Source organism: Sorangium sp. So ce119 (assembly GCF_051524405.1).
In the GTDB taxonomy this organism is placed as follows: Bacteria; Myxococcota_A; Polyangia; order Polyangiales; family Polyangiaceae; genus Sorangium; species Sorangium cellulosum_G.
In genome coordinates this window covers 2,367,672-2,425,342 of the sequence record NZ_CP150310.1, presented here as the reverse complement: position 1 = coordinate 2,425,342, position 57,671 = coordinate 2,367,672, and the positions used below count along the sequence as shown (strand labels likewise).

Annotated in this window: 37 protein-coding genes and 1 pseudogene (2 of these 38 cut by a window edge); 24 read left to right on the top strand and 14 right to left on the bottom strand. The window is 69.1% G+C overall.

All coding sequences use genetic code 11. The annotated features are described in order from the left end of the window. Nucleotides 1–183: the 5' portion of a TetR-like C-terminal domain-containing protein gene (locus WME76_RS09425; protein WP_437959824.1), read on the bottom strand. Its footprint begins 678 nt before the window's first position; 183 of the gene's 861 nt are visible here — the first part of the coding sequence; it begins with the start codon at nt 181–183; the stop codon falls past the left edge of the window. Between the two features lie 71 nt (nt 184–254). Between WME76_RS09425 and WME76_RS09420 the strand changes: the two genes are divergently transcribed. The 5 genes from WME76_RS09420 to mfd all read left to right on the top strand — a co-directional run bounded on the left by WME76_RS09420 (nt 255) and on the right by mfd (nt 7,751). Next, entirely contained in the window at nt 255–737 is a 483-nt protein-coding gene (locus tag WME76_RS09420; protein ID WP_437959823.1) for a hypothetical protein, read from the top strand. Next, the gene (locus WME76_RS09415) at nt 734–1,333 is read left to right on the top strand and encodes an SMP-30/gluconolactonase/LRE family protein (RefSeq protein WP_061607336.1); all 600 of its coding nucleotides are present in this window, start codon (nt 734–736) and stop codon (nt 1,331–1,333) included. Before WME76_RS09420 ends, WME76_RS09415 begins: the two co-directional genes overlap by 4 nt. 89 nt (nt 1,334–1,422) lie before the next feature. Further along, complete coding sequence (locus WME76_RS09410) at nt 1,423–2,205, top strand: hypothetical protein (protein WP_437959822.1); 783 nt, start codon at nt 1,423–1,425, stop codon at nt 2,203–2,205. A 340-nt stretch (nt 2,206–2,545) separates the two neighbouring features. After that, nucleotides 2,546–3,469 (top strand): transposase, encoded by a 924-nt coding sequence (locus WME76_RS09405; protein WP_437959821.1) that lies wholly within the window; start codon nt 2,546–2,548, stop codon nt 3,467–3,469. Between the two features lie 475 nt (nt 3,470–3,944). Further along, a complete protein-coding gene (mfd, locus tag WME76_RS09400) occupies nt 3,945–7,751 on the top strand; it encodes a transcription-repair coupling factor (RefSeq protein ID WP_437959820.1) in 3,807 nt (1,268 codons plus the stop codon). A gap of 120 nt (nt 7,752–7,871) precedes the next feature. Here mfd and WME76_RS09395 read toward each other — a convergent pair whose 3' ends face one another. Continuing rightward, nucleotides 7,872–8,282, bottom strand: coding sequence for a VOC family protein (locus tag WME76_RS09395; protein WP_437959819.1), 411 nt, complete (start codon nt 8,280–8,282; stop codon nt 7,872–7,874). A gap of 101 nt (nt 8,283–8,383) precedes the next feature. Here WME76_RS09395 and WME76_RS09390 point away from each other — a divergent pair, with 101 nt between their 5' ends. Then, nucleotides 8,384–10,288: a metallophosphoesterase gene (locus WME76_RS09390; RefSeq protein ID WP_437959818.1), complete on the top strand. Its 1,905-nt coding sequence runs from the start codon at nt 8,384–8,386 to the stop codon at nt 10,286–10,288. A 197-nt stretch (nt 10,289–10,485) separates the two neighbouring features. Here WME76_RS09390 and WME76_RS09385 read toward each other — a convergent pair whose 3' ends face one another. Continuing rightward, nucleotides 10,486–10,752, bottom strand: coding sequence for a hypothetical protein (locus WME76_RS09385; protein WP_433935803.1), 267 nt, complete (start codon nt 10,750–10,752; stop codon nt 10,486–10,488). Between the two features lie 320 nt (nt 10,753–11,072). Here WME76_RS09385 and WME76_RS09380 point away from each other — a divergent pair, with 320 nt between their 5' ends. Beyond that, nucleotides 11,073–11,516, top strand: coding sequence for a PA2169 family four-helix-bundle protein (locus tag WME76_RS09380; protein ID WP_437959817.1), 444 nt, complete (start codon nt 11,073–11,075; stop codon nt 11,514–11,516). Between the two features lie 175 nt (nt 11,517–11,691). Continuing rightward, nucleotides 11,692–12,660, top strand: coding sequence for a hypothetical protein (locus WME76_RS09375; RefSeq protein WP_437959816.1), 969 nt, complete (start codon nt 11,692–11,694; stop codon nt 12,658–12,660). Between the two features lie 113 nt (nt 12,661–12,773). On the opposite strand, the gene WME76_RS09370 is transcribed toward WME76_RS09375, so the two are convergent. After that, nucleotides 12,774–13,484 carry a hypothetical protein gene (locus tag WME76_RS09370; protein WP_437959815.1) on the bottom strand — a complete coding sequence of 237 codons (711 nt, stop codon included), beginning with the start codon at nt 13,482–13,484 and terminating at the stop codon, nt 12,774–12,776. Between the two features lie 511 nt (nt 13,485–13,995). Here WME76_RS09370 and WME76_RS09365 point away from each other — a divergent pair. Further along, nucleotides 13,996–14,304, top strand: a complete 309-nt coding sequence (locus tag WME76_RS09365; protein ID WP_437959814.1) for a hypothetical protein — start codon at nt 13,996–13,998, stop codon at nt 14,302–14,304. A gap of 50 nt (nt 14,305–14,354) precedes the next feature. On the opposite strand, the gene WME76_RS09360 is transcribed toward WME76_RS09365, so the two are convergent. Further along, nucleotides 14,355–15,056, bottom strand: a complete 702-nt coding sequence (locus WME76_RS09360; RefSeq protein WP_437959813.1) for a hypothetical protein — start codon at nt 15,054–15,056, stop codon at nt 14,355–14,357. Between the two features lie 600 nt (nt 15,057–15,656). Next, nucleotides 15,657–15,896 (bottom strand): single-stranded DNA-binding protein, encoded by a 240-nt coding sequence (locus WME76_RS09355; RefSeq protein ID WP_437959812.1) that lies wholly within the window; start codon nt 15,894–15,896, stop codon nt 15,657–15,659. A gap of 486 nt (nt 15,897–16,382) precedes the next feature. On the opposite strand from WME76_RS09355, the gene WME76_RS09350 reads away from it, so the two are divergent. Continuing rightward, the gene (locus WME76_RS09350) at nt 16,383–18,863 is read left to right on the top strand and encodes a SpoIIE family protein phosphatase (RefSeq protein ID WP_437959811.1); all 2,481 of its coding nucleotides are present in this window, start codon (nt 16,383–16,385) and stop codon (nt 18,861–18,863) included. Between the two features lie 88 nt (nt 18,864–18,951). On the opposite strand, the gene WME76_RS09345 is transcribed toward WME76_RS09350, so the two are convergent. The 3 genes from WME76_RS09345 to WME76_RS09335 all read right to left on the bottom strand — a co-directional run bounded on the left by WME76_RS09345 (nt 18,952) and on the right by WME76_RS09335 (nt 22,431). Then, nucleotides 18,952–19,428, bottom strand: a complete 477-nt coding sequence (locus WME76_RS09345) for a single-stranded DNA-binding protein (RefSeq protein ID WP_437959810.1) — start codon at nt 19,426–19,428, stop codon at nt 18,952–18,954. Between the two features lie 204 nt (nt 19,429–19,632). Beyond that, a complete protein-coding gene (gene recA, locus WME76_RS09340) occupies nt 19,633–20,661 on the bottom strand; it encodes a recombinase RecA (RefSeq protein ID WP_437959809.1) in 1,029 nt (342 codons plus the stop codon). Nucleotides 20,662–20,829: 168 nt separating this feature from the next. Next, the gene (locus WME76_RS09335) at nt 20,830–22,431 is read right to left on the bottom strand and encodes a YifB family Mg chelatase-like AAA ATPase (RefSeq protein ID WP_437959808.1); all 1,602 of its coding nucleotides are present in this window, start codon (nt 22,429–22,431) and stop codon (nt 20,830–20,832) included. 647 nt (nt 22,432–23,078) lie between these two features. On the opposite strand from WME76_RS09335, the gene WME76_RS09330 reads away from it, so the two are divergent. Both WME76_RS09330 and WME76_RS09325 read left to right on the top strand, forming a co-directional pair. Beyond that, nucleotides 23,079–23,369 (top strand): hypothetical protein, encoded by a 291-nt coding sequence (locus tag WME76_RS09330; RefSeq protein ID WP_437959807.1) that lies wholly within the window; start codon nt 23,079–23,081, stop codon nt 23,367–23,369. Between the two features lie 632 nt (nt 23,370–24,001). Then, complete coding sequence (locus WME76_RS09325) at nt 24,002–25,411, top strand: hypothetical protein (protein ID WP_437959806.1); 1,410 nt, start codon at nt 24,002–24,004, stop codon at nt 25,409–25,411. 222 nt (nt 25,412–25,633) lie between these two features. On the opposite strand, the gene WME76_RS09320 is transcribed toward WME76_RS09325, so the two are convergent. Then, a complete protein-coding gene (locus tag WME76_RS09320; protein WP_437959805.1) occupies nt 25,634–26,011 on the bottom strand; it encodes a hypothetical protein in 378 nt (125 codons plus the stop codon). Nucleotides 26,012–26,731: 720 nt separating this feature from the next. Here WME76_RS09320 and WME76_RS09315 point away from each other — a divergent pair. Beyond that, nucleotides 26,732–29,539: a beta-propeller fold lactonase family protein gene (locus WME76_RS09315; protein WP_437959804.1), complete on the top strand. Its 2,808-nt coding sequence runs from the start codon at nt 26,732–26,734 to the stop codon at nt 29,537–29,539. Nucleotides 29,540–29,590: 51 nt separating this feature from the next. On the opposite strand, the gene WME76_RS09310 is transcribed toward WME76_RS09315, so the two are convergent. Then, nucleotides 29,591–34,537 (bottom strand): AAA family ATPase, encoded by a 4,947-nt coding sequence (locus WME76_RS09310; RefSeq protein WP_437959803.1) that lies wholly within the window; start codon nt 34,535–34,537, stop codon nt 29,591–29,593. Between the two features lie 351 nt (nt 34,538–34,888). On the opposite strand from WME76_RS09310, the gene WME76_RS09305 reads away from it, so the two are divergent. From WME76_RS09305 to tssI (WME76_RS09295), 3 genes are all read left to right on the top strand, one after another. Beyond that, complete coding sequence (locus tag WME76_RS09305; protein ID WP_437959802.1) at nt 34,889–36,532, top strand: ribonuclease J; 1,644 nt, start codon at nt 34,889–34,891, stop codon at nt 36,530–36,532. A 369-nt stretch (nt 36,533–36,901) separates the two neighbouring features. Then, nucleotides 36,902–38,266: an RNA polymerase sigma factor RpoD/SigA gene (locus tag WME76_RS09300; protein ID WP_437959801.1), complete on the top strand. Its 1,365-nt coding sequence runs from the start codon at nt 36,902–36,904 to the stop codon at nt 38,264–38,266. A gap of 269 nt (nt 38,267–38,535) precedes the next feature. Continuing rightward, complete coding sequence (tssI, locus tag WME76_RS09295; RefSeq protein ID WP_437959800.1) at nt 38,536–41,478, top strand: type VI secretion system tip protein TssI/VgrG; 2,943 nt, start codon at nt 38,536–38,538, stop codon at nt 41,476–41,478. Between the two features lie 108 nt (nt 41,479–41,586). Here the strand turns inward: tssI (WME76_RS09295) and WME76_RS09290 are convergent, their stop codons facing one another. Next, the gene (locus tag WME76_RS09290) at nt 41,587–43,293 is read right to left on the bottom strand and encodes a hypothetical protein (RefSeq protein ID WP_437959799.1); all 1,707 of its coding nucleotides are present in this window, start codon (nt 43,291–43,293) and stop codon (nt 41,587–41,589) included. Between the two features lie 349 nt (nt 43,294–43,642). On the opposite strand from WME76_RS09290, the gene WME76_RS09285 reads away from it, so the two are divergent. Both WME76_RS09285 and WME76_RS09280 read left to right on the top strand, forming a co-directional pair. Then, complete coding sequence (locus WME76_RS09285) at nt 43,643–43,918, top strand: sigma factor-like helix-turn-helix DNA-binding protein (protein ID WP_437962096.1); 276 nt, start codon at nt 43,643–43,645, stop codon at nt 43,916–43,918. 243 nt (nt 43,919–44,161) lie between these two features. Then, nucleotides 44,162–47,071, top strand: a complete 2,910-nt coding sequence (locus WME76_RS09280; RefSeq protein WP_437959798.1) for a type VI secretion system Vgr family protein — start codon at nt 44,162–44,164, stop codon at nt 47,069–47,071. Nucleotides 47,072–47,080: 9 nt separating this feature from the next. On the opposite strand, the gene WME76_RS09275 is transcribed toward WME76_RS09280, so the two are convergent. Then, nucleotides 47,081–48,850, bottom strand: a complete 1,770-nt coding sequence (locus WME76_RS09275) for a hypothetical protein (protein ID WP_437959797.1) — start codon at nt 48,848–48,850, stop codon at nt 47,081–47,083. A gap of 213 nt (nt 48,851–49,063) precedes the next feature. Between WME76_RS09275 and WME76_RS09270 the strand changes: the two are divergent. The 4 genes and pseudogenes from WME76_RS09270 to WME76_RS09255 all read left to right on the top strand — a co-directional run. Continuing rightward, a pseudogene (locus WME76_RS09270) lies at nt 49,064–49,399 on the top strand (hypothetical protein); the annotation flags it as partial. Between the two features lie 21 nt (nt 49,400–49,420). Next, nucleotides 49,421–49,519: a hypothetical protein gene (locus tag WME76_RS09265; RefSeq protein ID WP_437959796.1), complete on the top strand. Its 99-nt coding sequence runs from the start codon at nt 49,421–49,423 to the stop codon at nt 49,517–49,519. 198 nt (nt 49,520–49,717) lie between these two features. Beyond that, complete coding sequence (gene tssI, locus WME76_RS09260; RefSeq protein ID WP_437959795.1) at nt 49,718–52,657, top strand: type VI secretion system tip protein TssI/VgrG; 2,940 nt, start codon at nt 49,718–49,720, stop codon at nt 52,655–52,657. Nucleotides 52,658–52,766: 109 nt separating this feature from the next. After that, nucleotides 52,767–52,961, top strand: a complete 195-nt coding sequence (locus WME76_RS09255; RefSeq protein WP_437962095.1) for a pentapeptide repeat-containing protein — start codon at nt 52,767–52,769, stop codon at nt 52,959–52,961. A 201-nt stretch (nt 52,962–53,162) separates the two neighbouring features. Here the strand turns inward: WME76_RS09255 and WME76_RS09250 are convergent, their stop codons facing one another. Continuing rightward, a complete protein-coding gene (locus WME76_RS09250; RefSeq protein ID WP_437959794.1) occupies nt 53,163–54,869 on the bottom strand; it encodes a hypothetical protein in 1,707 nt (568 codons plus the stop codon). Between the two features lie 127 nt (nt 54,870–54,996). Between WME76_RS09250 and WME76_RS09245 the strand changes: the two genes are divergently transcribed. Then, nucleotides 54,997–56,934, top strand: a complete 1,938-nt coding sequence (locus WME76_RS09245; protein ID WP_437959793.1) for a pentapeptide repeat-containing protein — start codon at nt 54,997–54,999, stop codon at nt 56,932–56,934. Then, on the top strand, nt 56,931–57,671 hold the 5' portion of the coding sequence (locus tag WME76_RS09240; protein ID WP_437959792.1) for a DUF3540 domain-containing protein. Its footprint extends 135 nt past the window's final position; 741 of the gene's 876 nt are visible here — the first part of the coding sequence; its start codon is at nt 56,931–56,933; its stop codon lies beyond the right edge, outside the window. Before WME76_RS09245 ends, WME76_RS09240 begins: the two co-directional genes overlap by 4 nt.

Sequence of the window (57,671 nt, the reverse complement as noted above, 5' to 3'; positions counted from 1 at the left end):
TCCGGCGCCATCGACGCGGATGAGGAATCCGTCGAGCGAGCCGAAGTGGTGGTACAGCACCATCGTCGTCTGGCCCAGAAACGACGCGATCTTGCGCGCGGTCAGGTCGTCCCGCGTCAGCCGGCCCTCCCAGAGCGCCTGGAACACGCGCTCGACCGGCTCATCGGCGTCCCTCACACCCATGCCCACAATCCTGCCACGTCCAGCGCTCCCCTGTTGATCCCCGCAGGATAACACTGTTATCTTCGCCTGGTATGAGCTTGCTTCGCGATGATTCGATGGGGCCCGCGGCCCACCGCGCAGGAAGCCGCCGGCTGGTGTGCTTGGCGCTCGCGGCGGTCGCGCTCGCGGGAGCGTGCACGTCGCGGCGGCCTGCGGCGGACGACGCCCCCGTGGGCCCTTACGAGGTGGTGGACGGCTGGCCGCGCGTCCCGGAGAGCATGGTGTTCGGCCCGACGCTCGACGTCGCGGTGGACGCGCGCGGGCGGGTGCTGGTCAGTCATGCGGCCGGGCGCGCGTCAGGGAACGACGCGCTGATCCCGGAGCCGACCATCGTGGTCTTCGATCCCGAGTCGGGGGAGCTGCTCGACGCGTGGGGGGAAGGGCTGTTCATGTATCCGCACGGGATCGAGGTCGATCGGAACGACTTCGTGTGGGTGACGGACTCCGAGCAGAACCGTGTCTTCAAGCTGACGGCGCAGGGAGAGCTGGTCATGAGCCTCGGCGAGGCGCCATGATGCGCGCGGGCGCGTGGATCCTCGTGCCGCTCGTGGGGCTCGGGTGCGCGACGAGCCCGGAGCAGCTCGACCGGCCCACGAACGTGGCCTTCGGCCTGAACGGCGATGTCTACGTGGCGGACGGCTACAACCACGCGCGCATCGCCCGCTTCTCCGAGAGCGGCGAGTTCCTGTCGGAGTGGGGCGAAAAGGGGTTCGGTCGCGGACAGTTCGATACGCCCCACGGCATCGTCACGGACGACGAGGGGAGGGTCTACGTCGCGGACCGGGAGAACGCGCGCGTTCAGATCTTCAGCGCGGACGGCCGTTACCTTGCGCAATGGAAGAGCGCCGCGCTGGGGCGGCCTTGGGCGATCGCCTTCGGGCCTGACCGGCATATCTACGTGGTTGACGGGGGCGACCAGGATCCGGAGCGGCCTCGAGGGCATGTGCTGCGGCTCAACCTGGGTGGAGAGATCGTGGACCGGTGGGGCACGTCGGGAGACGGCCCCGGGGAGATCGACTGGGGGCACGGTATTGCGGTGGGGCAGGACGGCAGCGTCTATGTCACGAGCTTGAGGGGCCGCGGCGTGCAGAAGTTCCGGAGGACGAGGTGAGCCGGAGAGGGCGCGCGCTCGCGGTCACCGTGGTTGCCGTGGGTGGAGCCCTCGCGCCGGCCCCGAGCTGGGCCCAGGGGACGGGCGACATGCCGATGCGACCTGTCGACCGGGGCTATGTTGCGTTGTACAGTATTTTTGCAGCTTCGCCGCAGAGCAGCGAGCTGGCGACGGTCCATGTCGCGCCGCAGGTAGCGGCGGGCGTTCGCCTGAACCGTTGGCTGACCGCAACCACGGACGTGACCTCGGCCTGGACTACGTTCCAGGTGGAAGGCGAGGCGCGGCGCTCGTCGTTTCGCTTCGGGAATCCATTTGTAACGGCGCAGGCGACGCTGCTCGAGGAGGGAAAGCGCTCGATTCACGCCGGGCTCGGGGTTGCTCCGCCGGTGACGACGTTTCCCGGCACAATCCCGGGAAATACGGAGGCTGAGTACAACTACGCGGTCGCGGCGGCCGCGCGCGGCTTCGCGGACTACTGGATGTGGGCGCCGAACGTGATCCCGATCGCGCTGTTGCTTCGCAGCAGGACGGAGCTGTCGGGGTCCGTGTTCGTCGGCGCCGAGTTGGATCCCGCGATGCTCGTTTCCGTGAATTCCAATCCGTCGCGGCTGGCGGTCGTGGCCGCCGCACATGCGGCCGTCAGGGTGGGTCCGCTGACGCCCGGGCTGCGGGTGCAGATGTTCGCGCAATCAGAGACGGTCGCTGGGCGAGATTTCTCGCAATGGGCGGCGATTTTCTTTGTGAATGCGGAATTCGACGCGATGTTCGTTCGGTCCCAGGTTGCCGTCAACCTCGACGCGCCGTTCGGCCTCGCGGGACAACGCGGGGCGACCGTATGGGGGGCATTGCTCGGGGGCGGAGTCCGCCTGTAGCAGCAGGCCAACCCAGGTTGCGCCGCGACCAAGGCAGCGGCAGCTACGCAGCCACGTTTCGAGAACCGCCAACCGCTGGGTATGGCGGCACTTCGACCCACGTTGCGGGATCGACGACGTTGCGGGACCGACGACGTTGCGGGATCAACACTACGTATCTACAGCGAACGGGCAATCGCGGCGCCCGACGACGCACCCGACCTACGCGACCCGTCTTGGCTGGCGGAAGTGGCGGAAAGGGTGGCGGCCGCCACCCGTGCGGACGCTGTGCGGACGTCAACATCCCACAAATCAGCCTCTTTTCGAGTATGGCACGGCGCTTGATATCTCCCGGCGGACCATGAGCCAGCCCCGCGCAATCGTCCCCGGCGCTACCTATCTCCTCACGCGCCGCGTCCTACGAAGATACTTCCTCTTGCGTCCCGATTCAGCCATCACTCAGCTCGTCATTTACACCCTGACCATAACAGCTCGCCGCCATGGTATTCTCGTACACGCGCTTTGCGTGATGTCCACACACCTTCATCTCGTTGTTACCGACACCCGTGGCGAGATCCCACGCTTCCTTCAGCAGTTCCATCGCCTTATTGCGCTCGGAACCAAGGTCCTGCGCGCGTGGGATGGCCCGGTATGGGACCATGGGGCGACGAGCGTGGTACGCCTGGCAACACGGGATGCGCTTGTGGACAAGATAGCTTATACCCTCGCGAATCCAGTAACCGCTGGTCTCGTGCAGCACGCACACGAATGGCCAGGAGCAAAGGTGCTCGTGGGCGAGATCGGCTGCGGCATACTTCACGCGAAACGCCCCGAAGCTTATTTTAACCCGAAGAACCCACAGTGGCCCGAAGAGGCCGCACTTCCGATCACGCTTCCGCCGTCTGTACAAGCTGCCGATGCCGACCGGTTTCTCCGCGAGATCACACACAGGCTGGAGCAGCATGAGAAGCAGGCTCGCGCAGCCGCACAACGGAAGGGACTTGACTTCCTCGGCGCCGCTCGCGCGTGCGAGGTTTCACCCTACGAACGCGCGATGAGCCTCGAGCCGCTTCGAGAGCTCAATCCGACGTTTGCGGTGGGCCGGAGGCGTAAGCATGCACGAGATGCCGCTATTGCTGCGATGCGGGCCTTTCGCACCGCCTACCGCCGTTCGCTGGAGCATTGGCGAGCAGGCGTACGCACTGCAGTTTTCCCTGTGGGAACATGGTGGATGCGTGTGTTCCACGGAGTTGCTGTCAACGACGGGGAGCTCGCAGCAGCGTAGGCACCTCGCGAGTGCCCGTTGCCCTCAAATCGGGGTCGACGCAACCACGGTCGGGCTCCTCCACCGCGGCCCTGTACACGCGCACACGGGCTCCAAGGCGGTCCTCGTGCTCGCGCAGGGGCACCTCCTGCGGACGGCTCTTCGCTTCGGCGCAACCGCGGTCAGTTCGGCACGGGCCGGGTTGCAGCCACGGCAAGCTCTGGGGGCCGAGTGGCCGCTTGAGGGCCGGTCGCAACCACGGTCGGGCCGGTCGCAACCACGGTCGAGGGCCGGTCGCAACCACGGTCGGGTCGGCCGGCGGCCGGTCGGCCGGCGGCCGGGCCGGGTTGCAACCACGGTCGGGTCGGTTGGCAACCACGGTCGGGTCGGTCGGTTGGCAACCACGGTCGGGTCGGTTCGCGGTCGGGTCGGGTCGGGGCCGCGCCACGTCCCCCGCCCAGCACGTTCGGCTCACGCGTCACGGCTTACCCGCCCCATGCTAGACCGCGCTGCGCCGATGCCCCCCGAGCGCCCCCTCCTCGCCGCCTCGAGCTCCCCGCTGACCGCCACCATGGGCGAGCTCGCCCGCAACCTCGACGACCTCGCCTCGAACGACACCGCCGCGAGCGGCGCGCCTGCGTCCGCACCGGCCGACCACGAGCCGCTCCCGTCGTTCGACCTCCCCACGGACCGCCGCGTCGTCACGCCCCGTGACGTCGCCGCAGAGCTCGCCGCCGCGCCGCCTGGCGCGCTCCATGTGACGGGCGCCGCCGGCTCGGCCGGCGCCCTCGTCGTCCGGCGCCTCATCGCCGCCGCCGTTGGCCGCCGCGTCGTCGCCGTCACCGCCGACGTCGACAGCGCCCGCGCCCTCGCAGCCGACGCCTCGTTCCTGCTCGCCGATCGGGACGCCGACGACGCCGAGGCCGCCGGCGCCACCGCCTCCGGCCGCGTGCTGCTCTACGTGCCGAACGAGGCCAGCCCCTACGCCGACGTCAACCCGGACCGCCGCGGCGCCCAGACCCGCCTCGCCACGCTCTTCCACCTCGGCATGGACCTGCCGTGGTCGGTCCTCGTCTGCCCCATCGGCGCGCTCGCCCGCAAGGTCGTGCCCAGGGACGAGGTCACCGAGCACGCCGAGCTCGTCATCGCCGAGCAGGAGATGGACCGCGACGCGCTCTCCGCCCGCCTCGGCGCCTCCGGCTACGTCCGTAGCCCCCTCGTCGAGGATCCCGGGTCGTTCGCCGTCCGCGGCGCCCTCCTCGACGTCTGGGCGCCGTCCGCCGAGCTGCCGGTGCGCATCGACTTCTACGGGGACATCATCGCGTCCATCAAGACCTTCAACCCCGACGACCAGCGCACGGTCGCCGACGTCAAGGAGGTCTGGCTCCCACCGGCGCGCGAGGCGATCCTCACCTCGGACAACGTGGAGCGCGCCCGCCAGCGCGTCCGCGCCGTCTGCGACGCCATCGACTTCCCCTCGTCGAAGGCGCGCGCCCTGGTCGACGACGTCGCCAGCGGCCGCGCCTTCTTCGGGGCCGAGGGCTACCTGCCGGCGTACGTCGACCTCGCCTCCTTCACGGCGTACCTGCCGGACGACGCGCTCGTCCTCCTCGAGGACCCGGCCTCCCTCACCGCCGCCCTGCGCGACGAGCTCGGCCGCGCCGCCGCCGATCGGAACCACAAGGACCGCGAGCCGCACTTCCCGCTCGACGCCTTCTATGACGAGGAGGCGCGCGTCGCCTCGTGGCTCGGGGCCCGCACCGTGGTTGCGCTGCATCGCACCGGGGTTGAGGGCGCCGTGGAAAGCCAGGACTCGCTGGAGCGCTTCGAGGTCGCCCCGGAGGGCGCTCCCTCGCTGGCCACGCGCGACCAGTCGGACCTCGAGCGCGCCATCAAGGCCGCCCGCTCCTCGCGCGGCAAGCACGGTGCCCTTGACCCGTTGGTGCGCCGCGTCATCGCCTGGCAAGAAGCGGGCCTGCGCGTGCTCATCGCGGCGCGCGCACAGACCCAGGTTGAACGCCTCGTCACCCTGCTCCGCCACCGCGACGTGCGGGTGAAGGCCCACCTCGGCCCGTTCGACCCTGCCTTCCTCGACGGCACGAGCCCGGCCGCCCCGCGCGACACCGCGCTCGTCGTCACCGGCTCGCTCGCGCGCGGCGTCATCGCCCCGGCCGAGGGGCTCGCGCTCGTCACCGAGGAGGAGATCTTCGGCGCCCGCGCCCACCGCCGCGCCGCCCGCGCCGCAGCTTCCTCCGCGAAGCCCTCGCAGGCGTTCCTCGAGGACCTCCGCAACCTGGGCGTCGGAGACTACGTCGTCCACGTCGACCACGGCATCGGCCGCTACCTCGGCCTCGTCCACAAGCAGGTCGGGTCAACCACGGTCGATCTCATCGCCGTCGAGTACGCCGGCGGCGACAAGCTCTACCTCCCCGTCTACCGCCTTAACCAGATTCAAAAATTCAGCGGCGGTGAAGGCGCCCCCAAGCTCGACCGGCTCGGCGGGCAGACGTTCGCCAAGACGAAGGCGCGGGTCGAGAAGAGCGTCCGCAAGATGGCCGACGAGCTCCTGCGCCTCTACGCCGAGCGCCGCGCCGCCACCGCCGAGCCCGTCGAGCCGCCCGACGACGACTACCGCGCCTTCGAGGCCACCTTCCCCTTCGACGAGACGCCCGACCAGGCCCGGGCGATCGCCGAGGTCGCGGCCGACCTCGAGTCCGGCCGCCCCATGGACCGCCTCGTCTGCGGCGACGTCGGGTTCGGAAAGACCGAGGTTGCCATCCGCGCCGCCTTCCGCGCCGCCAACGCCGGCCGGCAGGTCGCCGTCCTCTGCCCAACCACGGTGCTCGCGCAGCAGCACTACCTCAGCTTCAAGACCCGCATGGCCTCCTACCCCATCGAGGTCCGCGCCATGTCCCGCTTCCAGACCAAGCAGGAGCAGGACGAGGTCTCCCGCGGCCTCCGGGACGGCAGCGTCGACGTCGTGATCGGCACCCACCGCCTGCTCTCCAAGGACATCCACTTCAAGCGCCTCGGCCTCCTCGTCGTCGACGAGGAGCAGCGCTTCGGCGTCACCCACAAGGAGCGCATCAAGGCCCTCAAGACCAACGTCGACGTCCTCACGCTCTCGGCCACCCCCATCCCCCGCACCCTCCAGATGGCGGTCTCCGGCCTGCGCGACATGTCGATCATCAGCACCCCCCCGGTCGACCGCCGCGCCATCCGCACCGTGGTTACCCGCCACGACGAGGCCGTCCTCCGCGAGGCCGTCCTCCGCGAGGTCGGCCGCGGCGGCCAGGTCTTCTACGTCTACAACCGCGTCGAGGGCCTCTACGAGCGCGCCGCCCGCCTCGCCGAGCTCGTCCCGACCGCCCGCATCTGCGTCGCCCACGGCCAGATGAGCGAGCACAACCTCGAGCAGGCCATGCTCGACTTCGTCGAGGGGCGCTACGACGTCCTCTGCGCCACCGCCATCATCGAGAGCGGCCTCGACATCCCCCGCGCCAACACGATCCTCATCGACCGCGCCGACATGTTCGGCCTCTCGCAGCTCTACCAGCTCCGCGGGCGCGTCGGCCGCTCCAAGGAGCGCGCCTACTGCTACCTCATCGTCCCGCCCCCGAACGCCATGACCGACGAGGCCCGCGCCCGCATCGAGGCCCTCGAGCGGCACACCGAGCTCGGCTCCGGCTTCCAGATCGCCTCGCTCGACCTGGAGCTGCGCGGCTCCGGCGACCTCCTCGGCGCCGAGCAGAGCGGCACCGTCGCCCAGGTCGGCTTCGAGCTCTTCTGCCAGATGCTCGACGAGGCCGTCCACGAGCTCCGCGGCGAGCCCGTGGTCCACGACGTCGATCCCGAGCTCTCGTTCGACACCGACGCGCTTCTGCCAGAGGAGTACATTTCCGACGTCGGCGTACGCCTCTCCCTCTACAAGCGGCTCGCCAGCGCCGGCGGGGCCGAGGACGTCCAGGACCTCGCCGTCGAGATGGAGGACCGCTTCGGCCCGCCGCCGATCGAGGCGCGCCGGTTCGTGCACCTCATGCGGCTCAAGACCGAGCTGCGCCGGCTGAAGGCGCTCGCGTGCGAGGCGAGCGCCAAGGGGGTCACGCTGCACCTGCGCGAGGACACCCCGCTCGATCACGCCAAGGTGCTCCGGCTGGTGCAGCCGAAGGGCTCGCCGTACCGGCTCTCGCCCGACATGCGGCTCTCCCGTCGCGCCAGGGACGGCGAGGTCTTCACGAGCGGGCTGGAGGCGACCGACAAGCTCCTCAGCGAGCTCGCCGGCTGCCTCAAGGACGGCGCCTGAGCGCCGCGCCGGGGCGCTCACCCCGCCCGCGCCGCCGTCCCCTGCATCCCCCGTTCTCGGCGCGCTCGCGCAGGCGCCCTGGCGTGAAGCGCGCGGCGCGCCCGCCCGAGCGAGGCCCCCTCAGGACCCGGCCGTGATCACGACCGATGCCGCGGAGCGCTGCGACGGCCCGTGGTGGACGGCCTCGATGTTGTTCCCGTCGGGATCGAGCACGAAGGCCCCGTAATACCCCGGGTGGTACTGCCGCTCCCCGGGAGCGCCGTTGTCGCGGCCCCCCGCGGCGATCGCCGCCTCGTGAAAGCGGTGCACCTGCTCCCGGTCCGCCGTCTGGAAGGCGAGGTGCACGCGCGACACCGGCCCGCCGTCGCTCGGCGAGACGAACAGCTCGTCCGCGGAGAAATAGCCCGGCCCGTCCTGCACCAGGTCGCGCCCGAGCACCTGCAGCACCGCGCGGTAGAAGCGCTTGCTCCGCTCCAGGTCGGCGACGCGGAGATGCACATGGTCGATCAACCTACCCAGGTGAAATTGCATGGCCAGAGTGCCTACTACGGCGCCTCGCAAGGTGGAAGTCCGCGGGGCCGAGGCGACGCGACGCCCGGACGGTGATAACCTCTCGTGACGGGAGGGAATGAATGACCGATCGCCCGGCTCGCGAGCGGCTCGAGGCGCTCCAGCGGACCATCATGACGTGCTGGTACAGCCCGTTCCAGCTCGCCCGCTCCGCGCTCGACATGACCGTCTCCCGCCTGATGGGCGCGCGCGGCGACTTCCGGCTCCTCGAGGCGATCGCCGGGCCCCAGCCGCCGTTCGACTTCGCCGCCCGCAGCGGCGCCGCGCGCGACGAGCTCTGGCTCGACTACGTGGCGGACACCGGCGACGGCTTCAACCCGACGTACGCGATCGCGAGCGTGCTCGCCCGGCCGGCGCTCTCGCTCGGCGGGCGGGAGACGCGGCGCGGAGAGGTGCTGATCATGGGCGGGGACCAGGTGTACCCCTCGGCCACGCGGCAGGCGTACTGGACGCGCCTCGTCGAGCCCTACGCGGCCGCGCTCCCGAAGGCCGAGGTGAACGAGGCGCCGTACCTGTTCGCGATCCCCGGCAACCACGACTGGTACGACGGGCTGACGAGCTTCATGCGCCTGTTCGGCCAGAAGCGCACGCTCGGCGCGTGGAAGACGCTCCAGTCGCGGAGCTACTTCGCGCTGAAGCTCCCCCACGGCTTCTGGCTGCTCGGCGTGGACATCCACCTCGAGGCCGACATCGACCAGCCGCAGATCGAGTATTTCTGCCGGCTGACGAGGCAGGAGATGCGCGACGGCGATCGCGTGGTGATCTGCACCGCCGAGCCGGACTGGGTGAAGGGCGCCATCTACAACCCCGATCTCCAGAGCAACCTCGCGTTCTTCGAGAAGCAGCTCGCCGACGCGCGGCCCGGGGTCGAGGTCGTCGCGCGCGTCGCCGGCGATCTGCACCACTACCGGCGCCACGAGTCCGCGGACGGCCGGCAGAACATCACCGCGGGCGGCGGGGGCGCGTTCCTGCACCCGACCCACGGCGAGTCGGTCGCGGAGGTCCGCTCCGGCGCGGGCGCGGACCAGCGTCGCTACGCCCTGAAGGCGTCGTTCCCGTCGGAGTCGGAGTCGCGCCGGCTCGCCTGGCGCAACCTCCTGTTCGCCCGGTACAACCTCGGCTTCTGGCCCGTGGCGGCCTTCGTCTACATGCTCTCTTCCCTGACGTTGCCGAAGCCTGGTTCGGGCGCGGTGGCGTGGGTGCTCGTCGTCCTGCTCCTGTTCATCTTCTTCACCGACACGAGCCGGGCCTGGTATCGGCGCCTCGCCGGCTCGCTCCACGCCGTCGCGCACCTCGGGGCCGCGCTGGGGCTCACCTACCTCGGCGGCGCGCTGCTCGGCGTCGACGTCCGGCACCACGCTTCGCTGTGGAGCCTCCTCGGCGTGACGCTCTTCGTCGGCGTGACCGGCGCCGTGGTCGGGTCGACGCTCATGGGCGTCTATCTCCTGATCTCGCTCAACACCGCGCGGCGGCACGGCAACGAGGCCTTCTCGGCGCTCCGGATCGAGGACTACAAGAACTTCCTGCGCATCCACGTCCACCCCGGGGGTCTCACCGTCTACCCCGTCGGGCTGAGAAAGGTGCCGCGCGCGTGGAAGGTGGCCGAGGATCGCAAGCCCGGCGAGCCGTGGTTCGTCCCCGCGTGCGGCGCGCTCGAGCCGGAGCTCATCGAGGAGCCGATCACGATCCCGGTCGCGCCGCAGCATCGCCGGCGCGGCCAGCCCACGACCGACGCGGCGGTCGCCGGCGTGTGCGAGCGCTCGGCCAGCGAGCCGCGCGAACCGCAGGAACTCAGGGAGCGGCGCGAGCCGCAGGAGCTGAGCGAGCCGCGCGAGCCGCAGGAACTCAGGGAGCGGCGCGAGCCGCAGGGACTGAGCGAGCCGCAGGAGCCGCGCGTGCTGCACGAGCCGCGGAGCCGCCCCCCGGCGGCAGGCGCGACCGCGGACGCCGGCGCGCCCGATCCGTAGAGGTCGGGATCACCGGGCGAACGCCCCTGTTGCATGAGGCAGATCGCCTCATGCCGGGACATTCTGCCTTCCTCCCGCTGGGCACATCCGAGCACGTGCGGAAGCCACCGCGGAGGGCGGCACGACTGGCCTGCTCGCGAGGCGCTCGTGGGCGCTCTGTTGCGCGCGTGTCCACGGCGCTCCCGGGAGCCGCGCTGTCAGGGCGAGGCAGCGAAGTTGGGCATCGTCGGCGCTGGCGGGCGCGGGCAGATGGCGCGCTGCTCCCCGGGGGGCGCCAGCGGATCCTGGCCTTCGCGCGGGCACGAGCCCGGACCGTTGGCGATGGCGTCCTGCTCGCGGTCCTCCGGGGTCCAATCGCGGTTGATGCTGGGCGCATTCGCGAGCCCCTCGGCACACCCGGTGGAGGCGGCGACGAGGAGCAGCGCGAGGGCGGCGCGGATCGAGGAGCGAAGAGATCGTTTCATGGGCACATCCCATCTCCACCGTGGCGCCGGCGCTTGTCGCGCCGGAGCACGGAAGCCGTCAGGGTTTCCCGACGACTGTTCACGGTCCGTGCCAGGTCGAGGTTGTCGGTCCGTTCGGCGGCCGGTCCGCCCGTCGCGGCCGCCGGCCTCGGCCCTGCGAGGCGGTCGAGCCGAGCGCGGCGAGGCGGTCGAGCCGAGCGCGGCGAGGGCGGCCGCGGTCGCGGCGTGATGCGTCGCGCATGGCTTGCGTCCGTGCGCAAAGGCCCAAGGTGGTCGGCGGGGGGGTCTGTGCCCAGCGCGACCCCGGAAGGAGTGTCGATATGGCGAGGGACGTCATCGAGGTCCTCAACGACCTCATCCAGCTCGATCGCGACGCGATCGCGTCGTACGATCAGGCCATCGAGGCGTGCGAGCGCGCTCCGATCAGGGGGATGCTCGCGAGGTTCAGGGACGACCACGCGCGCCACGTGGTGGATCTGAGCGCGCACGTGGCGTCGCTCGGCGGCGCGCCGGCGCAGACCCGCGACCTCAAGGGCAAGATCATCGAGGGGTTCACGGCGATCACGAGCATGGGAGACCAGAGCGCGCTCCTCGCGATGCGCGGCAACGAGGAGCTCTCGAACCGGCAGTACGAGGCGGCGCTGAACGAGGGGCTCACGACCGAGGCGCGGGCGATCGTCGAGCGCAACTACGACGATGAGAAGCGGCACCTCGCGTGGATCAAGGACGCGCTGTCGAGGAAGGTCTGGGAGCAGGCCGCGTAGGCGGGCGCTCGGCCCGCGACCGTGGCGAACACGAGCTCTGGGAGCAGGCCGCGTAGGCGGGCGCTCGGCCCGCGACCGTGGCGAACACGAACTCTGGGAGCAGGCCGCGTAGGCGGGCGCTCGGCCCGCGACCGTGGCGAACACGAACTCGAGCAGGTTGCATGGTGGGGGTAGTATGAAATCGAATCGGTACATCCATGTCGCGCTCACCGTGGGCGCGCTCGCGGCCGCGCCGGCGCTGGCGGCCGCTCAGACGGGCAGCACGGGCCAGCCGCACCAGCGTGAGTCGGGCACCCCGGGAGCGGCGCAGGGCGGCGCGCAGCAGGGCAGCGCGCAGCAGGGCGGCAGCGCGCAGCAGGGCGGAAGCGCGAAGCCGCAAGGCGACCAGGCCGGCGCGAGCGGCGGCCAGCGCGCGCAGCAACAGGGGCAAGGCCAGCAGAAGCAGGCCATGAAGCCCATGAAGCTTCACGAGCAGATCTCGTTTCAGGTCGAGGACGGGTGCACGTACACGGCCTCCGTGAACGGCCGGATCGAGCAGACAGCGGCGGGCAAATCGCAGCAGCCCTCGGGCAGCCAGCCCGGCGGCGGCAGCCAGGGACGGGGCGGCACGGGCGCGCAGGGCCAGACGGGCGGCGCCGCGCAGGCGCCCGGCAGCGGCGCCCACGCCCACGCCGGCGGCGCGCAGGGGCGCGACCAGGACACCGGCGGCGTGCAGGCTCCGGCCGGCGGCGCTCAGGCGGGCGGCCCTCAGGGTGGCAGCCAGGCGCAGGCCGGAAGGGCGCAGGGCGGTGGCACTCAAGGCGAGCGCCAGGCCCAGGCCGGCGGCGCTCAGGGCGGCGGCCAGGCCGGGTCACGGGCCGGCGACCAGGAGAAGGTGAAGCCCGACCTGACCGTCTCCGCATCGATGAGCTGCCCGAACACGCCCGAGCTCCGGGTCACGGACACGCTGAAGACGGACACCGCGGTGTCCCGCTCGGAGCTCGAGGAGATGATCTCGCGCCGCGCGAGCATCGCGACCCAGAAGAGCGGGCGCTTCTGCATGTACGTGCCGCAGTTCGAGCTGACGCGCGAGAAGCTGAGCGGAAAGGGCATCGCCCAGCTCTGCCGCGTGCCGGCGCCGGATCAGAAGCAGGGAATGCGGTAGGCAGCGGGGGTGGGAGACGGCAGGCCTGGAGGCGCGTGCCGCCAGCACAGGCCAGCGGTAGAGCCGCCGCGCGCGTGGGCGCGGCGGCTCAGGCTGCGGAGGAGAGGCTCAGATCAGAGGGGAGGACAGGGGGCGAGCCTGCCGATCTTGAAGGGCCGCGGCGCGCCGGCGCCCGTGACGGTGTCCGAAATCGGGAAATAATTGCTGAGCGAGGCCGCGGAGACGCTCCAGGTGTGGCCCACCGGCTTTCCCGAGGCATCTGTATAGATGCGCATGAAGGCCGTCCCCTCCCCCGGGGTGAACACGTTGCCGACGCACCGGCTGTCGGGATAGCTCGCGCTGCAGCCATGCTTCGAGGAGGTAGAGTCGGCGATCGGCACCGCCCACTGCAGCAGCGTAGTGTCGACGCTCGGGCCCAGCCCGCTCGGGGCCGGCGTCGCCGGGCCCGTGATGATCGCGGTGTGCCCGGAGTACGTCATCGTCGCGTCGATGATGAGGACGTCGCCCTCGTCGACGCCTGCGATGTTCTCGATCTCCTCGAAGTGGGGCTGCGCGGCGAAGAAGTTGTCGTAGTACTGCGACGAGTTCGGGCTGGTCGAGCCCCAGAGGACGGCGATATCCGTGTTCGTGTACCCGAACGCGGCCTTCTGGACCGCTGTCAAGAACACGGCGCCGCTCGGCACCAGTGTGGAATCACCGATGAGATCGAACGCGGCATCAGAGAGATCGACGCACGCGTCGGCGGCCTCGGCGGGGGCAGAGCCGAGCGCGACGAGAGAAGCCGCAGCAGACACCATCAGGAAACGAGCCGCATTGCTGAGCATGAAGTACCTCGGTTGACGGTTACCACGTTGCCGTTCCGCAGGCCGAGCAGATTCGGTTGAGGAGGTCGTTCGGGTACATCCAGAGAATCGCACCTGGTCGGGTCGAGCCTAGCATCCAATGTTTACTTCCTATACACGGCTTCCGTCAACACACTTCGAGCAGCACGCGAGCAAAAGACTCATTTTGATAGGCTCATGTGGGACACAAGAGCTCTTCGGATGGCAACGCCGGACAGTGTCCACCGTTTTGATGGAGGCCGCGACTCATCAACTCGACCATCAGGCGGCTGACGCCGTGCGCCAACCATCGCCGAGAGAGGGCAGCTCCCGATCGGACGATCCCGGAGATTGACTCTGCTGGAATCCAGCAACACTCCACGCTGAAGGCCGGATCCGAGCTGCGCGGCGATGGCCTTGGCGGCCAGGACGCGACAGCGATCGGTCGGGGTTGTCGCGGTTGACGACGGTGCGCGGGGCTCCAGGTGACGGAGCGATCGACCGGAGGTCCACGATGACGAAGCGACCGAGCAGCCCTTATGAGAAAGATTCACGCTGCTGGCCCGGCTACGAGCCGGTCCCCGGCAAGCGACCGAACGAGCAGGGAAGCTGCCGCAAGAAGCCCGCGAGCAGGAACGGAGGGGTCGAGGTCGACCGAGAGGAGGCCCGGCGCAAGGCCGAGCAGGCGGCCCGGAGTCCGGAGGAGCGCGCCGCGGTCAAGCAGAAGAGCAGCTCACCCGAGGTGCGCGCCGAGGGACGGGGAACGGCGAGGAGCGCGCCCAAGGGCGGCACGCGCCCCCGATCCTCGGCGCGCTCCGGCTGAGCGGCAGCGGGGGACGGGCGCGCCTGCCCGGGCTGGTGATGCAGCGGCGATCACTCCGAGAACGGCGTGCAGGACGTCAGCTTGCCGATGGCGTAGGGACGCGTGGAGGGCGAATAGTAGGTAGCGCCCGAGGTGACGCTCCAGGTATATCCCAGCAGGTCTCCCGAGGGATTCGTGTAGAGGCGCATCGACGCCGTACCCGTACCCCCGGCGAACGTGCCTGCCTTGCAATCACCCGACCAGCGGCTGTCCGGGTAGCTGACGCTGCAACCGTGGACCGATGAGGTCGCGTCGGCGATCGGCAACGCCCATTGCCTCGTGCTCGCGTAGATCGGGCTCAGGGCCGTCGAGAGCTCCGTCGCCGGACCCGTGATGATCGCGGTGTGGCCGCTGTACGTGACGGTGCCCGACGCGTTGACCACATGGTTGATGGCCAGGAGGTCGCCCGCCGCGATATCGGCGACATTGGTGACGCGATCGAAATAGTTCTCTGCGACGATGTTGTCGTAGTAGAGATGAGAGTTCGGGCTGGTCGAACCCCAGAGCACGGCGATGTCGGTGCTCGTGTACCCCGACTGGTTCTTCATGGCGAGCGTGAAGAACGGCGCGCCGTTCGAGACCGATGTCCCAGCCGCGATGATGTTGAGCGCCTCATCCGCTATATCGCTGCACGCCTCGGCCGGAGCGGAGCTGAGCGCCACGAGAGAAGCAGCAGCAGAGACCATCAGAAAACGAGCCGCATTGCTGAGCATGAATTACCTCGGTTGACGGTTGCAACGTTGCCGTTCCACAGGTCGAACAGATTCGGTCTAGGAGGTCGATCAGTCACAGCCAGAAAGTGGCACCTGGTCGGGTCGAGCCTAGCGTCCAACATCTACTGCCTATACCAGGTCACCGTCAACCTGCTTCGACCCCGATATTCAGTCGAGGCATCGTTTTTCTAGGTTCATGTAGTACATATCAGCTCCCCGGTCGCATTGCCGCATAGCGTCGACCAATGCATGAACGCCACACTCGACTCATCCGAGCGTCCATGCGGCAGCGCCTCGCACGGACGCCTTGCGAGACGCGCCCTCGAGGAAGCTCGGCTCTGGAGACTGGTCCTGCTGGATTCCAGCGCCCTCGATTGAATTTTATTAACCGTACTGCAATCCCGCTGCGCCGCCGGGCCGGGACTGGGCGCGGGCGGCGAGGGAACGCGGGGGAGAGAACGCTCGCGGGCGGCGCACCGGGGAGGAGGTCGCGCTCCGGGTCAGCCCCGTGATTCGCGAGGGCGACGAGCGCCGCGGGGCGGCACCAGGCTGCCGCCCCGCTCCAGCTCCCCTCCCCGCTGATGACCTCCGTACGGCAGCTCATCCAGCACAGGCACCGCCGGCGGCCGACCGCGCGCGCCGTTCTTCCCGAGCCGCGCCGTCCGTCGGCACCCCCGCCCCGGGCTGCGGCGCCTCGCCGTCGTCCTCCAGACCCGGCGGCGGCTGCCCGAGGGCGCGGCGCCCGATGAAGCGGAGGTCCCGCGCGATCACCTCCGTGCGGTAGCGCCGGATTCCGTCCTTCTCGTAGCTCGACGTGCGCAGCCCGCCCTCGATCAGCACGCCGTCCCCCTGGTCAGGATCTTCGCGAGGATCCGAGATTGCCCATGAGAATCACCTTGTTCAGTCCTTCGTTCATGATGTGCTCCCTTGGATTGAATGTCGTCTTCTGACCTCGACGGCGGTGGCTCGGATGCTCGGGGTCGGCACGACCACGCTCCGGCGGCTCGAGGGCACGCTCTTCCGACCCGGCCCCTTATCAAGGGAGCTGCTACGCGTAGGCGAGCGCGCGCGGTGAGAGTGGCGACTGCCCGCGGCGTGCGCGTGCGCGAACGCGCTGCCGGCGTGCGACGAAGTGCTCGTGGTCACCTGGGTGAACAGAAGCGTTGGCTCCGGTCGAAGAACGGCGTACGATGCTGCGCTGATGTCAATGTTCAGATCGAGACAGGAGGCCTCGCGGCATCCCTGCAAAGCGTCCGTGGAGGGCGGGCGGCTTTGCGCCGCCGTTCCGCGGCGCGCGGCGAGCTCCTGCGCGATGAGCCGCAGGCCATGACGCGTAGGCGCCCGACAATCGCCCTGCTGATCGACAACATGGCGGGCGACTACCAGTCGGACGTGCGGTCCGGCATCGAGCGCGCCGCCGAGGCGCACGGCGTCAACCTCCTGATCGCGTTCGCGTTCGGAGAGCAGATCCCCCTGCCCGGGTCGACCGAGGCCGCCAGGAGGAGCCTCTATCACATCATCGGTTCGGAGGTCGTCGACGGCATCATCGTCGCTTCGTCGACCCTTTGCCATCTCGTCACTATCGACGCCATGCGGGAGTTCTGCCGGTCTTCGTCGTTGCCGCTCTGCAGCATCGGGATGGCGATAGACGAGATCCCGAGCCTCATGGTCGACAACGCCCTCGGGACCGAGATCTCGGTCCTGCACCTTGTCGACGAGCACGCGTGCAGGAGGATCGCGTATATCAGTGGTCCTACCAATAATGAAGAGGCGCTCCTCCGCGCCGGCGGTTACCGGAAGGCGCTCGCGGCGCGCTCCATTGCTTACGATGAGCGCCTCTTCGTGTCCGGCGCGTTCACCGTGGGCAGCGGGCGCGCCGCCATCCGCGAGCTCCTGGATCGTGGGGTCGATTTCGACGCCATCGTCGCCGCCAACGACTGCATGGCGCTCGGCGCGATCGACCTGCTCGAGGAGCGGGGCATCGACGTGCCCGGCGACGTCCTTGTGTGCGGCTTCGACGACATCCGCACGGCCCGCTTCACCAAGCCGTCGCTCTCCACCGTTCGCCAGCCCACCAAGGAACTCGCGGGGCTCGCCGTGGAGACGGTCCTCCAGATGATCGAGGGCGAGCCTGTCCCGGTGCTCCGGCTGGTGGGCGTAGAGCTGACGCGGCGCGTGTCCTGCGGCTGCGGGCGCAAGGCGGGCCCCCTGCTTCTCCCTCCGGGGGCCGCCGCGTGGAGCGGTCCGAGCTCGCTCGTTGGCCAGCGGGCGTCGCTGGAGCGCGCGCTCGCGCAGGCGGTCACGATCTCGGCCCGCTCGCTCGACGGATGGGCGGACAGGCTGCTCTCGGCGCTGGAAGAAGAGCTCGCCGGGGACAGGGGCCGTTTCCTGCGTGGGCTCGAGGAGCTCCTCGACGCGGCCCGGCGCGAGGGGGTGCTCCTCGAGCAGTTCCAGTCCGTGATCTCGCTCCTGCGCGCGCGGCTCCAGAGGGCGCCGGAGCAGGGCGGCGACGCCGCTCTGAACGAGACGCTGGAGCCGATCTGGCACGCTTCCCGGATCGCCATCGGAAGCGCGTCCGTGCATGTCGAGGGGGAGCAGCGGCTCAAGGTGGAGCTCGCCGCGATCGACCTCAACTATGGGATGAGGCACTTCTCCACGTGCCTGAGCCTGCCGGTGCTCCGGTCCACGCTGGCGGCGGATCTGCCGAAGCTCCAGTTCTCGCGCGTCGCTGTGTCGCTCTTCGACGACGCGCTGCGCTCCACCATGAGCCTGTTATTCTGGATGGAGGACGGCCGCGAGGTGGAGGTGCCGCCCATGAGCTTCCCGGCGCACCACCTCGCGCCCCCGGGGTTCCTGAGCGGCGATGAGCGCTGGAGCGTGATCATGTTCCCGATCGCGTTCGGCGGGGTCGAGAAGTTCGGCCTCGCGGTGGTCGACGGCCAGCCGAACGAGATGATCTACGACGCGTTGCGCCTCCAGCTCGGCTCGGCGGTGAAGGTGGCGACGCTGCACCGGGAGGTGGTGCGGCACGTGGAGCTGCGCGAGCGGATCGAGCAGGAGAAGGTCCGCGAGGAGAGCCGCGTCGCGGCGCGCATCCAGACGACGCTGGTGCCAGAGCAGCTCTCGGTCGAGGGGCTCGATCTCTGCGCGACGATGAAGCCGGCCGCCGAGGTCGGCGGCGATTACTACGATGTGATCGCGACGCCGGACGGGGGCTGGATCGGGATCGGCGACGTGGCGGGGCACGGGCTCGCGGCGGGGCTCATCATGCTGATGATCCAGAGCATGGTGTCGGTGATGGCGTCGAGCCCCGCCGCGGCGGCGGGCCCGCGCGGGATCGTGTGCGCGGTCAACCGGGCGGTGTACAAGAACGTCCGCGACCGCCTGAAGCGGGACGAGCACGCGACGCTCCTGCTCATGCGGTACACACGCGACGGCCGCGTGACGTTCGCCGGCGCGCACGAGGACATCCTCGTCTGCTCGCCGCGCACGAGGCGCTGCGCGAGGATCCCGACGAGCGGGGTGTTCATCGGCGCGCTGCCCGAGATCGACGCGATGACGCGGGACGCCGAGCTCGTGCTGGAGGACGGAGACGTCCTCGTGCTCTACAGCGACGGCGTGACCGAGGCACGCAACGAGCATCACGAGCAGTTCGGGCTGGACCGGCTCTGCGCCACCGTCGAAGCGTCCCAGTCCGCGCCCGTGGAGGTGATCCGCGATCGCATCCTCGGGGCGGTCGAGGGCTGGTGCCCGAGCCTCGACGACGACATCACGATCCTGGTGGCGCGGTACCGCAAGCCCGGGTAGCCGGAGGCCGGCCGGGCCGCGCCGGCCGGCGTGCCGACGCGCGGCGAGGCGGCTCCGGGCCGCCGCCTCGCTCGCGCCGGCCTCGCGATCAGTACGGCAATTCATCCAGCACAGGCACCTCCGGCGGCCGCCCGCGCGCGCCGTTCTTCCCGAGCCGCGCCGTCGTCGGCACCCCCGCCCCGGGCTGCGTCGGCTCGCCGTCGTCCTCCAGACCCGGCGGCGGCTGCCCGAGGGCGCGGCGCCCGGTGAAGCGGAGGTCCCGCGCGATCACCTCCGTGCGGTAGCGGCGGATTCCATCCTTCTCGTAGCTCGACGTGCGCAGCCCGCCCTCGATCAGCACGCCGTCCCCCTTGGTCAGGACCTTCGCGAGCGCCTCGGCGCGCGGCCCCCAGAACACGATGTTGTGCCACTCGGTGCGCTCCTTGGGCTCCTTGTTCTTGTCGACGAACGACTCGTTCGTCGCCATCCGGAGCTGGAGCACCGGCGTGCCGTTGCCGGTGTAGCGCAGCTCCGGATCGGACCCGAGATTGCCCATGAGAATCACCTTGTTCAGTCCTTCGTTCATGATGTGCTCCCTTGGATTGAATGTCGTCTTCTGACGTCGTTTGTTGTCGTCTCTGCCGTCTGTACCGTGTGCTGCCGTTCGTGCTCTTCTCTACGTTTGCCTGCCGTGGTGCGTCGCTCCTCGTGAGGCGCCATGTCGTCGTGGATGACGAGGAGCGGGTCCGGCGGCGCCCCGTCGCCGGACTCGCCCTCTCACGGGTCTCGCTCAGGAGTCCATCGCCGCGCTGCCCCCGGGCCGCGCCGGCCCCGCCGCGTCGACGGCGGCGCGGAGCGACGTGGCGAGGGTCGGCTTGCCGATCAGCGCCTCGCGGGCGCGCTCCCTCCCCTGCCCTATGTGCTCGCCGCCGAACGACAGGTGCGCGCCGCTCTTCTCCACGACGCCGAGCTGGCAGGCGAAGTCGATGAGATCCGCAGCGCTGTCGATCCCGGCCCCCCAGCGGATGTCGAACTCGGCCTCCTTGAACGGCGGCGCCATCTTGTTCTTGATCACCTTGACGCGCGTCCTCGACCCTATCGCCTCGTCGCTCACCTTCACCGGACCCACGCGGCGCACGTCGAGGCGCACGCTCGCGTAGAACTTGAGGGCGTTGCCGCCGGTGGTCACCTCGGGGTTGCCAAAGACGACGCCGATCTTCTGCCGGAGCTGGTTGATGAAGATGAGCGTCGTGTCCGTGCGGTGGCATATCCCCGTGAGCTTGCGGAGCGCCTGGCTCATCAGCCGCGCCTGGAGGCCCATGTGGGAATCGCCCATGTCCCCCTCGATCTCGGCCTTCGGCGTGAGCGCAGCCACCGAGTCGACGACGATCACGTCGACGGCGCTCGAGCGCGCGAGCATCTCGACGATCTCGAGCGCCTGCTCGCCGTTGTCGGGCTGCGAGACGAGCAGCCTGTCGATGTCGACGCCGATCGAGCGCGCGTACGTGACGTCGAACGCGTGCTCGGCGTCGATGAACGCGGCGACGCCGCCGGACCGCTGCGCCTCCCGCATCGCGTGGAGCGTCAAGGTCGTCTTCCCCGACGACTCCGGGCCGTAGATCTCCACGATGCGCCCGCGCGGGTACCCGCCGATCCCGAGCGCGGCGTCCAGCGACAGCGAGCCGGTCCGGATCAGGCCGATGTCCCTCGTCTCACTCTCGTCGTTCAAGGCCATGATCGCCCCTTTCCCGAACTGCTTCTCGATGGTGTTAACAACGGTCTTCACGGTGCGGAGCTTCTCGGCGATCTCGGTCATCATGTTGGATTCTCCCTTGTCGAACGTGCTTGTTGTCTGCGCGCCCCCGAGCGCGCGAACAGCCGATGCGACGCGGCCGTCGGGGCGGCCGCGATCGCGCCCGCGTCGCTGCGGGCGCAATAATCCTGGGTCACGCGGCGGGCACACGCGCCCGCCGCGGCGGTGGCGGGCTCAGGCGCCCGCGGCGGCGGCGGGCGGCGGCCCGGCGGCGGCCTCGCGGTCGAAGAGCCGCGCGCCGATCGCCTCGGCCACGTGCGCGGCGCGCACGGCAGGGCTCCCGTCCATGTCGGCGAGCGTCCGGGCGACCCGCAGCACCTTGGTGTACGCCCGCGCCGAGAGGCCGAGCCGCTCCACGGCCGACGCGAGCACGCGCGCGCCCGAGGCGTCCGGCATCGCGACGCGCGCGAGGTCGCGCGGGCCGAGCTCGGCGTTGTAGGTCGCGACGACCTCCCCCGCCTCGAACCGCGCGCGCTGCGCGGCCCGGGCCTCCACCACGCGCGCCCGCACCGCCGCGGAGCTCTCGGGCGCGTGGAGCGACGCGCGGCCGCCGCCCTCTCCCGCGCGGAGCGGCGCGCACAGGTGCGCGACGTCGACCGGGGGCAAGGCGATGTGCAGGTCGATGCGATCGAGCAGCGGCCCGCTCAGCCGCGCGCGGTAGGCGCGGACGCGGTCGATGGAGCAGACGCAGCGATTCCCGCGGTCGCCGTGGAAGCCGCACGGACAGGGGTTGATCGCGGCGACGAGGATCGGGCGCGCCGGGAAGACGACGCGGGCGCGGGCGCGGCAGAGGGCGACCGTGCCCTCTTCGAGCGGCTCGCGGAGGGCCTCGAGGACGCCGCGGCGGAACTCGAGGAGCTCGTCGAGGAACAGGCAGCCATGGTGGGCCAGCGAGACCTCGCCGGGGCGGATCGGATCGCCGCCGCCCACGAGCCCCGCGGCGCTCACCGTGTGGTGCGGGGCGCGGAAGGGGCGCGTCGCGACGAGGCCCCTGTCGGGCGAGAGCAGGCCCGCGACCGAGTGGATCGCCGTGATGTCGAGCGCCTCTTCATGGGTCAGGGGCGGCAAGATCGTGGGCAGCCGGCGAGCGAGCATGGTCTTTCCGCTGCCCGGAGGGCCCATCATGATGAGGTTGTGTCCCCCGGCGGACGCGATCTCGAGGGCGCGGCGCGCCCCGTGCTGGCCGCGGACCTCGGCGAGGTCCACCGACGCGACGCCCGGCTCGGCGGCGAGCGGGGCGATCGAGCCGGCGCCGGGAAGGGCCTTGTTGCCGCGCAGGTGCGCGACGACCTGGCTGAGGTGCTCCGCGATGAGGACATCGACGCCGGCCACGCTCGCCGCCTCGCGCGCGTTGCCCTGGGGCACGATCGCGCGCCCGATCCCCTGCTCCGCCGCGCCGCGCAGCGCCGGCAGGACGCCGCGGACCGGGCGCACCGCGCCGCTCAACGAGAGCTCGCCGAGCAGGCCGATCCGGTCGAGCCCCTCGGAGGGGATCTTGCCGAGCGCGGCGAGCGCGGCGAGCGCGATGGCGAGGTCGTAGGCGCCGCCGCTCTTCTTGAGATCTGCCGGGGCGAGGTTCACGGTGATCACGTATTCGTCGAGCTCGACGCCGAGTTGCTGGAGCGCGGCGCGGACGCGCACGCGGCTCTCGCGGACGCTCGCCTCGGCGAGGCCCACCATCTGGAAGAACGACGGGCCGCGGCCGGAGTCGACCTCCACGCGGATGGGGTGGGCGTCGAGCCCGAGCAGAGAGAAGGTGAGCGCCGTGGCCTGCATGCCGGAGCCCTTTCGCGAACGGCGTGCCAGGCGGGTGCGGCTGTGATTTCAGGGACTTACGAGGCGGCGAGGGGTGGCGGACGCGCGGAGGGGGTGGCGGCCGCCAGGGCTCCGGGACGAGGCGCTCGCCCTGCGAGCCGAGGTGGCGTCTCGGCGCGCCAGCGTGGCGGCTCGCCGGCGTCGGAGGGTCGCCGCCAGCGAGCACCCGTCGGCCCGAGAGGCACAAGAGAACAGAGATGAAGTTCTATTCTTCTCTTCGTGAGGCATCCCCTCGAATTCTTCGAAAATTCACAGGGGGGCGGGGAGACGGGAAAAAAATCTCAAATACTCCCCGCCTCCCCGCCTCCCCGCCTCCCTGTTCAACTTCTCCGCTGAATGGCTACGAAAGAGGAGAATCATCAGCTTCTGTTCCGCTCTTCTATTCCCCTCGCGTTCCTCGCATGCTTGCGGTCCTCTTCTCTTGCCATGGACAGGTTTTCGCGCGATTCCGACGTGATGGGCGTCCTGGACGCGCTCTCCAGCACCGTACGTGACAGTGACGCACGCCCCGGGCACCACCGTTGCAATGAAGCCATACGAGGTCGCGGGCGCCGCACGGTGCGGCGCACACGAGGCCTCCGTTGAATCCATCGAAAAGGCAGGTACCCATGGACGCACTTCGCACAATCCAGACCGGGCTCGGGCTCGCGCTCGTGACCGCGCTCGCCCTCGTGACCGCGTCCGCGTCGGCAGAGAGCCCCGACGCCTCCAGGCAAGCAGGGCTCCAGTGTACCATGTCGTCGGGCTTCAGCCTGACCGGCAGGGAATGGGGCCAGGTGTTCATGACGCGGACGCCGGGTATCTGCAAACGGGTGCGCATGGGCGGCTCCGCGCCGCCGGACTTCCCCTCCTGCCATCAGCGCGCCAGGGAGCTCGGATGTTACACGGTCGTCGACTGATCGAGCGCCCAGCGCGACGCGCGTGACCGGCGCGCAGATGACCGTGGCGCCGCGCCGGGTCATGACGCCGGGTGAGCCCGGCGCGGCGCCTCGCGAGCGCTACCTCGCCACGACCGCCGCGGTATCGTCGCCGGGCTCGGACACCACCCATCGAGCGCTCCCAGGAGACGGCCGCAGATCGCGCTGACGGGCGAGAGCTCGACACCTCCGCCATCGCACCGCAATCCACATCCGTCCACACGCAAAATTTTTACTGTGGACATCAGCGCCTCGCCGGCGGTACCACTCAGGGTGATGCCCGGATGGCGCTCCGATCCACGCTGGCGGCGCGCGGCCACGAGGGAAGCGACGCAAGGATGAGAGAGCGGCACCGCCGATACGATCGGAGTCGAAACCAGGGCCGCGCCGGCCATCGCCGGCGCAAGGAACCCGAGCCGAGCGATCCTTCCGGCCTTCGACGTGGGCGCGCCGACCCGCAGCGCTGAAACGATCAGACAAGACAAACGATGCGCTTCAACAAATTCATATGGTCTCTGTTTTGCAGCTCGAAGGCGGGCCGGGCTGCCATTTCCAGATACGAATCGCTCCTCGCGCGAGACGAGCGATGGGCCGAGCTCGCCCCGAAGGGCTGGATGGATAAGCTCCGGCCGATCGATCCGATGGCCGCGCGGGCGGTGTTCGACCAGGCCGTCGGCGAGCGGGTCGCTTCCCAGGATCATGCCGGCGAGCTCTACGAGCGACTCCTGGACGACGGCTTCACGCTCTCGCTCGAAATCGAGGACGGCGAGACCATCTACACGGTCGTTGGTGGCGACGAGCCCGAAGCCTGGCTCAACATGATCCAGGGCATCTCCCTGGGGCTGTTCAAGGCCCACCCCGAGCACTTCGCGCTGTACCTCTTCCTGCGCAAGTTCAACCGATTCAACGAGATCTGTGATGAGTTCGGGATCGCCGTCCCGGTGCTCCCGGGCAAGGCGAGCTGGCGGGATCGGGCGATGTTCTACCTGCGCATCAACGCGTCCCTCCAGGAGTTCCGCCGCATCCATGGGCTGACCCCCGCCGAGCTCTGCGCGTTCCTGTACGACTTCGCGCCGCACCACCTCGCGCAGGAGCAAGGCGAGCTCCCGCCCGCGTCGAAGGTCTGGTTCCTCATGGGCGGCGCGGGAGACAGCAGCGATTTCGAGTTCCTTGACGGTGCCGGCGAAGGCTCCACGAGCTACTGGCAGGGGAAGGTCGACACGCGCCGGGGAGACATCCTGGTGATGTGGTGCGTCTCCCCGCGCAGCTACATCCACTCCATCTGGCGCGCGGAGACCGACGGCTTCATCGATCCGTTCTTCCACTACCACAGCACGGTGTGGATCGGGTCGCCGGTGAAGGTCCCCGAGATCCCGTTCCGCGAGCTCGCCGCAGATCCGGTCTGGTCCAGGAAGCCTGCCGTGAGAGCGCACTTTCAGGGCGCGAGCGGCAAGCCCGTGACAGCCGAGGAGTACGACGCGCTGCTCCGGATGATCAAGCGGAAGCGCGGCAGGATGTCGGAGCTCCCCCGGCTTCACAGGCCGGACCTGCCAGATCATGACGACGTGGAGAGCGAGCGGGAGGTCGAACAGGGGCTGCTCGAGCCGCTCCTCCGAGAGCTCGGTTATGTGGAACGCGACTGGATCCGGAACATGCCCGTCCGCATGGGCCGCGGCGAGCGGGTGTACCCGGATTACGCGATCGGCGCCGTGCTGAAGCGGGGCGAGGAGACCGCGCGGATCATCGTCGAGGCCAAGCGAGAGCTCGCGACCGACAAGCAGATCCTCGACGCGTACCAGCAAGCGAAGTCGTACGCGCAACGCCTCCAGTCAGCCGCCTTCGTCCTGGTCGCCCGCGAGGGCATCTGGATCTTCTTGCAGGAGAAAGGAGGGTTCTTGAGGAGCCGATACCTGCACAAGTCGTGGGCAGAGCTCCGCGGCTCGGATGGACTCCACGAGGTGAAGCTGGTGATCGGCAAGGCAAAGTCGCGCGTCTGGGCCGCCGCACCGCGGGTGCCTGGCTGACGGGCGCTCAGGAGGGCGCCGGTCCTCGCCGCCGTGGCCACGCACCGGCGGCTCTGCTCCGTGTCGCCCCCCGACGTCGGCTGCCCGGCCCCCCGCCGACCCGCCCTTGAGCGCGCGCCCGCCGCGCTACCCCGGCGCGCGGTACCTCGCCACCACGATCGGGATGCGGCGCCCCTCCGCCTCGGCGTCCGGCGCTTCCTCGTCACGCCGCCGGTTCGCGCATCAGACGTCGTCGATCGAGACCAGCTCCGGGCACATGCGATCCAGGGGCTTCAGGCTCCGCCGTTGCCACGTCAGCCGCGCGTCCGTGACGAACCGTATCCGGAACTTCATCCCGTTGGCGGCGAGGCCGCAGATGAAGCCGACGAACGCCTTGATGCAGCTCGAGCTCATGAACCGCATGCCGCGCACGTCGAACTCGACGGTGCCGATCGAGAGCCGCGTCACCTCGCCTTCCAGCGCCTTGACATACCGCTTGAGCGGCGCAGCCGCCGCCATGTCGCCCGCCCCGGTGAGCTTGACGGTCAGGGTGTCGTCGCTCAGGGCAGGCTCGATCCGGAGGCCGTCCGCGACCACGGGATCCACGCTCAAGCTGCTCATCTCTCCTCCATCTCTCGACAAGAACGCACGCTCATCGCCGGTTCGACCACCCGCGCTGCTCGCCCGGTGGTCGATACCAGCCTTCCAGGCTACGAGCTCCTCGGGCCGGATCCAATCCCTTCCTGCACCACGATCATCGTCGGCACGGGGCTCGTGTGGGTGAGCGGTGCTCGGACTCACGGCGGGCCCTGATCTGCCCCGTGATGGCCAGATACGTGGCGCAGCACACGCGGCGCAGAGCAGCTCCTCGACGCCATCGGCGCTTTGTGGATCGCTCCCGGCGTGATCCGGGCGCGGGGCCACCTGGGTCGCCGCGCGCCCACACGATCGAGCGCCGCGCGCCCACACCATCGAGCGCCGATCGCCGCCCTCGATCCATCGATTCCGGTCCTCCGCGCGGCGGACGGCCTGAGGCGTGGGGCAGCCCACCACGACTACCGCTGGACGATCCGCCGGCGCCCTCTCCTCCTTCATGAGCGCCGGTCGCAGCTCGTGAACCGCGCGACGCGCGGCGATGAGCGTGTGTGCCAGATGCGATGACGCGTCGTACCGAGCACCATCGCTGCTCAGCCTACATCCGTGACGCAGATGTGGAATCGTGCCTTTACGGAAAATCACGTCGCCCCGCATTGCATGCTTGAACAATCATTTCGTCTGGCCTTACAATCTTGGTTTGTGCGTTGTGTGGCCACGGAGCTACACGGCACCACGGAGGCATCCATGATTCGATTGCCCGGTTCACGGTGGGCGACGTTCGGCGCGCTCGTCGCATCCCTGACTGCAATATCGCTCTCCGGCTCTCCGGCGCAGGCGGCGCCGTCGTTCACCGCCTTCGAGAGCGGGCAGGTCCGCCCGCTGGCCATGTCACCGGACGGGAAGCTCCTCTTCGCCGTCAACACGCCCGATAACCGCCTCGAGGTGTTCCGCATCGGGAGCAGCGGCCTGGAGCACCGCGCGTCGATATCGGTGGGCCTGGAGCCCGTCGCCGTCGCCGCGCGCAGCAACAATGAGGTCTGGGTCGTCAACCACCTGTCGGACAGCGTGAGCGTCGTCCAGCTCGGCCTCGGCGGCAACACCGGGCGCGTCGTGCGCACGCTCCTCGTGGGCGACGAGCCGCGCGATATCGTGTTCGCCGGCCCGGGGCGGGGGCGCGCCTTCATCACGACCGCCCACCGCGGCCAGAACAGCCCCATCGATCCGCAGCTCACGACGCCGGGCGTCGGGCGCGCCGACGTGTGGGTCTTCAACGCGAACCAGCTCGGCAACTCGCTCGGGGGCAATCCGCTCAACATCATCACCCTCTTCAGCGATACGCCGCGCGCCCTGGCCGTGACCCCGGACGGCACCCGCGTGTACGCGGCGGCGTTCCACTCCGGGAACCGCACCGCCACCGTCAACGAGGCGCTGGTCCCCGACGGCTTCGGGGCGAACGGCGTGCCCGGCGTGCCAGGCCCCAGCACCAACTTCGAGGGCGTGCCGGCGCCCGAGACGGCCATCATCGTGAAGTACGACGGCGGACACTGGTATGACGAGCTGGGAAATCTCTGGGACAACCAGATGAGGTTCTCGCTGCCCGACAAGGACGTCTTCGTCATCGACGCCACCGCGAACCCCCCCGCCTGGATCAGCGGCGCGCAGGGCTTCTTCTCCGGCGTCGGGACGATCCTCTTCAACATGGCCGTCAACCCGGTGAACGGGAAGGTCTACGTGGCCAACACCGAGGCCTTCAGCCAGCAGAGCTTCGAGGGGCCCGGCATCTTCTCCGGCGGCGAGACCACGCGCGGCCACCTGCACGAGAGCCGGATCACCGTCCTCAGCCCGGGGGGCGTCGCGCCGCGGCACCTCAACAAGCACATCGATTACAGCACCTGCTGCGCCCCGGTCCCCAACGCGGAGAACGCGAAGAGCCTCGCCTTCCCGCAGGAGATGGCCGTGACCAGCAACGGCGCGACGCTGTACGTCGCCGCGCTCGGATCGAGCAAGATCGGCGTCTTCAGCACCGCCGCGCTCGAGAACGACACGTTCGTGCCGAGCACCACGAACCAGATCCCGGTGAGCGGCGGCGGGCCGACCGGGCTCGTGCTCGACGAGAGCCGGAATCGCCTCTACGTGCTGACGCGCTTCGACAACTCGATCTCGATCATCAACACCACGACGAAGACCGAGGTGGGACACGTCCCGATGTACAACCCCGAGCCGGACAGCATCGTGAACGGCCGCCGCTTCCTCTATGACGCCTCGCTCACGTCGAGCCACGGCGACTCGGCCTGCGCGAGCTGCCACGTCTTCGGCGATCAGGACGACCTCGCCTGGAACCTCGGCAACCCCGACGGCACCGTCGTGACGGACCCGGGCCCCTTCCCGTTCGGCCTCTATGACGTCATCTTCAACCAGCCCATCACCGACCCGATCTTCCACCCGATGAAGGGCCCGATGATGTCGCAGAGCCTCCGCGGGCTCGCCAACCACGGGCCGATGCACTGGCGCGGCGACCGCACCGGCGGCAACCTCGAGCCGAGCGCCCAGCCGGACGACGGATCGTTCGACGAGCGGGAGGCCTTCCGGCAGTTCCAGGCGGCGTTCCCGGGCCTGCTCGGACGCGACCAGCCCATCCCCGCCCAGGACATGGAGGCGTTCGCCGACTTCATGCTCCAGGTCACCTACCCGCCCAACCCGATCAGGAACCTGGACAACTCGCTCACGCCCGATCAGCAGGCAGGAAAGGACTTCTTCAACGGCGACATCGTCAACTCGATCGCGAGCTGCGGCGGATGCCACGTGGTCGACCCCGACGCCAACCCGGGCGACGACTTCCCCGGCTTCTTCGGGACCGACGGCAGCTCCGTCTTCGACTTCCAGACGCAGCTCTTCAAGATACCGCAGCTCCGCAACGTGTACACCAAGGTCGGCGCCTTCGGCCTCGCGGACATCCCGTTCGCCTTCCTGTCGCGCGACAACCAGCACATGGGCGACCAGATCCGCGCGTTCGGCATCCTGAACAACGGCACCGTCGACACGATGTACCGGTTCTTCTCCGCGATCGGGTTCTCCGACCAGTTCCCGAACAACCCCGACGCCATCCCCTTCACGCCGGCGGGCGACGTGATCCGCCGGCAGCTCGAGGCCTACGTGCTCGCCATCGAGAGCAACATGGCGCCCATCGTGGGCCAGCAGGTGACGCTCAACCATTCGAACGGCTCGGTGGTCGCGCCGCGCATCGACCTGCTCATGGATCGCGCCGACGTCGGGGAGTGCGATCTCGTGGCGAAGACCCAGGGGTTCCTGCACGAGATCGGGTTCCTCTACGTGGGAGGCGGCCAGTTCCTCACCGACCGGCAGATCGTCCCGCCGATCGGGGACGCGGTGCTCCGGCTCCTCGCCACCCAGACTCACCACGATCTGACCTACACGTGCACGCCGCCCGGCTCGGGCGTGCGCGTCGGCATCGATCGCGACACCGACGGCTTCCTCGACGGGGATGAGCGGGACGCGGGCAGCGATCCCGCCGACCCGAGCAGCACGCCCTGACCCGGGCCGCGCCCGCGCTGCTGCGCTCCCCGCGCAGCAGCGCGGCGCGCTTCACGCCGGCCGCGCCGGGCTCGCCCGCCGGCCGAACGCCCCCGAGAGGCCGTTCGGCCCGAGCGCATAGGCGATGCTGCTCTGCAGCGTCCCCATCGTCACGATGGATCCCAGATAGACGTTCTGCTCCACGAGCGCGCGCGCCACCTCCGGCCGCATCCCGGAGAGCACCGCCTTGGCCCCGAGGAGCTGCAGCGCCTTCGCCGTCTTGATCAGCGCCTCCGCCACCGCGCTGTCGACCTGCGCCACGCCGGTGATGTCCAGGATCACCACCTTGGCCTGCCGCGCCTGGGAGCCGGCCAGCGCGGTCTCGAGCACCTGCTGCGCCCGCGCCCCGTCCATCTGCCCGACGATCGGCATGACCAGCACGTCGTCGGTGATCGGGATGAGCGGCGTCTGCCGGCGCAGCATCTCGGCCTGGAGCAGCTCCCGCTCGGCCTCGGACGCCACGCGCAGCTCGAGCTCCCGCTGGAGCTGCTCGTTCGAGCGCTGCAGCGCCTCGGTGCCGCCGCGGATGCTCGCGATGAGGAAGGCGTTCTCCAGCGCGATGGCCGCCTGCGAGGCGAGCAGCCCGCACACCTCGACCCGCCCCGGCGTGAACGCCCGCGGCGCCACGTTGTTCTCGAGGTACAGGATGCCCGACGAGCGCCCCTGGTGGGTCATGGCGATGCACAGGATCGAGCGCGGCCGGTGCTCCACGACGTACGGGTCGCTCGCGAAGCGGCTGTCCTGCCGCGCGTCGTTCAGCACCACCGGCTCGCGCGTCCGCGCGACGAGCTGGACGACGCTCGTCGCGAGGTCCTCGCTCTCGAGCGCCGGGACCGACAGCCCCGTCTCCACCACGTCGGGATCGACGCGCATGGAGGCCACGATCACGAGCCGCCCGTCGCGCTCGAGGATCAGCGAGCCCCGCTGCGCCCCCGCGTTCGTCACCACGCTGCGCATCAGGCGGTCGAGGAGCCGATCGAGCACGTTCTCGCTCGCGACCGCCTGCATGGCCCGGACGACGGTCGCGGCGTCGAACGACTCGGTGCTCCCGCGGCGCGTGGTCGTCGAGCCCAGCACCCTGACCTGCTGCGTCTCGCCGATGGCGATCGCGTCGAGCAGCCGCTCGTGCTCCTGCGCGAGGTGCTCTGCCTTGGCCGTCGCCCCCCACCGCACGTACGCCCGGTACGCGTCGGCCAGGTGCCACCGCGCGATCCTCTCCCGCCCGCGCTGCAGGTAGAACCGCGCGCACAGCTCGTTCGCGAGCGCCTCGTGGTGCGTGAACTGCCCCTCCCGCGCCAGCTCGATCGCCTTGTCGTAGAGCTCGGCCGCCTCCGCCTCCTTGCCGAGGACGCGCGCCATCTCCGCCCCGATGAGCTGCTCCTTGTGCGCGTAGTTCTCCGGGGCGTGCTGCGCCCAGCCCGCGATCTTCGCCCGGTGCTCCGCCGCGGCCGCGAGGTGCCGCTCGCGCTCCTCCTCCGTCGCCGTCGCGCACAGCGCGAGGAGCGCGAGGCTCACGTAGAACGGGATGTCGTTCAGGAGGAACAGGCCGAGCGCGCTCGCGCTGTGCCGCTCCGCCCGCGCCGCCATCAGCAGCGCGTCCTCGTGGTCGCCGTACAGCACCGCGAGGACGAGCCTGCACACGAAGTACCAGCACCTCGGCAGCTCCTGCGCCGGCACGAGCCCGGCGAGGAACGCGCCCTCGTCGAACGCCGCGTCGCTCAGGCTCTGGCGCCCCTTCGTCGTGCCCTCCAGGCACGCGACCATCTGCTGCGCGACGGCGATCACCGGCAGGCCGAGCGGGTCCTTCGTCCGCTGCAGGAACCGCAGGAAGGTGGTGAGCTCGTCCCGGAGCGGGCCGAGCTCGTGGCCCGACGACAGCATGATCGTCGCGATGTTCAGGCAGGCGTACGCCCCGAAGCTGAAGTCCCCCGAGCTCAGCCCGGCCTGGTACGCCTTCGCGAGGCACGCGACCGAGGCGCGGGTGGACTCGAAGAAGTGCGACGGCGCGCCGCACACCACGTACGCCTTGCACTGGAGCTCCACGCCGTCCGGCCGCTCGCAGAGCTCCAGCGAGACCTTCTGGAACTGCCGGGCCTCCTCGTACCTCCCCATCCCGCCCGCGAGCAGCAGGCAGTAGAGGCCGTAGGCGCACGCCGCCGCGGGCGAGTTGCCGTACTTCAGCGAGAGGTTCACCTGGGTGACGGCGATGAGCGCGAGCAGCGTCGGATCGAGCGTGTACGCGCCCGGGATCATCGCCGCGAGGAGCCGCAGGGCGGCGAGCTGCTCCGCGTCGCCGGCCCAGGGCGTGTCCGCGAGCTGATCGACCTGGCGCCCGGCGAGGTGGACCGGCACCTCCGCGAGCGCGGCCCCGAACGCCGCGCCGATCGCCTCCTGCCCCTCCGGCAGCGTGATCCCGAAGTGCGCCACGCCCTCGCGGCCGACGCGCAGCACCTCCGCGAACTCCCCGCGCATCGTGTGCACCAGGATCCGGAGGTTGTACACCTCGGCGCGCTCGAGCCGCGATCGCGCGTGCTCGAGGAGCTCGCGGATCAAGGCCTCTGCCTGCGCCTCGTTGCCGCTCAGCCACTCGCACTCGGCCCGCTCCCGGTGGAGCGCGAAGCAGAGGGCATAGTCCTCCTCCCACCCGCTCGGCCCGAGCAGCGACATCCCCACCTTGAAGTGCTCGGCCGCCGTCCCGTGGGCCATGGAGGCCTTGGCCCGCTTCCCGACGCTCAGGTTGAGCCGCGCGAGATCGAGCTGCTCCGCGCGATCGTCGATCAGCGCCATACCGATGTTGCTGTGGCTCACGACCTTGAACAGGTCCTCGTCGCGCGGCTCTCCGTTGAGCTGCGCCCGGATGAGCCGGCCGATCCGGAGGTGCACCTCCTGGCGTTTCGCGTCCTCGATGAGGCTGTACGCCGCCTGCTGCCCCCGGTCGTGCAAGAACCGGTATCTCACCTCGAGGGGCTGCTCCGCCGTCACGCCGCCGGACGTGTGGAGGAGCCGGTAGTCGGCATCGAGCGGCAGCACGATGCCCTCGCGCAGCGCCTCCCAGAGATCCGCGGCGATGTCCGCGGGCGGCTTCTCGCGCACGGTCGCCAGCGTCCTCAGGTCGAACTGGTGGCCGATGCACGCGGCGAGCTGCAGCACGTGCTGCGCCGCCGGCGAGAGGCGCTGCATCTTGTCCACGAGCAGATCGTGGACGTTCACGGCGCCCCACCGCTGCCGGATCTCCGCGAGATCCCACGTCCACCGCCCGACCTCCGGGCTGAAGGCGACGAGGCCCGCCGCGTGGAGCTCCTTGAGGAGCTGGCTCAGGAAGAAGGGGTTGCCCTGGCTCGTCGCGTAGAGCACCTCGGCGAGCGGCTGCACCTGCTCTCCGCGCGCGCCCACCGCGTCCGCGATGAGCTGGCGCACGTCCTCGATCGAGAGCGGCGGGAGCAGTATCTCGCGCCGCTCGACGCCCGCCGCGCGCAGCTCCCCGAGCCAGGTCATGAGCGGCTGCCCGGCGATCGCCTCCTGGTCCCGGTACGCGCCGATGATGAGGAGATAGGCCCCGCTCGGGTCGGTCAGCACGAGGTGCAGCAGCCTCAGCGAGGCCGGGTCGGCCCACTGGAGGTCGTCGAGGAAGAGCACCACCGGGTGCTCGGCCGTCGTGATGACGCGCAGGAAGTCCTGGAATACCAGGTTGAACCGGTTCTGCGATTCGCTCGGACCGAGCTCGGGAAGCGCCGGCTGCGGCCCGATGATGAGCTCGATCTCCGGGATCAGGTCGACCAGGATCTGAGCGTTCTTCCCCGCGGCCCGGAGCAGCTTGTCCTTCCATTGCTCGAGCGACTCCACCGACTCGGTGAGGAGCTGCCGGACGCGCTGGCGCAGCGCGCTCGCCACCGGGGCGTGCGGCATGTTCCGGCTGAGCTGATCGAATTTCCCCTCGATGAAGTGCCCGCGCCGCTGCGTGACCTCCTTGTGGACCTCGCTCACGAGCGCCGATTTGCCGATCCCCGCGCCGCCGGCGATGAGGAACAGCTCGCATTTGCCCGCGCGCGCCCGGTCGAAGGCCGCGAGCAGCTCTGCCATCTGCGCGTCGCGTCCATACAGCTTCTGCGGGATCCTGAGCTCGCTCGGGACGTCGTGCGCCCCCAGCGCGAACGGCGCGATCCTGCCGGTCGCCTCGAGCGCCGACAGGCACGCATCCAGATCGGCCTTGAGCCCGGTCCCGCTCTGGTATCGGTCCTCGGCGACCTTCGACATCAGCTTTTGCACGATGTCGGACACCACCCTCGGGATCTCCGGCGAGCGCTCGCAGAGCGGCGTCGCGACCCGCGCGATGTGGCTGTGCATCAGGTCGAGCGGGTCGGTCGCCTGGAACGGGAGCACCCCGGAGAAGAGCTCGTACAGCGTGACGCCCAGCGAGTAGAGGTCGGTCCGGTAGTCGATGACGCGGTTCATTCGACCGGTCTGCTCCGGGGACATGTAGGCGAGCGTCCCTTCCATGCGATCCGGGCTCTCTGCCACGAGGGTCTCCTCGGAGAGCCGGGTCGAGCTCCCGAAGTCCGTCAGCTTGACCTGCCTCGTCTCCGGATTGACGAGGATGTTCTGCGGTTTGACGTCCTTGTGGATGACGTGCTTTCCGTGCACCGCCGCCAGCGTCCCGGCCAGCGACGAGGCGATTCGCAGCTTCGCCTTCAGGTCGAGCCGCGCCGTGCGGGCGAGCGCGTCGAGCGTGATGCCACCGAAATCTTCCATCACGAGCGCAGCGCCGCCCGGGATCTTCTCCATCCCGTGGGCCCGGATCACGCCGTCGAGCTGGAGGTGGCGCGTCGTCTCGAGCTCGTGCCGGAGCTGCGCGACGTGCCGCTGATCGAGACGCTCACCCTTCAACACCTTGATCGTCACCGAAGCACCATCGCTGTCGCGGTGTGCGCGATAGAGGAGGGTGTCCGCGGTTTCGTACATCAGCTCAACCAGTGTGAAAGGGAGGTCTCCGATCCTGGTCTTGCGCATGGTTCGTCGATGGTTGCATAGGGCGAAACCTCAGGGCAAGCCCTCAACGCCCAGTGGCACCGTGGGTGATGTGCGCCGTGGTGGGGCCCTGAGAGCGGCGACACGACGACGCCGCCGGGCGGCGCGGAACGGGGCCAGTGCGGTGTTCCGGTGACTCTGCATCTCCACGTGGTGTGACCGGCCGCCAGGCGGGCCCGTCCGTGGAGCGCGATGCGGTCGTCGGCCCGCGTCGACCCGCGGATCGTGGCCGCCCCGCGAGGCCGGGGTCCGTGCGCGCGATCGAGGATGCTAGGCTGCGCGCGCATGGGAGTCCGGATCATTCCTCTCGGCGGCCTCGGCGAGGTCGGCATGAACGCGATGCTCGTCGAGGAGGATGGCCGCCGCGTGCTCGTGGACTGCGGCGTCATGTTCCCCAACGACCAGGTGCTCGGCGTCGAGGTCGCCATCCCCGACCTCAGCTATGTGCGCGAGGCGGGCGGGGTCGACGCGGTGATCGTGACGCACGGCCACGAGGATCACATCGGCGGGCTGCCGTCGCTCCTGCGCGAGTTCCCCGTCCCCGTGTACGGGACGCGCTTCACCCTCCGGCTCGTGCGCGAGCGGCTCGCCGAGCACCGCATCGACGTGCCGCTGCGCGAGGTTGTGCCGCAGCAGCACTTCACGGCGGGCCCTTTCCGCGCCGAGCCCCTCCGCGTGACCCACTCCATCCCGGATGCGGTCGGCTTCGCGATCGAGACGGGCGAGGGCATCCTCATCCACACCGGCGACTACAAGATCGACCTCACCCCGGTGGGCGGCGAGCGGCTCGACCTCGGCCGCTTCGCCGAGTACGGCCGCGCCGGCGTGGCGGCCCTCCTGTCGGACTCCACGAACTCCGAGCGCGACGGGTGGTCGGTGAGCGAGACCGCGGTGGCCGAGGGGTTCCTCCGGCCGTTCCGCGAGGCGAAGGGGCGCATCCTTGTCGCGCTCTTCGCGTCCAACGTCCACCGGGTCCAGAGCGTGCTCAACATCGCCGCCCAGGTCGGCCGCAAGGTGGTGCTCGCGGGGCGCAGCCTGGCGACCAACACGCGGATCGCCGAGGAGATCGGCATCCTGACCATCCCGCACGGCGTGCTCGTCGACGACGCGACGGCCGCCACGCTCCCGCCCGGTCGCCTCATCGTGCTCGCGTCGGGCGCGCAGGGCGAGCCGAACAGCGCGCTCGCGCGCATGGCGGTGGGCGATCACCACCGGCTGCGGGTCGACCCGGGCGACACGGTGATCTTCTCCTCGCGCGCGATCCCCGGCAACGAGATCGCCGTGAGCCAGCTCGCGAACCGCCTGGCGAAGCGGGGCGCGATCGTCCTCGATCGGGGCCTCGATCCGATCCACGCGAGCGGCCACGCGCAGGCCGAGGAGCAGAAGGTCCTGCTCGACGCGGTGCGGCCGGAGAACTTCGTCCCGATCCACGGCGAGTACCGGATGCTGCTCGCCCACGCGCGCACGGCGCTCCGGATGGGCGTGCCGGCGGCGGGGGTCTTCGTGATCGAGGACGGCGACTCGCTGATCATCGAGAACGGGCAGATGCGCCTCGGCGCCTCGGTGAAGAGCGGGCGGGTGTGGCTCGACGCGCGCGGCGGGCTCGACGTCTCCGAGATGGTGCTGCGCGAGCGCGAGCAGATCTCGGATCAGGGCCTCGTGATGGTGCTCGTGGTGGCCGACCGCAAGACGGGGGAGATCCTGCGCGGCCCCGAGCTCCTCGGGCGCGGCGTGGCGCATTTCGAAGAGGGCGGCCCGCTGTTCGAGGCCGCGCTCGGGAGCGCTCGGAGCGCGCTCGCGGCGATGTCGCCGGGGGCGCGCACGCTGGCCCCGGCGCTGGAGGACGCGCTCAGCCGCGGCGTGCGGCGGGTGTTCCACCGCGAGGCCTCGCGCCGCCCCGCCGTGCTCCCGCTGGCGGTGCTGCTCTGACGGACGAGCGCGAGCGCTGACGGACGAGCGCGAGCGCTGACGGACGGGCGCTGACGAGCGCTGACGAGCGCTGACGAGCGCTGACGGACGAGCGGCCGCTCTGAAAGACGAGCAGCCGCTCTCACGCACGAGCAAGCGCTCGGAGCTCCGGCTGGAAACGTCCTCGCGTACGCCCCTTTCCTGAGCGCGGCGAGTGATTACGGTGCATAGACGCACCGGCGGAGCCCCTTTGCTCTGCCGTGGCGTGGCCGACGTGGATGGTGGTCCCTGCGCGGGGTTGCCCCCCACGGCGCGTGCTCCGGTGAGCACCCGAGCGGATCACCCGCGACGCGGCACCCTGGTGGAGTAACCGAGATGAAGGAGAGGCCCATGAGCTCGCTCCTGGCGGGCGAGGCTGACAGAACACCCATGGATGTGGAGGACATCCGCGCCGAGGTGCGTCTCGACGCCGATCTCGGCCATGTCGCGCTGCCTCGGCTGGCCACGCCTGCTGGCGGCCGAGCTGCGCAGTCGGTGCGGCCGACCGAGGACGTGACCGAGGTCTACCTTCAGGAGATCTCGCGCAGCGCGCCGCTGAGCCGCGACCTCGAGGTGGAGATCGGCCGGCGGATCGAGGCGGCGGAGCGCGCGGCGATCGACACCTGGGTGGCGTCGCCGGTCGCGCTGCGGGAGCTCGCGGCGATCGCGGACGATCTCCAGGCGGGTCGGGTCTCCATCGGCGATCTGCTGCTGAACGCGGACGCGGACGACGCGGCGCGCGACGCGGCGTCTGTCCGGCTCGCGGGGCTGCTCGGGCTCGCGCGGTCGATGCTCGCGGCCGGGAAGACCGATGCGCGCGCGCGGCGCGCCCGGACCGACCTGTCGGCCGGGCTCACCGACGTGCGCCTCGGGCCCGTGGTCGAGCAGCGGATCGAGCGGGCGCTGGGCGAGGCCGCGGCCGAGGCCAGCGGGCCGGAGCGGCGGGCGATCGAGGCGACGCTGTCGGCGATGCGCGGCGCGCGCGGCGCGGCGGCGGAGGCGCGGGCCGACATGGTGAAGGCGAACCTGCGGCTCGTGGCGTCGGCCGCCCGACCGCTGAAGCACCGCGGCGTGCCGCTGCTCGACCTGATCCAGGAGGGCAACCTCGGGCTGATGCGCGCGGCGGAGAAGTTCGATTACCGGCGCGGATATCGGTTCAGCACGTACGCCACGTGGTGGATCAAGCAGGCGCTGGCGCGCGCGGTGCTGTACCAGGGCCAGGTCATCAAGATGCCGGTCCACCTCGCCGAGACGCGGCGGCGGGCGCTGCAGGCGCGCCGGGAGCTGGAGCAGGAGAACGCGCGCGAGGCGGCGCCCGAGGAGGTCGCGGAGCGGAGCGGCCTCTCGATGGAGAAGATCCAGACGCTGCGGGAGGTGGCGCTCCCGCCGGTGTACCTGGACGCGCCGATCGGGGACGACGACGGCGCGCGCCAGGGCGACTTCTTCGCGAGCGCGGAGGCGGCGCCGGACGAGCTGCTGGTGCATCGCCGCCTGCACACGCAGGTCCGCTCGCTGCTCGAGTCGCTGACGCCGCGCGAGCGCGAGGTGCTCCGCCTGCGGTTCGGGCTCGACGGCGAGCAGACGCACACGCTCGCCGAGATCGGGGGGATGTTCTCGGTGAGCCGCGAGCGGGTCCGGCAGATCGAGGAGAACGCCCTGAGCAAGCTCCGGACGCTGTCGCGGCGGCGCGCGCTCGAGGTGCCGCTGGAGGGCTGAGGAGCGGCAGAGAGCGGCGTCGAGCGTGGGGATGCGAGCGGCATGGAGCGCGGGGATGCTAGCGGCGTCGAGCGCGAGGCGCGAGGCGCGTGGAGCGCAGGGATGCTAGCGGCGTCGAGCGCGAGGCGCGAGGCGCGTGGAGCGAGGCGCTGCGTGCGGCATGGAGCGCCGCGCGCCGCAGCGGTGCTCCGATGCACGAACTGCTTGAACAAGTCCTCGGCGGCGGGCGATGGTAGCGCTTCTTCACCCGAAGGACGCGAAGGACGCTCATGAAGGACATCCTCTCTGCTCGCCTGGAATCACGTGCTTTCTCGGCCGACGCGGTCGAGCTCCACGACCTCACCGGACGCGAGGTCATCTCGCAGCCGTTCGAGTTCCAGCTCCACGTCGTGTGCAAGACCCCTGACGGGCTCGACGAGGAGGCGCTCCTCGCCGAGCCCGCCGCGCTGGTGTTCCTGAGCGGCGACCGCGAGGAGCGCCGGATCTTCGGGGTCATCTCCGTCGTGCGTGACGCGCTCCACACCGAGACGTTGCACATGGCCTACACGCTCACGTTCGTGCCGCGCGCGTTCCGGCTGACGCTCACGGAGACGTCGGAGATCTTCATGGATCTCTCGGTCCCCGAGGTCATCAAGAAGAAGCTCGAGCGCGCTGGCCTCCACGAGGGCGATGATTTCGAGCTCCGTCTGGTCTCGACGTATCCGCCGCGCGAGTACGTGGTGCAGTACAAGGAGACGGATCTCCAGTTCGTCTCGCGCCTCGCCGAGCACCTCGGCATCTCGTTCTTCTTCGAGCACCGTGACGGCCGCGACGTCGTGGTCTTCTCCGACGCGAACAGCGGCTTTCAGCCGGTCGCCGGCGACGGGGGGGCGCACTTCTATCCGCGCGGCGACCGCATCGGCGTTTACCGGCTGGAGGGCACGACGCGGACCGTCCCGAACCGTTATGTGGTGAAGGACTACAACTACCGCACACCGCACGTGCCCCTGATGGCCGCGGCCACCGTCTCGGAGGCGTCCGGCGGCGATATCGTCGAGTACGGCGCTCACTTCAAGACGCCCGACGAGGGCGAGCGCATCGCGGTGATCCGCGCGGAGGAGCTGCGCGCCGGCCGCAGGGTGTTCGAGGGGGCGAGCGACGTGCAGGTCCTCGGCGCGGGGGCGAAGCTCACGCTCGAGGGGCACCCGCGCGGCGACATCGAGCTGCTGCTCGTCGAGGTCCGCCACCGGCTGCAGCAGGCGACGCTCAACGCCGGGACGGGCGAGGAGCGCGCTTACGAGAACGAGTTCAGGGCGATACCGTACGCGACCACATACCGGCCGCCGCGGGTGACGCCGAAGCCGAAGGTGCACGGGGTCATCACCGGCGTCATCGACGCCGCGGAGAAGGGTCAGTACGCGGAGGTCGACGAGGGCGGCCGCTACCGCGTGCGCTTCCTGTTCGACACGAGCAGCGCCGAGGATGGCAAGGCCTCACGGCTGATCCGCATGGCCCAGCCCCACGCGGGCGCGGGCTACGGGTTCCACTTCCCGCTGCGCAGCGGCGTGGAGGTGATCCTGACCTTCATCGACGGGGATCCGGACCGGCCGATCATCGCCGGCGCGGTGCCGAACCCGCAGACGCCGAGCACCGTGGACGCGAAGAACGCCCGGAGGAACGTCATCCGGACGGGCGGCGGGAACGAGATCAACATCGATGACAACGAGGGGGAAGAGCGGATCAAGCTCTCGACGCCGTACGGCGGGGCGACGTTCCAGCTCGGGGCGCCGAACACGCCGGAGTCGGGCGCTGCACTGACCACCAAGGAGGCGTTCACTGCCGTCGGCGCGGCCGGCGTCAGCACCTTGACGTCGGTCGCTACGACGCTCACGGACATCGCGTCCGTCGTGGCATCCTCGAGCATCACGCAATATGCGACCGCCGTTCAGGCGTTCTCAAAGGCGCTGACCGAAGAGAAGTACCAAAAGATCGTAGACGACATTCTGGGTGTCGCGAAATCTGCCATCGACATACCAAAGAAGTTGAATGCTGCGCAGCAGGCAAAGGCGAACGAGGAAGTCGTCGTTGCAGAGGAGCACATGAAGAGGGTGCTCGCGGCGGCCCAAGCAAAGGCTCCTTATCCAGAAAATAACCCGCCACCGAAGAAGGATCATTACGGCATTGTCAGAGCCATGACGAAGGAGGAATGGGAGAAGGAGACCCCTGAATACGCAGCAGCGGCCGCAGCCACCAAGGCGCACGCTGACGCAAAGAAGAGGTCCGAGGACCTGGCGAAGCAGCTCGCCGAAGATGAGCAGAAGTGGAAAGAGGCTGGGATTATAGTTGACATCGAAACGGGAGTCAGCGGAACCGTCAAAGCACTTCGCGAGAGCACGAAAGCGGGAAGAGAGCTCCTGAGCAAAGCGACCAAGAGAGCAGCCAAGGCCTTGGAAGCCGCACAAGTCGGGGTTGCGAACGGCATGATCGGCGCGGCCAGCGGATTCGCCGTGGTTCCCCGAGTCTCGGCGGCAGTGCCTGGCATGGGAGCCCCGTTCTTCCTTGGTGGTGGGGACAACTCAGCCGTGCTGATGGGCAAGGTCGATGCCTTCGTGGGTGGCGGCGCATCCGCAACGGTCTCCTCTCAAGGGCAAGCGATCGTTGCTGGGGGCGCGGTCGCAATGCTCAAGTCACCCGGCAGAGCGTCGGTTGGTGCGGGCGGGGCAACGCTCATCACAGCCGGCTCGAAAATCGATCTCAAATCAGGCGCCTTCATTTCCAAGTCAGGCAGATCTACCAAGATCCAGAGCGGTGGATCTATGCGAATCAAGACTGCGTCATCGCTCAACATCAGTGCATCCGGAGACGCCGCGGTCGCATCGAGTAGCTCGCTCAAAGTTCAAGCCGGAAAGGATGCCACAATAAGAGCATCGACAACTCTCGAACAGAAGGGAACCGACATCCACCTCGAGGCCAACACCGATGTCAAGGTCAATGGTGGGAGCTCCGTGAAGATCATGGGAGGCGGCTCGGGGATGACCGCAAGCTCGAGCAACGTCAAGGTTGGAAAAGGTTCAGACGGCCTCGACGTCACGAGCGGAGTGGTCAAGATCGTAAAAGGAGGATCTAACTGCGTACTCACCACTGGATCTGCCACGCTGGGGCAAGGAGGGACCAGCGTTCGAGTTTCCTCGTCGAAGATCGCGATCGTCGGCGGCCGGATCGATCTCGGCTAGTGCTCAGGTGTGATTGTCACCTGACGCGAGAAGCCGATCGACGCTCCTGATAGCCATTTCCGAGCCTCGCGAGCAGCCCAACAGAACCGTGGCCGAGGTGTGGACATGTCACCGCATCGCGACGACCCACAGCACGAAGAGCGCAATCAGCACAGCGGCACCAACAACCGCTATCGTTTGCGTATTTCTCTCTTCCCTCGCCTTCCGCTGCCGTGTGAGCCTTAGCTGCTCCTGAAGCTCGGATTCAGCTTTCGCAGCCATCGTCGCTCGTTGCTGCTGAAGCAGCTCCCCCTCTGTCATCTTTCGAGGCCTGTTCTCCTTGCCGCTCGCAAAAAGCAACGTACCACTGGGATCGAACTTCCAAGCACGTCCCTTCTTGCCGAAGAGCCAGTATGATCCATCGGGGCACACGGCGATACTCGTCTCTGGTCGAGGCAGGTCGTCGCGCTTTGCCTCCAGAACGACCGCACGCTCGCCTGTCGTATCAATCCGCAGGAGGTGCTCACCGCATACGACATAAGCGCATCCGTTGAGGTCGACACCAAGAACTCGATACTTTGCGTTGGCGCCTTCGGCGGGGAGATCCACACGATAGAGAATACGCCCGCTAGCGTCGACGCGGACGATCTCGTCGCCATACATGCAGTAGATCGAACCATCAGCGCCGCAATGAATACGCCCGAGCCCGCCCATGTCGGCGACGGGACGCGCGCTGAGCTCAGCGCCTCCAGGCCACAGCGGCATCTCGGTGCCGCTCGGCGCAATCCGGCGAAGAAGGTCATCCTTGAGGATCAGGAGGGAGCCATCGCGATCGCAGGCGAGATCTACGCAGTCGAGCAGTTCGCCATCCAGTCTTTGTACCGTGCCGTCTGGGCCTTCGATAGGCATGCCGGTCCTGGCAGAGAGCCAAGGCCGCGACAACTTCCTCTGACTTGATACGAGGAGCGTTCCCTTCGGCGAGAGCGCGAGTCGTGCAGCCCGCGGGTTGCCGCGCAGAAGCCAGCGAACGTTCATCGACGGATCGATGGACCAGAGCACATTGTCGTGCTCTTCTTTCACGGAGACGCCCTCGCCGGGGACCCAGTGCGACTGGACGGCCGCGCAGTAAAGGTTGCCGTCCGCGTCCACGGCCGCGTCTGGCGGGTCGACCCAATCGAACAGCCCGGCGGAGATGGCCTGCGCAGCGGATGCGTCATCCGTGATAGATGCGTGATAGCAAAGGAACCAGTTGGCTGCGATCCGCCTTCGTCCTCTGTAGACGAATTCGTCCGGCACGTGCGCGCTCGCGTTACAGAACCGGCACGTATACGCGCGGTTCACGCCGTCGAACGGCACCGGCGAGCCGCACTGTGGGCACGGGAACGTCGCAATCTCGGGCGTCGTCGCCTGCGTGACAACGAGCGGATCAGGTTCTTCACCCACCAGGTGCGTGATGTTCGGGAGTGCCACCGCGAGCTCCGCTGGCACGGTTCGTACCCACGTCTGCTTGGCGCAGCGTTCGCAGCGGAGCGTCGCCTGGTCTCGAACCTCCACGATGCTTGCGAAGGGGATCTCCTTCTCGCATCCCTGGCAGCAAGGGTTGATCCGCGTGTAGGTAGCCGAGAACCTGCGGACCCAGGCCTGCCGCCCCTCGTTCTGGAGCATCTTGGGTCCTTCATAAACCGCATCGCGGAGCAGCGCCTGCCACAGATCGTCGCTCACCGCCGTCGGCCTACCGCAGCTCGGGCACCCCACCTCGCGGGCCAGCGTGTTGATCGGCATCGTCATCCGGCAGGTGCCGCACTCCGTCTCGATCCTCACCGCAACGCTGATCATCGCTCTCCTCACCTCCCCCGCTCCGCTCCCGCGCCCCGCCACGGCACCTCCCCGGACAACTCCGACGAACCCGTGCCAGCGCGCACGCTACCTCAGTGACACCCGCCGCGCGATAGCCTAGCCTCGCCCGAACCATGCCCGCGGAGCGCAACCGCGGAGCACCCCCGAGCGCAGCCGAGCTCGTGCAGAGAAGCGAGCGCGGCGAGCTCGCCGGCAGCCACATTTCGGGCGCCGTCGCTCCCGGCATCGACCTCCGCGACGCCGAGCTCTCCAAGGCCCTCTAGCGCGGCGTCGACCTGCGCGGCGCGAACCTCAAGGGCCCCCTCCTCGGCGGCCCTCGCGGCGAGGCCTGCCGCCTGGCAGCCGCCGTCCTGCGCGACGCCGTCCTCACCGGCGCGCCCCTCCGCGGCAGGTCTGCTCGCTGCTCGAGTCGCTGACGCCGCGCGAGCGCGAGGTGCTCCGCCTGCGGTTCGGGCTCGACGGCGAGCAGACGCACACGCTCGCCGAGATCGGGGGGATGTTCTCGGTGAGCCGCGAGCGGGTCCGGCAGATCGAGGAGAACGCCCTGAGCAAGCTCCGGACGCTGTCACGGCGGCGCGCGCTCGAGGTGCCGCTGGAGGGCTGAGGGGCGGCCGCGCTCGGCGTCGAGCGCGGCCGAGCTCGCCGGCGTCGCGCGCGGCGATACAAGCCGCATGGAGGGCGGCGTCGAGCGCGGCGGCGCGAGGCACGTGGAGCGAGGGACGAGGCGCTGCGATCCGCATGGAGCGCGGCGCGCCGCAGCGGTGCTCCGCTGCACGAACAGCTTGAACAAGTCCTCGCCGGCGGGCGATGGTAGCGCTTCTTCACCCGAAGGACGCGAAGGACGCTCATGAAGGACATCCTCTCTGCTCGCCTGGAATCACGTGCTTTCTCGGCCGACGCGGTCGAGCTCCACGACCTCACCGGACGCGAGGTCATCTCGCAGCCGTTCGAGTTCCAGCTCCACGTCGTGTGCAAGACCCCTGACGGGCTCGACGAGGAAGCGCTCCTCGCCGAGCCCGCCGCGCTGGTGTTCCTGAGCGGCGACCGCGAGGAGCGCCGGATCTTCGGGGTCATCTCCGTCGTGCGCGACGCGCTCCACACCGAGACGTTGCACATGGCCTACACGCTCACGTTCGTGCCGCGCGCGTTCCGGCTGACGCTCACGGAGACATCGGAGATCTTCATGGATCTCTCGGTCCCCGAGGTCATCAAGAAGAAGCTCGAGCGCGCTGGCCTCCACGAGGGCGATGATTTCGAGCTCCGTCTGGTCTCGACGTATCCGCCGCGCGAGTACGTGGTGCAGTACAAGGAGACGGATCTCCAGTTCGTCTCGCGCCTCGCCGAGCACCTCGGCATCTCCTTCTTCTTCGAGCACCGCGACGGCCGCGACGTCGTGGTCTTCTCCGACGCGAACAGCGGCTTTCAGCCGGTCGCCGGCGACGGGCGGGCGCACTTCTATCCGCGCGGCGATCGCATCGGCGTTTACCGGCTGGAGGGCACGACGCGCACCGTCCCGAACCGTTATGTGGTGAAGGACTACAATTACCGCACGCCGCACGTGCCCCTGATGGCCGCGGCCACGGTCTCGGAGGCGTCCGGCGGCGATATCGTCGAGTACGGCGCTCACTTCAAGACGCCCGACGAGGGCGAGCGCATCGCCGTGATCCGCGCCGAGGAGCTGCGCGCGGGCCGCAGGGTGTTCGAAGGGGCGAGCGACGTGCAGGTCCTCGGCGCGGGGGCGAAGGTCACGCTCGAGGGGCACCCGCGCGGCGACATCGAGCTGCTGCTCGTCGAGGTGCGCCACCGGCTGCAGCAGGCGACGCTCAACGCAGGGACGGGCGAGGAGCGCCCTTACGAGAACGAGTTCAGGGCAATTCCCTATGCGACGACGTACCGACCGCCGCGGGTGACGCCGAAGCCGAAGGTGCACGGGGTCATCACCGGCGTCATCGACGCCGCGGAGAAGGGTCAGTACGCGGAGGTCGACGAGACCGGCCGCTACCGCGTCCGCTTCCTGTTCGACACGAGCAGCGCCGAGGACGGCAAGGCCTCACGGCTGATCCGGATGGCCCAGCCCCACGCGGGCGCGGGCTACGGGTTCCACTTCCCGCTGCGCAGCGGCGTGGAGGTGATCATGACCTTCATCGACGGGGATCCGGACCGGCCGATCATCGCGGGGGCGGTGCCGAACCCGCAGACGCCGAGCACCGTGGACGCGAAGAACGCCCGGAGGAACGTCATCCGGACGGGCGGCGGGAACGAGATCAACATCGATGACAACGAGGGGGAAGAGCGGATCAAGCTCTCGACGCCGTACGGCGGGGCGACGTTCCAGCTCGGGGCGCCGAACACGCCCGAGGCCGGCGCTGCCATGACGACCACGGAGGCCTACACTGCGGTCGCCAATGCAGGAGTTAGCACTCTTACGTCCGTGAACACGGTCCTATCCGAGGTTTCCTCCGTCCTGAGCTCCGTGAACATCGTCAATCATGCCGGAGCTGCGAGCATCATGTCAGCGCTCAAGGGGGACAAAGGGCATAAGCTGATGGACGGCATGCTGGGCGTCGCCAAGAGCGTGGTGGACACCAACACGAAATGGCATGCCCTCGAGCACGCCAAGCTCGACGAAGAGGCCGTAAAGGCTCAGGCTCGCGTCGACCAGCTGCAGAACTCGATGACCAGCCGGTGGCAAACCATAAACTACATGACAGCCTCTCCGGGCGACGAAGCAGACGGTAAGCGCCGGCCTATGACACGTCAGGAGTGGGACGCCAACCATCCCGAGGATATCAAGAAAATTGAAAAAGCTAAGGAAGACGCGAAGGCCGCAAAGGAACTAGCCGACTCCTACAAGAAGCTCAACACGGAGAGCGATGATGCGGTTGCCTGGCGAGCCGCCGGGGCCGCAGTCGAGGGGGGCAAGGTGGCCAACGCTTTCGTAAAGGGCGCGCGCGATCTTTACAGCACCGCAACAAAGAACGCGCAACAGATTCTGAATCACACGAGCGTATTGAGCCTCACAGGTACGGCTCTCTTGGCCAGCAGCTACGCCTCAGCGGGTCGCCTCCCGTCTCCTGTACCTGCGCCTGGGACCCCTATCAATTTGAACTCTGCTTCGGTGACCTCAGCCATCACCGGCACCGTGAGCGCATACGTGTGCGGCGGAGCCAATGCAACCTTGTCATCCAATGGTCAAGCCGTCGTCGTAGGCGGAGCTGCCGCGGTTCTGAAGGCCAGCGGCTCTGTGGAGATTGCAGGCAGGGCCAGCGCCCTGGTCACGTCCGATGCACTCGTGGACCTGCTGTCGCTCGGCGTCATGAAGCTGAACGGCGGCCAGGCGATCACCATCGACAGCGGCAACGTTGTGGACATGGAAGCGGGCACGAGGCTCTCGATGAAAGCTGGCGGCTCGCTCCAGATGAGATCCACAGGCCCGCTCCTTGCCGAGACCAGCGGTGAGGCTACCATAAAATCCAATGGGACCATGGAGATCAAGAGTGCGGGCAAGGTCGAGATCGAGGGCAATACTGCTTTCGTTAAAGGCGGCCAGTGGAGCTTGAAAGCAGAACCTGGCGCTATCACTGTCGGAAACGATGGAAGCCGTTTGGCGGTCTCGGGGAGCCAGGCGCGCCTCGTCAAGGGGGGCTCGAGTTGCAGCGTGAGCAGCTCGAGCGTCGAGCTGTTGGCCGGCTCGGCGAAAGTCACCGTCGGAAAGGGCGCCGTGAAGCTGAGGGGACGCCGAATCGATCTCGGATAGGCCATTCATTCAACACCGAAATTTGATTGCTATCACGAGCGCAACAATGAACACGAGCCCGAGAGTCCAGGACACTGCAAAGATCCGGCTCTCCCGGACATTCTCCCGCCGCGTCACCTCGCGTTCGACTCTCTGCATATTCTCGACTTCCGCCTGGCCCCGCACCTTGAGCATCTCCATAGTGCTCTCCACGTGCTGCTGGACGACCTCGTCCACGGTTGGGTTCTTCGGCCTGGGCTCCTTTTCGCTTGCGAAGAGCAGTCTGCCTCCGGGCGCGAACTTCCAGGCGAGCCCCTTCTCACCGAACAGCCAGAACGACCCATCTGGGCATGCCGCAATGGTCATCCTCGCGCGAGGAAGCGCGTCGCGCTCCGCGAGCAGGACGACGTTCTGCCCGCCCGCAGCCCCGACCTGCACGAGTCGATCGCTGCGAATGACATAAACACGACCGTCGAGGTCGGCCCCGAGCAAGAGAGATCTCCGGTCCGCGGAATTACTGCCCAGCTCCACACAGTAAACCTTACGCCCGGTCGCATCGAAGCGCGCGACCATGTTTGCCTCCTGCAAATAGAGCGAGCTATCTGGACCGAAATGCATGCCAGTGAGCGAGGAGGGGACGGTCACCGGACAATCCGCGATAGAGTTCAGACTGTATGGGGGTTCATCGTCGGCCTCGTTCCGCGGAGCGCTGTTTGGCCATACGGGCAGCTCCGCTCCGCCCGGCGCCACCCGCCGGAGCTTTCCATCCTTCTGGAACAACAGCGAGCCGTCGGGAGAGCAGGCCAGGAGGCGATGTTCGATCTCGGCGAGCTCGATGCTCGGCGCCGCAAAGTCTGCGTCCTCGACGGGATTGCCCGTCGTCGAAGAGAGCCGGAGCGGCGGCGAGCTTCCGGCGCCGAGGACGACGAGCATGTCCTTCACGCAGCCCAGAAAGCGCACCGGCTCGGGTCGATCACGCTGAAGCCACCGGATGCTCAGCGAAGGGTCCAACGACCACAACATGTGGTCGATTTTTTGCTGTAGTCTTCCGTTTTCATCGAAGAACCAGCGCGACTGCGTGGCTGCGCAGTAGAGGTTCCCCTCTGCGTCGACGGCGGCCTCCGGCAGCTCTTCCCAGTCGAACAGGCCCGCGGCGACGGCCTGCGCGGCGGGTGCGCACACGGTGACGGACGGATGAAAACAGAGATACCAGTGCGCCACCACCTTTCGCTGGCCCCGGTAAACGAACTCGTCTGGGACGTGCACACTCGCGCCGCAGAAGCGGCACATGCACGCTCGACTCACGCCGTCGAATGCGATGGGCGAGCCACACTGCGGGCACGGAAACGTCGCCGGCTCGGCCTGCGGGGCAGGAGCGCCAGCGAGCCGGGTCGGCGCCTCGCCGACCAGGTGCGTGATGTTCGGGAGCGCTCCTGCCATATCAGTGGGGACCGCCCGGACCCATGTCTGCACCGCGCAGCGATCACAGCGGAGCATCGCCTGGTCCAGCACCTCTCCGATGCTCGCGGCCGGGATCTCCGTCTCGCAGCCCTGGCAGGAAGGCGCCCGCCGTATGTACGCCACGGAGAGCTTGCCAGCAGAGCTGCGTCGCACCTCCTTCGGGAGCAATCGCTGCCCGTTGTAGAGCGGCTCACGAAGCAGCGCCTGCCAGAGGTCGTTGGCGATCGACGTCGGCCTACCGCAGGTCGGGCAGCTCACCCGGCCGGCCAGCGTGTTGACCGGCATTGGCATCCGGCAGGTGCCGCACGCCGTCTCAATCTTCACCGCGACGCTGATCATACCTCTCCTCTAACCGCAGGCTTTCTCGCTCCCAACCACGGCCCCTCCTCGGCAGCTCCCGCGAAGGCACGCCAGCGCGCACGCTACCTCAGTGACACCCGCCGCGCGAGAGACCAGCCACGCCCGAACCATGCCCGCGGAGCGCAACCATGGATCAGCCCCGACCGTACCGAGCTCTAGCAGAGGACCCAGCGCGGCGAGCTCACGGGCAGCCACCTCTCGGGCGCTGTCGCGCCGGACATCGATCTCCGCGGCGTCGATCTCTCCCAGGCCCTCCAGCGCGCCGTCGATCTGCGCGGCGCGAACCTCGCCGGCGCCCCCTCTCCGGCACTATCTTCCGCAGACCCCTCCTCGGCGGCTCTTCCGGCGAAGCCTGCCGCCTCGCAGGCACCGACCTACGCGGTGTACTCACCGGCGCGTCCCCCCACCGCAGGTCCGCTCGCTGCTCGGGTCGCTGACGCCGCGCGAGCGCGAGGTGCTCCGCCTCCGCTTCGGCTCGACGGCGAGCAGACGCACACGCTCGCCAGATCGGGGGGATGTTCTCGGTGAGCCGCGAGCGGGTCCGGCAGGGTGAGCCGCGAGCGGGTCCGGCAGCTCGAGGAGAACGCCCTGAGCAAGCTCCGGGCGCTGTCGCGGCGGCACGCGCTCGAGGTGCCGCTGGAGGGCTGAGGGACGGCCGCGCTCGGCATCGAGCGCGGCGAGGCGAGCGGCGTCGAGCGCGCGACGCGAGGCGCGTGGAGCGAAGCGCTGCGACCGACATGGAGCGCGGCACGCCGCAGCGGTGCTCCGCTGCACGAACTGCTTGAACAAGTCCTCGGCGGCGGGCGATGGTAGCGCTTCTTCACCCGAAGGACGCGAAGGACGCTCATGAAGGACATCCTCTCTGCTCGCCTGGAATCACGTGCTTTCTCGGCCGACGCGGTCGAGCTCCACGACCTCACCGGGCGCGAGGTCATCTCGCAGCCGTTCGAGTTCCAGCTCCACGTGGTGTGCAAGACCCCTGACGGGCTCGACGAGGAGGCGCTCCTCGCCGAGCCCGCCGCGCTGGTGTTCCTGAGGGGCGACCGCGAGGAGCGGCGGATCTTCGGGGTCATCTCCGTCGTGCGCGACGCGCTCCACACCGAGACGTTGCACATGGCCTACACGCTCACGTTCGTGCCGCGCGCGTTCCGGCTGACGCTCACGGAGACGTCGGAGATCTTCATGGATCTCTCGGTCCCCGAGGTCATCAAGAAGAAGCTCGAGCGCGCCGGGCTCCACGAGGGCGATGACTTCGAGCTCCGTCTGGTCTCGACGTATCCGCCGCGCGAGTACGTGGTGCAGTACAAGGAGACGGATCTCCAGTTCGTCTCGCGCCTGGCCGAGCACCTCGGCATCTCCTTCTTCTTCGAGCACCGCGACGGCCGCGACGTCGTGGTCTTCTCCGACGCGAACAGCGGCTTTCAGCCGGTCGCCGGCGACGGGCGCGCGCACTTCTATCCGCGCGGCGATCGCATCGGCGTTTACCGGCTGGAGGGCACGACACGCACGGTCCCGAACCGTTATGTGGTGAAGGACTACAATTACCGCACGCCGCACGTGCCCCTGATGGCCGCGGCCACGGTCTCGGAGGCGTCCGGCGGCGATATCGTCGAGTACGGCGCTCACTTCAAGACGCCCGACGAGGGCGAGCGCATCGCCGTGATCCGCGCCGAGGAGCTGCGCGCGGGCCGCAGGGTGTTCGAAGGGGCGAGCGACGTGCAGGTCCTCGGCGCGGGGGCGAAGGTCACGCTCGAGGGGCACCCGCGCGGCGACATCGAGCTGCTGCTCGTCGAGGTGCGCCACCGGCTGCAGCAGGCGACGCTCAACGCAGGGACGGGCGAGGAGCGCCCTTACGAGAACGAGTTCAGGGCAATTCCCTATGCGACGACGTACCGACCGCCGCGGGTGACGCCGAAGCCGAAGGTGCACGGGGTCATCACCGGCGTCATCGACGCCGCGGAGAAGGGTCAGTACGCGGAGGTCGACGAGACCGGCCGCTACCGCGTCCGCTTCCTGTTCGACACGAGCAGCGCCGAGGACGGCAAGGCCTCACGGCTGATCCGGATGGCCCAGCCCCACGCGGGCGCGGGCTACGGGTTCCACTTCCCGCTAAGGAGCGGGGTCGAGGTGATCCTGACCTTCATCGACGGCGATCCGGACCGGCCGATCATCGCCGGGGCCGTGCCGAACCCGCAGACGCCGAGCACCGTCGACGCGAAGAACGCGCGGAGGAACGTCATCCGGACCGGCGGCGGGAACGAGATCAACATCGACGACAACGAGGGGGAGGAGCGGATCAAGCTCTCGACGCCTTATGGCGGCAGCACGTTCCAGCTTGGCGCGCCGAACACGCCGGAGTCGGGCGCTGCACTGACCACCAAGGAGGCGTTCACTGCCGTCGGCGCGGCCGGCGTCAGCACCTTGACGTCGATTGCTACGACGCTCACGGACATCGCGTCCGTCGTGGCCTCCTCGAGCATCACGCAATATGCGACCGCCGTTCAGGCGTTTTCCAAGGCGCTGACCGAAGAAAAGTACCAAAAGATCGTAGACGACGTTCTGGGTGTCGCAAAATCTGCCATCGACACACGAAAGAAGTTGTTTGCTGTGGATCAGGCAAAGGCGAACGAGGAAGTCGTCGTTGCAGAGGAGCACATGAAGAGGGTGCTCGCGGCGGCCCAGGCAAAGGCTCCCTATCCGGGAAATAACCCGCCACCAAAGAAGGATCACTACGGCATGGTCAGAGCCATGACGAAGGAGGAATGGGAGAAGGAGACCCCCGAATACGCAGCAGCGGCCGCAGCCACCAAGGCGCACGCTGACGCAAAGAAGAGATCCGAGGACCTGGCGAAGCAGATCGCCGAAGACGAGCAGAAGTGGAAAATAGCCGGGGGTATTCAAGAGATCGTGGCCGGAACCAGCGCGGCCGAGAAAGCACGCCGCGAAGGGATGAAAGCAGGGCGCGAGCTCTTGAGCGACGCCACGAAGAGAGCTGCCAAGGCTATGGAATCCGCACAAGTCGCTATTGCGAACAGCATGATCGGAGCGGCTAGCGGAATCGCCGCCGTTCCCCGAGTCTCGGCGGTTGTGCCTGGCATGGGCGCCCCGTTCTTCCTTGGTGGTGGGGACAACTCAGCGGTGCTGATGGGCAAGGTCGATGCCTTCGTTGGTGGCGCCGCATCCGCAACGGTCTCCTCCCAAGGGCAAGCGATCGTTGCTGGGGGCGCGGTCGCAATGCTGAAGTCATCAGGCAAAGTCTCTGTTGCAGGTGCTGCCGCTACGCTCATCACCGGCAATAAAATCGACCTCCTCTCCCGTAACTATGTATCCAAGGCGGCGGGCGCTTGCAAGACTCACAGCGGTGGAGCTATGCGAATCACGACAGCATCCTCGCTCACCATGAGCTCAGTCGGCATCGCTCAGCTCAAGTCAAAATCCACCCTCAACATACAGGCCACCGGAGACACGAGCATCAGAACGTCCGGAGACCTGCAAGAAAAGGCGAGCAACATCCACCTCACCGCCGCCGGTGACGCCAAAATCAGCGGAGGAAAATCGGCGGAGATCATGGGCGGCGGGTGGGGGATGAGCGCAAAGCCGGGCAATGTCATGGTTGGTTCGAAAACGGACGGATTGCTGGTCAAAGGTGGAACCGTTTCGGTGAAAAACGCAGGCTCGCAGTGCATCCTCGGCGCTGGCTCAGCCAAGCTGACGAAGGGCGGCACCAGTGTTACGTGCTCTTCCTCAAAGGTCACGATCAGCGGTGGGCGGATCGATCTAGGCTAGCAAATGCGCACGGGAGTTGCTCCAGCAGGAGGCCGCACACGACCTTAGTGACGCCCGCCGCTCGATAGCCTAGCCTCGCCGCAACCATGCCCGCTAACCTCAACGATGGATCACCACGAGCCCTGCCGCGCTCTCGCAGAAGAGCGGGCGCGGCGAGCTCGTCGGCAGCCATATCTCGGGCGCAGTCGCGCCCGGCATTGATCTCCGCGGCGCCTATCTCACGAAGGCCCTCTGGCGCGACGTTGATCCACGCGGCGCGAACCTTTCCGGCGCCACGCTCTCCGGTGTCATATTCCGCACGTGAACCGCCAGGGCGCCAACTCACCGACGCCGACCTCACCGGTGCCCTCCTCGGCGGCCCTCCCAGTGAGGCCTGCCGCCTAGTGGGCGGAGCATACTCATCTCCGCCACAGCCACCTGGTGCGAGAGGCAGCACGATCATCCTGGTAGCGCTTTCCAGGCATGGCGAGCAGCGAGACAGAACCACATCAGCGCCGGAGCGAGATCAGCGTACTGCAACCATCAACAGCACGAAGAGCGCAATCAGGACAGCGGCACCAACTACCGCTATCATTTGCGTCCTCTTTTCTTCCGTCGCTTTCCGCTGCCGTATGAGCCGCAGCTGCTCCTGAAGCTCGGACTCAGCTTTCGCAGCGCTCGTAGTTCGTTGCTGCTCAAGCAGCTTTTCGATTGTCACTTTGGTGGGTCTGCTCTCTTTTTCACTCGCGAACGCAAGCGTAACGCTGGAATCGAACCTCCATGCAGAGCCTTTTGGACCGAAGAGCCAGAACGACCCGTCCGGGCACACAGCAATACTCATCTCCGCCCGCGGCAACTTATCGCGTTTCGACTTCAAGAGGACGATCGCCTCGCCCGTGGCGCTGATCCGCACAAGCTGCTCGCTACGGAGAACGTAGACGTTGCCGTTGAGATCGGCACCTAGCGTGCGATACTGAGATTCCGCTGCATCGGAGGAGAACTCCACGCGATAGGTACTGCGTCCGCTGACGTCAATGCGGACGATCTCGTCCCTGTACAAACAGAAGATCGATCCATCTGGACCGCAACAGATGCGCTTAAGCCCGCCCAGCCTCTCGGTAGGGGGTAAGCCGCGTGCTGCGCCGCCAGATCGGACGGACATCTCCTCGCCGCTCGGTGAAATACGCCGAAGGATGTCGTCTTTCAGGATCAGCAGTGAGCCATCGCTGGCACAGGTCAGATCATCGCAATCGAGCAGATCGCCGTCGATCTCAGCAGTCGTCCCGTCTGCTGCCTCGATGCGCCAGCCAGTCCGAGACGACAGCCAAGGCTGGGACGACCTCCCCCGGGCGGACACGAGGAGCATACCCTTCGGGGAGAGCGCCAGGTGCACGGGCCGCGACCGGCCGCGCTGAAGCCAGCGAACGTTCATCGACGGGTCGAGGGACCAGAGGACATTGTCGATCTTTTCCTTGGCGCCGTATTCGCCCACCGGAATGCAGTGCGTCTGTCTCGCCGCGCAGTACAGGTTGCCCTCGGCATCGACGGCCGCTACAGGTGGCTCGTCCCAGTCGAACAGCCCCGCGGCGACGGCCTGCGCGACCGGTGAGCAGTCGGCGACCGACGTATCGAAGCAAAGAAACCAGTCCGCTGACAGCTTCCTTCGCCCGCGATACACGAACTCGTCGGGGACGTGCACGCTCGCGCTGCAGAAGCGGCACGTGCACGCCCGATTCACGCCGTCGAACGGCACCGGCGACCCGCACTGCGGGCATGGGAAAGTCGCCGCCTGGGCCGCATTGGCATGCGCCATGGCCAGCGGGTCCGGATCCTCGCCCACGAGATGCGTGATGTTCGGAAGCGCTGCCGCGAACTCCGCGGGCACCTTTCGAACCCAGGTCTGCTTAGCGCAGCGATCGCAACGGAGCATGGCCTGCTCTCGCACCTCCACGATGCTCGCGACGGGGATCTCCTTCTCGCATCCCTGGCAGCAGAGACCGCGACGTGTGAAGGCGACCGAGACCCTGCTCGCCGAGCTGCACCGCCCCTCGTTCTGGAGCATCTTCGGGCCCTCGTAGACAGGATCGCGGAACAGCGCTTGCCATAGATCACCGCCAATCGCCGTCGGCCTACCGCAGCTCTGGCACCCCACCTCGCGAGCCAGCGTGTTGACCGGCATCGGCATCCGGCAGGTGCCGCACTCCGTCTCGACCTTCACCGCAACGCTGATCATCGCTCTCCTCACCTCCCCCGCTCCCACGCCATCACCGCGGCATCTCCCGACACCCCGGCGAGAGCATGCCAGCGCGCACGCTACCTCAGTGACACCCGCCGCGCGATGGCCTAGCCTCGCCCGAACCATGCCCGCGGAGCGCAACCACGGATCACCCCCGACCGCAGCCGAGCTCTTGCAGAAGAGCGAGCGCGGCGAGCTCGCCGGCAGCCACATCTCCGGCGCCGTCGCCCCCGGCATCGATCTCCGCGGCGCCGACCTATCCAAGGCCCTCTGGCGCGACGTCGATCTGCGCGGCGCGAACCTCACCGGCGCCACCCTCTCCGGCGTCATCTTCCGCAACGTGAACCTCGCGGGCGCCGACCTCACCGACGCCGACCTCACCGACGCCCTCCTCGGCGGCCCTCCCGGCGAGGCCTGCCGCCTCGCAGGCGCCGATCTCCGCGACGCCGTCCTCACCAACACCTCGCTCCACCAGGTCGACCTCACCGGCGCCAAGCTCTCCGGCGCGCTCCTCGAGCGAGCCGATCTCCGCGCCGCCCGCCTCCACAAGGCCGAGCTCCTCGACGCCGTGCTCTCCGGCGCCCGCCTCCAGGGCTGCGACGCCCAGGGCGCCCGCCTCGACCGCGCCGCCGTCGACGGCGCCGACCTCTCCTCCGCCAACCTCACCGGCGCCTCGCTCCGCGACGTCGACCTCCGCGCCGCCACCACGACTGGCCTCCTTCTCGGCGGCGCCGATCTCCTGCGCGCCACCGCCACCGGACTCGACTTCTCCGCCTCAGCCCCCCCCGCCTCCCTCGCCGGCGCCTCCCTCGAGGCCTCCCGCCTCACCGCGGCCGACCTCCGCCGCACCGCCCTCGAGGGCGCGCGCCTCGTCGCGTGCGACCTCGCCCAGGCCGACCTCTCCGGCGCCACCTGCGACGGGCTCGTCCTCGACGGCTCCTCGCTCCGCGGCGCCCAGCTCCAGCGCTGGCGAGCCCGTGGCGCATCGCTCGCCGGGGCGGACCTCACCGGCGCCTCCCTCGACGGCGCCGATCTCCGCAACGCCGACCTCGCCGGCGCCACCCTCGACGAGGCCTCCCTCGCCGGCGCGAAGCTCGAGGGCTGCTCCCTCGAGGGCGTCCGCCTCGCCGGCGTCGACCTGCGCGGCCTCGACCTCGCGGGCGTTTCCCTCGGCAAGGCCGCGCTCACCGGCCTCTCGTGGGCCGGCGTGAACCTCGCCGGCGCCGACCTCGCCGAGGCCGACCTGCGCGGCGCCGTGCTCGCGGGCGCCGACCTCTCCGACGCCGACCTCTCCGGCGCCTGCCTCGCCGGCGCGAAGCTCCGCGGCGCCGCCTTCCGCGGGGCGCAGCTCGCCGACGTCGACCTCACCGGCGCCGACCTCTCCGACGCCGATCTCTCCGAAGCCTCCCTGTCCACCGCCTCGATCGCCGGAGCAGACCTCCGCCGGACACGCCTCTTCGCGGCAGACCTCTCAGGCGCCGATCTCCGCACCATGCAGCTCGCCGGCGCCGTGATCGAGCAATCGCTGCTCTGCGACGCGAACGGCGAGGGCGTCGATCTCCGCGGCTGCGTCCTGACGAACGCCACGCTGTCCGGCGCCAACCTCCGCGGCGCCAACCTCACCTCGGTGGAGGCCGCTCAGGTCAACCTCGAGGGCGCCGATCTGAAGGGCGCGAAGCTCACGGGCCTGCAGGCCCCCTCCGCGAACCTCAAGAGAGCGATCCTCGACGGCGCCGACCTCTCCCGCGCCGACCTCTCCGACGCCGCCCTCGACGAGGCCGTCCTGCGCCGCGCCCACCTGCGCGAAACCAGGCTCAGCGCGGCCAGGCTACCGGGCGCGGACCTGCGCGATGCGGTGATGGCGAACGCCGATCTCTCGCTGGCCGATCTCTCGCACGCGCGCCTCGAGCGCGCCCACCTCATGAACGCCAACCTCGAGGGCGCCGACCTGCACCGCGCGAAGCTCGATGACGCCGAGCTGGTCGGGGCGCGCACCCGCAACATGAAGAACACCGACCCTGACCGCGCCCGCGCGGAAGATTTCCGGACGGAGACCCGATGAACGCGAACGACGCTGTCGCCCTGGAACACGAGCCCTTCCCGGGAGGCGTGCTCGAGGCCACCCTCGTCGACATGGAAGACGCCGCGCGCGCCGTCGTGCGCCTCGTCAGGCCCGGCACCCCCGGCGTCGAAGGCGCCACCGCGCGCGCGCGGCTCGCCGTGCCCGGCTACCAGGGCACCCCAGGCGACCGGGTGCTCGTCTCGAAACACGCAACCACATCAGATTTTTACATCGTTGGCGTCCTGCTCGCCGCCCGGGGGCCCGTGATCCAGACGGCCGAGGGGGCCACGGCGTCGGCCGAGGGGAGCACGATCGCGATCCGGGACGCGTCGGGGGCCGTCGCCGTCACGTACGACGCCGCGACGGGCGCGGCGCGCGTCGCCGCCCCCGCGGGGGACCTGACGCTCGCGGCGCCGCGGGGGAAGGTCGTCGTGGAGGCGGCCACCGACGTCGAGCTGCGCGCCAGGCGCGATGTCCGGCACCGGGCGGGGCGGCGCGTGGCGAGCGAGGCCGGCGAGGGCGGCGAGCCGGGGCTCGTCGTCGAGCGGGCGGCCGTGCGCGTGGCCGCGGCGGCGGTCGACGTCACCTCGGAGCGGGCGTCGCTCCACGCGACCGAGGCGACCGTGCTCGCCGAGCGGATCGCGACGACCGCCGCGCACATCGCCGCCACCGCCGGCCGGATGGAGATCCAGGCCGACCGGCTGATCGAGCGGGCGAAGGACGCGTACCGCGAGGTC

Excerpts from the sequence above, each read along its gene's own strand:
- WME76_RS09420 (WP_437959823.1), top strand. The coding sequence starts at position 255 with ATGAGCTTGCTTCGCGATGATTCGATGGGGCCCGCGGCCCACCGCGCA.
- WME76_RS09415 (WP_061607336.1), top strand. The coding sequence starts at position 734 with ATGATGCGCGCGGGCGCGTGGATCCTCGTGCCGCTCGTGGGGCTCGGG.
- WME76_RS09410 (WP_437959822.1), top strand. The coding sequence starts at position 1,423 with ATGCCGATGCGACCTGTCGACCGGGGCTATGTTGCGTTGTACAGTATT.
- WME76_RS09405 (WP_437959821.1), top strand. The coding sequence starts at position 2,546 with ATGAGCCAGCCCCGCGCAATCGTCCCCGGCGCTACCTATCTCCTCACG.
- mfd (WP_437959820.1), top strand. The coding sequence starts at position 3,945 with ATGCTAGACCGCGCTGCGCCGATGCCCCCCGAGCGCCCCCTCCTCGCC.
- WME76_RS09395 (WP_437959819.1), bottom strand. The coding sequence starts at position 8,282 with ATGCAATTTCACCTGGGTAGGTTGATCGACCATGTGCATCTCCGCGTC.
- WME76_RS09390 (WP_437959818.1), top strand. The coding sequence starts at position 8,384 with ATGACCGATCGCCCGGCTCGCGAGCGGCTCGAGGCGCTCCAGCGGACC.
- WME76_RS09385 (WP_433935803.1), bottom strand. The coding sequence starts at position 10,752 with ATGAAACGATCTCTTCGCTCCTCGATCCGCGCCGCCCTCGCGCTGCTC.
- WME76_RS09380 (WP_437959817.1), top strand. The coding sequence starts at position 11,073 with ATGGCGAGGGACGTCATCGAGGTCCTCAACGACCTCATCCAGCTCGAT.
- WME76_RS09375 (WP_437959816.1), top strand. The coding sequence starts at position 11,692 with ATGAAATCGAATCGGTACATCCATGTCGCGCTCACCGTGGGCGCGCTC.
- WME76_RS09370 (WP_437959815.1), bottom strand. The coding sequence starts at position 13,484 with ATGCTCAGCAATGCGGCTCGTTTCCTGATGGTGTCTGCTGCGGCTTCT.
- WME76_RS09365 (WP_437959814.1), top strand. The coding sequence starts at position 13,996 with ATGACGAAGCGACCGAGCAGCCCTTATGAGAAAGATTCACGCTGCTGG.
- WME76_RS09360 (WP_437959813.1), bottom strand. The coding sequence starts at position 15,056 with ATGCTCAGCAATGCGGCTCGTTTTCTGATGGTCTCTGCTGCTGCTTCT.
- WME76_RS09350 (WP_437959811.1), top strand. The coding sequence starts at position 16,383 with ATGACGCGTAGGCGCCCGACAATCGCCCTGCTGATCGACAACATGGCG.
- WME76_RS09345 (WP_437959810.1), bottom strand. The coding sequence starts at position 19,428 with ATGAACGAAGGACTGAACAAGGTGATTCTCATGGGCAATCTCGGGTCC.
- recA (WP_437959809.1), bottom strand. The coding sequence starts at position 20,661 with ATGATGACCGAGATCGCCGAGAAGCTCCGCACCGTGAAGACCGTTGTT.
- WME76_RS09335 (WP_437959808.1), bottom strand. The coding sequence starts at position 22,431 with ATGCAGGCCACGGCGCTCACCTTCTCTCTGCTCGGGCTCGACGCCCAC.
- WME76_RS09330 (WP_437959807.1), top strand. The coding sequence starts at position 23,079 with ATGGACGCACTTCGCACAATCCAGACCGGGCTCGGGCTCGCGCTCGTG.
- WME76_RS09325 (WP_437959806.1), top strand. The coding sequence starts at position 24,002 with ATGGATAAGCTCCGGCCGATCGATCCGATGGCCGCGCGGGCGGTGTTC.
- WME76_RS09320 (WP_437959805.1), bottom strand. The coding sequence starts at position 26,011 with ATGAGCAGCTTGAGCGTGGATCCCGTGGTCGCGGACGGCCTCCGGATC.
- WME76_RS09315 (WP_437959804.1), top strand. The coding sequence starts at position 26,732 with ATGATTCGATTGCCCGGTTCACGGTGGGCGACGTTCGGCGCGCTCGTC.
- WME76_RS09310 (WP_437959803.1), bottom strand. The coding sequence starts at position 34,537 with ATGTACGAAACCGCGGACACCCTCCTCTATCGCGCACACCGCGACAGC.
- WME76_RS09305 (WP_437959802.1), top strand. The coding sequence starts at position 34,889 with ATGGGAGTCCGGATCATTCCTCTCGGCGGCCTCGGCGAGGTCGGCATG.
- WME76_RS09300 (WP_437959801.1), top strand. The coding sequence starts at position 36,902 with ATGAGCTCGCTCCTGGCGGGCGAGGCTGACAGAACACCCATGGATGTG.
- tssI (WP_437959800.1), top strand. The coding sequence starts at position 38,536 with ATGAAGGACATCCTCTCTGCTCGCCTGGAATCACGTGCTTTCTCGGCC.
- WME76_RS09290 (WP_437959799.1), bottom strand. The coding sequence starts at position 43,293 with ATGATCAGCGTTGCGGTGAGGATCGAGACGGAGTGCGGCACCTGCCGG.
- WME76_RS09280 (WP_437959798.1), top strand. The coding sequence starts at position 44,162 with ATGAAGGACATCCTCTCTGCTCGCCTGGAATCACGTGCTTTCTCGGCC.
- WME76_RS09275 (WP_437959797.1), bottom strand. The coding sequence starts at position 48,850 with ATGATCAGCGTCGCGGTGAAGATTGAGACGGCGTGCGGCACCTGCCGG.
- tssI (WP_437959795.1), top strand. The coding sequence starts at position 49,718 with ATGAAGGACATCCTCTCTGCTCGCCTGGAATCACGTGCTTTCTCGGCC.
- WME76_RS09250 (WP_437959794.1), bottom strand. The coding sequence starts at position 54,869 with ATGATCAGCGTTGCGGTGAAGGTCGAGACGGAGTGCGGCACCTGCCGG.
- WME76_RS09245 (WP_437959793.1), top strand. The coding sequence starts at position 54,997 with ATGCCCGCGGAGCGCAACCACGGATCACCCCCGACCGCAGCCGAGCTC.